Annotated in this window: 43 protein-coding genes and 1 tRNA gene (1 of these 44 running past the window's edge); 26 read left to right on the top strand and 18 right to left on the bottom strand. The window is 55.3% G+C overall.

Annotated features, from left to right (window positions below):
* Positions 1 to 1,642: the 5' portion of a glycosyltransferase family 39 protein gene (locus VK738_03175; protein ID HTD21625.1), read on the bottom strand. Its footprint begins 167 nt before the window's first position; the window shows 1,642 of its 1,809 coding nt (coding positions 1-1,642); it begins with the start codon at positions 1,640 to 1,642; its stop codon lies beyond the left edge, outside the window.
* A gap of 333 nt (positions 1,643 to 1,975) precedes the next feature.
* Here VK738_03175 and VK738_03170 point away from each other — a divergent pair, with 333 nt between their 5' ends.
* From VK738_03170 to sixA, 6 genes are all read left to right on the top strand, one after another.
* Positions 1,976 to 3,256, top strand: coding sequence for a hypothetical protein (locus VK738_03170; protein HTD21624.1), 1,281 nt, complete (start codon positions 1,976 to 1,978; stop codon positions 3,254 to 3,256).
* A gap of 102 nt (positions 3,257 to 3,358) precedes the next feature.
* Positions 3,359 to 4,429 carry a DUF5700 domain-containing putative Zn-dependent protease gene (locus VK738_03165; GenBank protein ID HTD21623.1) on the top strand — a complete coding sequence of 357 codons (1,071 nt, stop codon included), beginning with the start codon at positions 3,359 to 3,361 and terminating at the stop codon, positions 4,427 to 4,429.
* Between the two features lie 231 nt (positions 4,430 to 4,660).
* Entirely contained in the window at positions 4,661 to 5,434 is a 774-nt protein-coding gene (locus tag VK738_03160) for an outer membrane lipoprotein-sorting protein (GenBank protein HTD21622.1), read from the top strand.
* A 134-nt stretch (positions 5,435 to 5,568) separates the two neighbouring features.
* A complete protein-coding gene (locus VK738_03155; protein HTD21621.1) occupies positions 5,569 to 8,775 on the top strand; it encodes a hypothetical protein in 3,207 nt (1,068 codons plus the stop codon).
* A 233-nt stretch (positions 8,776 to 9,008) separates the two neighbouring features.
* Complete coding sequence (gene ppk1, locus VK738_03150; protein HTD21620.1) at positions 9,009 to 11,231, top strand: polyphosphate kinase 1; 2,223 nt, start codon at positions 9,009 to 9,011, stop codon at positions 11,229 to 11,231.
* A complete protein-coding gene (gene sixA, locus VK738_03145) occupies positions 11,228 to 11,734 on the top strand; it encodes a phosphohistidine phosphatase SixA (protein ID HTD21619.1) in 507 nt (168 codons plus the stop codon). The genes ppk1 and sixA overlap by 4 nt, the downstream gene beginning before the upstream one ends.
* Before the next feature lie 196 nt (positions 11,735 to 11,930).
* On the opposite strand, the gene VK738_03140 is transcribed toward sixA, so the two are convergent.
* From VK738_03140 to VK738_03115, 6 genes are all read right to left on the bottom strand, one after another.
* Positions 11,931 to 12,007, bottom strand: a tRNA-Cys gene (locus VK738_03140).
* A 215-nt stretch (positions 12,008 to 12,222) separates the two neighbouring features.
* Positions 12,223 to 15,405 (bottom strand): CusA/CzcA family heavy metal efflux RND transporter, encoded by a 3,183-nt coding sequence (locus VK738_03135; GenBank protein ID HTD21618.1) that lies wholly within the window; start codon positions 15,403 to 15,405, stop codon positions 12,223 to 12,225.
* A gap of 2 nt (positions 15,406 to 15,407) precedes the next feature.
* The gene (locus VK738_03130; protein HTD21617.1) at positions 15,408 to 17,036 is read right to left on the bottom strand and encodes an efflux RND transporter periplasmic adaptor subunit; all 1,629 of its coding nucleotides are present in this window, start codon (positions 17,034 to 17,036) and stop codon (positions 15,408 to 15,410) included.
* Positions 17,033 to 18,352: a TolC family protein gene (locus VK738_03125; protein ID HTD21616.1), complete on the bottom strand. Its 1,320-nt coding sequence runs from the start codon at positions 18,350 to 18,352 to the stop codon at positions 17,033 to 17,035. Before VK738_03125 ends, VK738_03130 begins: the two co-directional genes overlap by 4 nt.
* 77 nt (positions 18,353 to 18,429) lie before the next feature.
* Entirely contained in the window at positions 18,430 to 18,804 is a 375-nt protein-coding gene (locus VK738_03120) for a hypothetical protein (protein HTD21615.1), read from the bottom strand.
* Positions 18,805 to 18,945: 141 nt separating this feature from the next.
* Entirely contained in the window at positions 18,946 to 20,478 is a 1,533-nt protein-coding gene (locus tag VK738_03115; GenBank protein HTD21614.1) for a Ppx/GppA phosphatase family protein, read from the bottom strand.
* 492 nt (positions 20,479 to 20,970) lie between these two features.
* On the opposite strand from VK738_03115, the gene VK738_03110 reads away from it, so the two are divergent.
* Complete coding sequence (locus VK738_03110; GenBank protein ID HTD21613.1) at positions 20,971 to 23,169, top strand: ATP-binding protein; 2,199 nt, start codon at positions 20,971 to 20,973, stop codon at positions 23,167 to 23,169.
* Positions 23,170 to 23,306: 137 nt separating this feature from the next.
* Here VK738_03110 and VK738_03105 read toward each other — a convergent pair whose 3' ends face one another.
* The 4 genes from VK738_03105 to VK738_03090 form a co-directional block, all read right to left on the bottom strand.
* Positions 23,307 to 25,118, bottom strand: coding sequence for a hypothetical protein (locus VK738_03105; GenBank protein ID HTD21612.1), 1,812 nt, complete (start codon positions 25,116 to 25,118; stop codon positions 23,307 to 23,309).
* Positions 25,119 to 25,427: 309 nt separating this feature from the next.
* The gene (gene yiaK, locus VK738_03100; GenBank protein HTD21611.1) at positions 25,428 to 26,429 is read right to left on the bottom strand and encodes a 3-dehydro-L-gulonate 2-dehydrogenase; all 1,002 of its coding nucleotides are present in this window, start codon (positions 26,427 to 26,429) and stop codon (positions 25,428 to 25,430) included.
* Positions 26,430 to 26,704: 275 nt separating this feature from the next.
* Entirely contained in the window at positions 26,705 to 27,691 is a 987-nt protein-coding gene (locus VK738_03095) for an aldo/keto reductase (protein HTD21610.1), read from the bottom strand.
* Positions 27,692 to 27,740: 49 nt separating this feature from the next.
* A complete protein-coding gene (locus VK738_03090) occupies positions 27,741 to 27,920 on the bottom strand; it encodes a hypothetical protein (GenBank protein HTD21609.1) in 180 nt (59 codons plus the stop codon).
* Between the two features lie 406 nt (positions 27,921 to 28,326).
* Here VK738_03090 and VK738_03085 point away from each other — a divergent pair, with 406 nt between their 5' ends.
* From VK738_03085 to VK738_03035, 11 genes are all read left to right on the top strand, one after another.
* Positions 28,327 to 29,430, top strand: coding sequence for a glycoside hydrolase family 88 protein (locus VK738_03085; protein ID HTD21608.1), 1,104 nt, complete (start codon positions 28,327 to 28,329; stop codon positions 29,428 to 29,430).
* A 123-nt stretch (positions 29,431 to 29,553) separates the two neighbouring features.
* Positions 29,554 to 30,828, top strand: coding sequence for a PilT/PilU family type 4a pilus ATPase (locus VK738_03080; GenBank protein HTD21607.1), 1,275 nt, complete (start codon positions 29,554 to 29,556; stop codon positions 30,826 to 30,828).
* Positions 30,829 to 31,478: 650 nt separating this feature from the next.
* Positions 31,479 to 32,276: a hypothetical protein gene (locus VK738_03075; GenBank protein ID HTD21606.1), complete on the top strand. Its 798-nt coding sequence runs from the start codon at positions 31,479 to 31,481 to the stop codon at positions 32,274 to 32,276.
* Positions 32,277 to 32,637: 361 nt separating this feature from the next.
* On the top strand, positions 32,638 to 33,342 hold the full coding sequence (locus VK738_03070; GenBank protein HTD21605.1) for an ABC transporter ATP-binding protein: 705 nt from the start codon (positions 32,638 to 32,640) through the stop codon (positions 33,340 to 33,342).
* Positions 33,339 to 34,811 (top strand): FtsX-like permease family protein, encoded by a 1,473-nt coding sequence (locus tag VK738_03065; protein HTD21604.1) that lies wholly within the window; start codon positions 33,339 to 33,341, stop codon positions 34,809 to 34,811. The genes VK738_03070 and VK738_03065 overlap by 4 nt, the downstream gene beginning before the upstream one ends.
* Positions 34,804 to 35,754, top strand: coding sequence for an alpha/beta hydrolase-fold protein (locus tag VK738_03060; GenBank protein HTD21603.1), 951 nt, complete (start codon positions 34,804 to 34,806; stop codon positions 35,752 to 35,754). The genes VK738_03065 and VK738_03060 overlap by 8 nt, the downstream gene beginning before the upstream one ends.
* A gap of 320 nt (positions 35,755 to 36,074) precedes the next feature.
* A complete protein-coding gene (locus VK738_03055; GenBank protein ID HTD21602.1) occupies positions 36,075 to 36,602 on the top strand; it encodes a polymer-forming cytoskeletal protein in 528 nt (175 codons plus the stop codon).
* Between the two features lie 201 nt (positions 36,603 to 36,803).
* Positions 36,804 to 37,676 (top strand): M28 family peptidase, encoded by an 873-nt coding sequence (locus VK738_03050; protein HTD21601.1) that lies wholly within the window; start codon positions 36,804 to 36,806, stop codon positions 37,674 to 37,676.
* Positions 37,677 to 38,051: 375 nt separating this feature from the next.
* Positions 38,052 to 40,133 (top strand): response regulator, encoded by a 2,082-nt coding sequence (locus VK738_03045; protein HTD21600.1) that lies wholly within the window; start codon positions 38,052 to 38,054, stop codon positions 40,131 to 40,133.
* A gap of 13 nt (positions 40,134 to 40,146) precedes the next feature.
* A complete protein-coding gene (locus VK738_03040; GenBank protein HTD21599.1) occupies positions 40,147 to 40,590 on the top strand; it encodes a response regulator in 444 nt (147 codons plus the stop codon).
* Between the two features lie 285 nt (positions 40,591 to 40,875).
* Positions 40,876 to 43,308, top strand: a complete 2,433-nt coding sequence (locus tag VK738_03035) for a glycoside hydrolase family 95 protein (GenBank protein HTD21598.1) — start codon at positions 40,876 to 40,878, stop codon at positions 43,306 to 43,308.
* Between the two features lie 51 nt (positions 43,309 to 43,359).
* Here the strand turns inward: VK738_03035 and VK738_03030 are convergent, their stop codons facing one another.
* Positions 43,360 to 45,879, bottom strand: a complete 2,520-nt coding sequence (locus VK738_03030) for a glycoside hydrolase family 2 TIM barrel-domain containing protein (protein ID HTD21597.1) — start codon at positions 45,877 to 45,879, stop codon at positions 43,360 to 43,362.
* Positions 45,880 to 46,183: 304 nt separating this feature from the next.
* Here VK738_03030 and VK738_03025 point away from each other — a divergent pair, with 304 nt between their 5' ends.
* The 7 genes from VK738_03025 (at position 46,184) to VK738_02995 (ending at position 51,967) form a co-directional block, all read left to right on the top strand.
* Complete coding sequence (locus tag VK738_03025) at positions 46,184 to 47,137, top strand: hypothetical protein (GenBank protein HTD21596.1); 954 nt, start codon at positions 46,184 to 46,186, stop codon at positions 47,135 to 47,137.
* A 48-nt stretch (positions 47,138 to 47,185) separates the two neighbouring features.
* The gene (locus VK738_03020) at positions 47,186 to 47,764 is read left to right on the top strand and encodes a sigma-70 family RNA polymerase sigma factor (GenBank protein ID HTD21595.1); all 579 of its coding nucleotides are present in this window, start codon (positions 47,186 to 47,188) and stop codon (positions 47,762 to 47,764) included.
* Entirely contained in the window at positions 47,761 to 48,279 is a 519-nt protein-coding gene (locus VK738_03015; GenBank protein ID HTD21594.1) for a hypothetical protein, read from the top strand. The genes VK738_03020 and VK738_03015 overlap by 4 nt, the downstream gene beginning before the upstream one ends.
* A 234-nt stretch (positions 48,280 to 48,513) precedes the next feature.
* Positions 48,514 to 48,729, top strand: a complete 216-nt coding sequence (locus VK738_03010; GenBank protein ID HTD21593.1) for a hypothetical protein — start codon at positions 48,514 to 48,516, stop codon at positions 48,727 to 48,729.
* A gap of 158 nt (positions 48,730 to 48,887) precedes the next feature.
* A complete protein-coding gene (locus tag VK738_03005) occupies positions 48,888 to 50,006 on the top strand; it encodes a tetratricopeptide repeat protein (protein HTD21592.1) in 1,119 nt (372 codons plus the stop codon).
* A 207-nt stretch (positions 50,007 to 50,213) separates the two neighbouring features.
* Positions 50,214 to 50,573 carry a hypothetical protein gene (locus VK738_03000; GenBank protein ID HTD21591.1) on the top strand — a complete coding sequence of 120 codons (360 nt, stop codon included), beginning with the start codon at positions 50,214 to 50,216 and terminating at the stop codon, positions 50,571 to 50,573.
* Positions 50,570 to 51,967, top strand: a complete 1,398-nt coding sequence (locus VK738_02995) for a hypothetical protein (protein HTD21590.1) — start codon at positions 50,570 to 50,572, stop codon at positions 51,965 to 51,967. The genes VK738_03000 and VK738_02995 overlap by 4 nt, the downstream gene beginning before the upstream one ends.
* Positions 51,968 to 52,056: 89 nt before the next feature.
* Here the strand turns inward: VK738_02995 and VK738_02990 are convergent, their stop codons facing one another.
* Positions 52,057 to 52,350 (bottom strand): hypothetical protein, encoded by a 294-nt coding sequence (locus tag VK738_02990; GenBank protein HTD21589.1) that lies wholly within the window; start codon positions 52,348 to 52,350, stop codon positions 52,057 to 52,059.
* 203 nt (positions 52,351 to 52,553) lie between these two features.
* Here VK738_02990 and VK738_02985 point away from each other — a divergent pair, with 203 nt between their 5' ends.
* Entirely contained in the window at positions 52,554 to 52,703 is a 150-nt protein-coding gene (locus VK738_02985) for a YHS domain-containing protein (protein HTD21588.1), read from the top strand.
* Positions 52,704 to 52,802: 99 nt separating this feature from the next.
* On the opposite strand, the gene VK738_02980 is transcribed toward VK738_02985, so the two are convergent.
* From VK738_02980 to VK738_02960, 5 genes are all read right to left on the bottom strand, one after another.
* Positions 52,803 to 53,531, bottom strand: a complete 729-nt coding sequence (locus tag VK738_02980) for a PilZ domain-containing protein (GenBank protein HTD21587.1) — start codon at positions 53,529 to 53,531, stop codon at positions 52,803 to 52,805.
* A 767-nt stretch (positions 53,532 to 54,298) separates the two neighbouring features.
* Positions 54,299 to 54,643 carry a cytochrome C oxidase subunit IV family protein gene (locus VK738_02975; protein ID HTD21586.1) on the bottom strand — a complete coding sequence of 115 codons (345 nt, stop codon included), beginning with the start codon at positions 54,641 to 54,643 and terminating at the stop codon, positions 54,299 to 54,301.
* Between the two features lie 11 nt (positions 54,644 to 54,654).
* Positions 54,655 to 55,374, bottom strand: a complete 720-nt coding sequence (locus VK738_02970) for a cytochrome c oxidase subunit 3 family protein (protein HTD21585.1) — start codon at positions 55,372 to 55,374, stop codon at positions 54,655 to 54,657.
* The gene (gene ctaD, locus VK738_02965) at positions 55,367 to 56,983 is read right to left on the bottom strand and encodes a cytochrome c oxidase subunit I (GenBank protein HTD21584.1); all 1,617 of its coding nucleotides are present in this window, start codon (positions 56,981 to 56,983) and stop codon (positions 55,367 to 55,369) included. The genes VK738_02970 and ctaD overlap by 8 nt, the downstream gene beginning before the upstream one ends.
* Before the next feature lie 2 nt (positions 56,984 to 56,985).
* The coding region (locus VK738_02960) for a c-type cytochrome (protein ID HTD21583.1) at positions 56,986 to 57,671 on the bottom strand (686 nt) is incomplete at its 5' end.

Raw genomic sequence — 57,671 nt, 5'->3', positions numbered from 1 at the left:
GAAAGTTTGCCGAGACTACTGCCCACTGCGGGAGTTCCGCTCCCGGGTTATCGCATTTCCAAGGCTTTGCTTGCGGAATGTAGGTGGCCGGTGACAGTGGGGTCCAGCCATCAACGTAGATGGTCTGGATATGATGTTGGGTCACAAAGTCTGCAACCGCAGGGAGGGTTTGTCCCCAGTCGAGGTTCGAATCGGTGGTGATCTCCTGTTTGGGTGTGCCTAAGCGGAAATCATTGTAGTAGGAGATGTAGTGCGGAAACGCCGCGATCGCAGTGACCAAACAGGAAAATACAAGGAGAGCAACCGCGGCGAAGGCAAACTTTTGTTTTTGTGGAGAGACGACCGCACTCAATTGCGGTATCATCAGTGCCAGCAACACAACCAGGATAGAAAGCGGAACCGAAATATGCCGCACACCGATGTTGAGCCGGGCACGCATGGCGGCGGCGAGGAATACCAGAAAAAATGACATTAACGCACGTATGCGGACTCGGTTGATGTAGCTGGAATGCAGGGCCGTGGTTTTCTCCTGGTTTAAATGTTCCCGCCTTAGCTGCAGTGGGGTAAGAATTGCGAGAAGCAAGAGCAGCAGCACTTCGCCGGGGGCGAGCTTAAAAAAAGCAACTACCGGAAAGTAATACCACACGCCGTGGCCATGGAGCTTTCCCAGCAGATACACCGGCCGGGTCAGGCCGGCATTCAGATATCCGATGCCCCCCAAATAAAGCCAGAGCGGTTGCAGTGGTTTTTCCCAACCGGGATGCCGCGAGACAAAATAGGCCGTCGAGGCAAGAATGCGCTCCGGCGGACGGGCCGCGGAGACATAAGCATTGCGGGCATTCAAGATCTCGCGCGGCGAGCTATGAAAACAGGTGAGCCAGTAAACACCGCCGGTGAGCAGAAGAGTCAATACTCCGGCGGCCGCCAGGTAAGAGAAAGCCTTGCCGTTGCTGCGCGATGACGGCCCTTCCGGCCCTGGTGTGCTGTGACGATCTTTCGCCGCGCTAAACCACATCCATGCTACCAACAACACTATCGATGGTGCGATCAACAAAGCAGAAAACTTGGAAAGCAGTGCCGCAGCGGCAGCTAATGATAATTGAAGGAGAGAGGCGAAGCCGGGCCGCACCCATAACTTCGCGGTCAGCCAGGCGGTCAAAAGGCAAAAAAACGCCAGCCCCATGTCGGTGATGACCAAAGATCCATAACCGATGTAAAAAGGCGAGGTGGCAAATACTGCCAGACTCAACAGCGCCCCCCACATACCGGCGAGGGCGCGGGCCATAAGGTAAACCGCCAACCCGAAGCAGAGGGTTAGAAAGATCATGGGCAGGCGCGCAAGAAAAACAATGTGTGCCGGGTCGCGGTTCCATTCACTGAAGAAGCGCTTGCCGAAGGTCCATTGGCAATCGAGCCCGCCGGCGCCGCACCATGAGTGATCGTTATAATTCGCATGCACATCGGAGAACAGCAACGGAACGGCCGCGATGACTTTCAGCAAGGGCGGATGCTCAAGGTTAAGGCGGGTGTCCTGCTTTTGCAGATAGCTGAGCCCGGAGGGGATATGGACCACCTCATCATAGGTTGGCGACTGCTGCCGGGAGCTGGCAAGAGAGAGCACGGCCATCAACAAAAGCAACAAAGAGACAAGTGCGTATTCCCATTTGTGCTTTGATAGCGCGCCAAGAACCATCCTTGATCGTTCCCTTCTGCCTGTTGGTAGTAAGAATCAGGTTAACAGAAACAGTTCTCGGTTCTCAGTTCTCAGGAATACTTGGCTGGTTCTGCCGAGAAGCTGCTGAACATCCCCAGACGCAAAACGCGGACGTTAACGTCGGGGGCCTTAGATGATGTATAGATTACCCTCTTTCCAAAGTTTGATTTCCAGTGCAATATAGAGCATCCCCCATCTAATGCCAGATCGCGGTTTCCTACGCCCGCTCGCTGGTTAGAGCCAATGAAGGAGCAATTTTTCATGAAAAACGTATTTATCACACTTTTGACTGCGCTCACCGTTGCGGGAACAACGCTATTGCTGGCCCAAACCCAACCCACACCGACGGCCCCAACCACCAACCAGAAGGTGATCAAGGACCCGGTTGAGTACAACTCCTATATTGCAGCCCTCAATACACAGGATCCTGCTGCCAAGGGGGCTGCCTTTGAGGCTTTCATAAGCCAGTATCCCAACAGCGTGGTGAAGATTGATGCGCTGGAGCAAGCCATGGCCGCTTACCAGGCGGCCAATAACCAGGAGAAGGTGGAAGCCATTGCGAAGCAACTTCTGGGGATGAACCCTGATAATGTTCGTGCCCTGGCCATCCTTACTGTGCTTGACCGTTTTCATGCCACCCAGGGAAAACAAGCAGCGCTCCAGGAAGGTTGCGCTTATGCGCAAAAGGGGCTGCTGGCGCTGCCGGTGTGGCCGAAACCGGATGGCCTCTCCGACCCTGATTTTGAGACGTTGCGCAAGCAAATGTCCACGATTTTTGATGGAGCTGCCGGCTTTTGTGCGCTTCAAGCCAAGGACTATGCTACGGCGCGCACGAATTACCTGAAATCGTTTCAGATTGATCCCTCCAACATGCAGGATATCTATCAGCTCGGCATTTCCGATATGTTGATGAACCCGATGGATTTAAACGGCTTCTGGTATTTGGCCAAGGCCATCAATATCGCCACAGCACGGAACAACGCCCAGGCAGCCCAAGGTATTACCACTTATGCGAAATCCTCATACCGCCACTACCATGGCAGCGAAGACGGCTGGGACCAGTTCGTGGCGGCTGCGGCAAATCAGACGGCCCCGCCAACCCCGATTGGGATCACGCCCAAGCCCACCAACTGTGACATCGCCGCCGACGCGGTTGCGAAAAACAAAGTCGAAGAGCTTTCCTTCAGCGACTGGGAATTTATTCTCGCGCAACGCGATTGTGGCCCCCAGGGAAAGGATGCCGCCGACAAAGTCTGGCAGGGCATCCAGGCCAAGCAAAAAGACGGCGAGGCCAGGCTCAGAATTCCCGCGATGGTCATCTCTGCCACCAAGGACAGTCTCGACGTAGCTATTACGGATGAGAACCAGCAGAGCAAAAAGGCCGACATGCACGTGGTGATGCAAAAACCCATGCTTCACACCCCTGCGGTTGGTTCCATGGCCGACGTGATCGGGGTCATCTCCAGCTATACGCTCAACCCATTCATTTTCACCATGGAGAAGGGTACGCTGCCTGCTCCTGACCCTGCACCGCAGAAATAGCAGAATCAGCCGGAGATATTAGGCGGCCACCTAAGACGCTACCACTGCGCGCAACAGCTAACCGAACTTTTGAGCTTACGTCCAACCCAGAGAGAAACTCTTATGTTGCGAGCCGCCGTTGTTGTTGCTGCTGCTCTCCTGTGCACCTGCCTGGCAGACGCACATGCCGCCAGCCGAGACCGTGTTGACTTGACGCTCGATATCTCCGAAGCAGAAGCGGTCCTCGCAATCGTTGACAAGAGCGCTGCACACCAACTGGTTACTGATGACGACTGGAAGCGGTTGTTCACCAGTGAACCTTACACGCGCTTGAAGAAACGCGAAGCGTCGTTCCGCAGGGACTTCACCGATGAGGATTTTAAGAAGTTCGTTCTCTCCGATCACCTGGTGGCGACGCGTTCAGACTTGCACAAGACGCTGGCAGAATGGAAGAAAGCTGACCTGGCAGCCGTGGCCGAGCGTCCACTCGCCTATCTTCCCCCCGAAGCAAAGATTCGCGCCAAGGTCTATCCGGTGATCAAGCCAAAAACGAACAGTTTTGTCTTCGAAGCCGCCACCGATCCCGCCATCTTTCTTTATCTCGATCCGGCAATCCCCCAGCGGCAGTTCGAGAACACGGTCGCTCACGAGCTCCACCACATTGGACTCGCGAGTCTGGCTGCAGCCTACGAAGAGCGCATCAAGACCCTTTCCCCTGAGGCGCACAAAGTAGCCCAGTGGATGGGAGCTTTCGGGGAAGGAATGGCAATGCTGGCCGCAGCCGGATCGCTCGACGTCTCTCCCGTGGCTGACTTTCCGCAAACCGATCAGACGTGCTGGCAACAGGAAACAAAGAACGCCGACAATGAGTTGGACCAGATCAATCAGTTCTTTCTCGACATCATCCACGGTGACTATAAGAACCTGGAAGCCGCAGATCACGAAGCCTATACGTTCTTTGGTTTCCGCGGCCCGTGGTATGTCGTCGGCTATCAGATGGCGACGACGATTGAAAAGCAGTTCGGGCGCGCGGCTTTGGTTGAAACTCTGAAAGACCCACGCGCCTTCGTGCTCAAGTACAACCAGGCGGCGATCCGCGCCAGAAGTGGCGTCAAACTAACGATGTTCAGCCCAGAGATCTTCGCTGCTGTTGGCATGAAGGCAGAAGCAGGTGGCGCGGGCGAACCTCAATGAGCGCGGCCGGTCAAAATAGTGCGCCATACGGACGCAGATTAGCTTCGGTCCCGCTTGCGGGCACCTGAAAAATCTGTGAAAATCCCGCTTACCGATTCTTCCCTGCTTCGTCTATGATAGTTTGACTTAACCTTTATGCCTTCCTAGATATTTAAAGTGGCGCTTCGTATCGGCGCTACCGACCCCGTTAAATAGGATCAAAGCTTTCAACTTCAGTTAAGGAGAACCCGGATGTTGCAAACGTTTTTGAAGACCATAGGCGCAGCGGCTTTGCTATGCTTTGCCGCCTCGCTGGGAGCAAGCGCCCAGACCGTGGATGAAATCATTGCCAAGAACATCCAGGCACACGGCGGGATGGAGAAGCTCAAATCGGTGCAGACCATGCGCACCAGCGGAAAATATGTTTCCGGCAGCTTCCGGGCGGCTTTCGTACAGGAGAACAAGCGGCCGGGTAAGGTGCGCGAAGAGAACATTATTCAGGGCACCGCTGAGGTGCAGGCCTATGACGGCAAGACGGGGTGGGAGGTTTCTCCTTTTGAAGGCCGCAAAGATGCGCAACTGCTCTCGGAAGACGATTTGAAATCACTTATCGATGATGCCGACATAGACGGCCAACTTGTGGACTACAAGGAAAAGGGCCATCAAGCCGAATTGGTTGGCCATGATCCCGTCGAGGGCACCGACTGCTACAAGATCAAACTGACGCTGAAAAATGGCACCGTCCGTTACTACTATCTGGATACTGACTCCTACCTGGAGCTGAAGATTGAAACCCAGCGCATGATTCGCGGCGCGATCCAGGAGACCGAGATCTATTTCGGCGATTACGAGGAGGTCAACGGCATCTACTTCCCGTTTGCCTTTGAAGGCGGAGAAAAAGGCGACCCCAACCGCACCAAATATACCGTAGACAAAATCGAAATCAATCTGCCGCTTGATGATGGCCGTTTTGCTCTGCCGGCAGCTCCGGCCAAAACAGCAGCCAGGAGTGGAGCAGGAAATTGATCGTGTCTGCTCGAACTTTGGAAACATGTGGGCAGGATGCCCACATGAGAGCCGGCGAGACGCCGGCGCTACTCTGCCAGGGTCCCTGGCATGCAAAAAAGATTAGAAATTTTGAGAGTGAGGGTCTATTGGCAATGAACAGATTTAAAGTGTGTCCCGCGATCTTGGTGGCGATCCTGTGCGGATTGCTCTCCGTTTCTCTGAATGCGCAAGATGCGAAAGAAGCCGCGAAATTCGATTCCGATACCATCTCGGGCCTGGGAGCGCGCAATATCGGCTCGGCAGTGATGAGCGGACGCGTGTCGGCCTTGACGGCAGTGAAGGAAGATGGACGGCTCACGGTTTACATCGGCGCAGCCAGCGGTGGCATATGGAAATCGGTCAACGGCGGAACGACGTACAAGCCGGTGTTTGACAAGCAGCCGGTGCAATCCATTGGCGCAATTGCCGTTGACCCGTCGGCCCCCAAGACCCTCTGGGTAGGCACGGGAGAAGCATGGACGCGCAACAGCGTTTCCATCGGGGATGGCATCTACAAATCCACCGACGGCGGCGAAAACTGGACCAACATGGGCCTCAAGAATTCTGAACGCATCAGCAAGATCGTTGTTGATCCCAAAGATGGCAACACGGTTTACGCCTGCGTGCCCGGCAAGCTGTGGAGCGATAGCGACGACCGCGGGCTCTACAAGACCTCGGATGGCGGCAAAAGCTGGACGAAGGTCCTTAAAGGCGTGAACGCCTCGACCGGCTGCTCGATGATCTCCATGGATTCACGTGATTCTAAAACTCTCTACGCCGGCCTGTGGGACTTTCGGCGCAAAGGCTGGACCTTCCGCTCGGGTGGCGAAAATGCCACGGCATTCAGCGGCAGCGGATTTTTTAAGACCACCGACGGCGGAGCAACCTGGGCCGAGCTGGATGAAAAAAGCGCGCCCGGACTTCCCCCCAAACCCTGGGGACGCATTGCAGTCACCGTGGCCCCTTCCAATCCTAAAGTGGTGTATGCCCTGATTGAATCCAATCGCAGCGCGTTGTTCCGCTCCGATGATGGCGGCAAGACCTGGCAGGAGCGCGACCGCAGCCAGATGATGGTGTGGCGTCCGTTTTACTTTGCCAGTCTCACCATAGATCCCAAGGACGAAAACAAGATTTATAAGACCGATCTCAAGCTCATCCAGAGCACCGATGGCGGTGTGAGTTTCAGCGTGATCTCAGCCTCTGCCCATGGTGACTTTCATGCGGTATGGATCGATCCCGACGACCCCAATCACGTCATCACCGGTGACGACGGCGGCGTGTGGTACTCCTATGACAGCGGCAATAAATGGTGGAAGGCCTACAACCTGCCCATCGCGCAGTTCTACCACGTGAGCGTGGACACAAAAGATCCCTATCAAGTGTATGGCGGCTTGCAGGACAACAGCGCCTGGGTTGGCGACTCAGAGTATCCGGGAGGAATCAGCAACAGCCGTTGGGAAAATCTCTACGGCGGCGATGGCTTTTGGACGTTTTCCGACCCCTCTGACCCCGACTATGCCTACGCAGAATACCAGGGCGGAGAAATTGGACGAATCAACCGCAAGACGCTGGATACACGCAACATCAAACCTCAGCCCAACTACGGCGAAGGCAAGCTGCGTTTCAACTGGAACACGCCCATCCATATGAGTCCTAATGAAAAGGGCACGATTTATATCGGGGCGCAGTTTCTCTTCCGCTCCCGCGATCACGGGCAAACCTGGGACCGCATCTCGCCTGACCTCACGACCAACGATCGCGAAAAGCAGAAGCAGGAAGAATCGGGCGGCATCACCGTAGATAACTCCGCCGCCGAGATGCACACCACCATCTATTCCATCAGCGAGTCTCCGCGCAACGGGCAGATTATCTGGGTGGGGACCGACGACGGCAACGTCCAAGTCACGAGCGATGGAGGCAAAAGCTGGAACAACGTGGTAGGCAATGTGCCAGGCTTGCCCAAGGCTTCCTGGGCCACGTGGGTCGAGGCCAGCCGTTTCGATGAAGCTACGGCCTACGCGGTTTTCGACCGGCATACGTTTGGTGATATGGATCCTTATGTCTTCAAAACCACGGACTTCGGCAAGACGTGGACACCCATCATCACCAAAGACAGCGGTGTGCGCGGCTATGCGCACGTAATAAAAGAAGACACAGCCTCTCCTAATTTGCTCTTCGCCGGCACCGAGTTCGGCCTCTGGGTCTCGCTCGACGGCGGCAAGCAGTGGGCGCAATACAAAGGCGGCGACTTTCCCAATGTTGCGGTGCGCGACATTGTGGTCCAGCCGCGCGAATCTGACCTCGTGCTGGCAACGCATGGCCGGGGAATCTGGGTCATTGACGACATTACACCCCTGCGCAAACTTACCCCCGAAGTGTTGGCCCAGGATGCAGGCTTCCTGGAAGGCAAACCCACGCAACAGCGGCTCGATACGGGCGGCGGCTGGCCCGAGGGGAGCGCGACCTTTGTAGGCAAGAACCCGCCGAATGCGGCTGAGATCACCTACTATCAGAAAAAGCGGCACATCTTCGGAAAAATGAAGATTGAAATCTTCGACCAGCAGGGCAAGCTGGTGGATACCGTTCCCGCCAACAGTCGGCGCGGCATCAGCCGGGTGCAATGGGTGATGCGGCTCAAAGCGCCCAAAGTTCCTCCGGCGGCCAGCGTCGCATTTGAAGCCAGTGAGGGGCCCAGGGTATTGCCCGGAACTTATACCGTGAAAATGACACGGGGCAAAGATACCTACACCACTCAGCTTACGGTTTCGCTTGATGCACGCGCCAACTACAACACAGAAGACCGCAAGCTGCAGTTCGACACCACCATGCGAATCTATAACCTGCTGGGTGACATGAGCTATGACGTGGAGCGCATCAACAGCGTGCGCACCGCTCTCACCGACCGCGCCAGCAAACTGAATGTCAGCGACGCCCTGCGCAAGCGGCTGGACCAGGCTGCGGCAAAGGCCGACGAGATTCGCAGGAAGATCGTGGCCACCAAAGAAGGCGGTGCAATCACTGGCGAAGAACGCATCCGCGAAAAAACAACGCAGCTCTATGGCGATGTCGCCTATTACGAGGGCCGGCCAACCGATTATCAGGTGGCGCGCGTTGATTCCCTGAAACACGAGCTCGACGATGTGGTCAAAGAATTCGACGCCTTCACCAATAAGGAGCTGGCAGAGGTGAATAAATCGCTTGGCGGCAAAAAACTCGATGGCATCACGCCGCTCACCCGCGAAGATTGGGAAAAGGCCAGCAGTGATTCTGATGCAGGCGGCGCCAGCAGCAGCATAAGCGAGAGGTGGGAGCGAGATTAGAGCTCATCTTGAATTCCCCTCAAATAACCAAGTTTTTCAAGTTGATCTGGGGAAAGTGTTGCCGTGCTCATAATGCAAGGTAAGTCATTTATTTTCAATAGATAAACCGGCGCGCCTTCTTCCCGGCACGGCTTCAGGCGGTCAGAACCTCTGATTTTCTGCTAGAGTAAAGGGGAGCGGATTTAATACTCCTCTAACATTTAGACCCTATCATCGGGTCGTGACCCAGCCACATGAAGCGCGCGTCTCTCGAAAGTCCTAACTATTACCTCAACGCAGAAGCCTCGTGGCTGCGCTTCAATCGCCGTGTGCTGGAAGAGGCCGAGGACGAGAGCAATCCCCTCCTGGAACGCGTCAAATTTCTAGCCATTACGGCCAGCAACCTGGATGAGTTCTTTGAAGTCCGCGTCGCCGGACTGCTGCAACGTATAGAAGATGGTTACACCGATCCGGGACTGGATGGACTGAGTCCAACGGCAGAGCGCGACCTGATCGCGAAAGAGACCCAGGAATTTGCCCGCCGCCAGCATGAATGCTGGAATGTAAAACTGCTTCCGGCGCTGGCGCGCGAAGGAATTCGCGTGCTGGGATTGCCTGAACTGACACCCAAAGCGCGGGCCTATGTTGAAGAATACTGCGAGCGTGAACTTGATCCGCTGCTGACGCCGGTCACGATTGATCCGGCGCATCCCTTTCCCCGCGTCATCAACAAGGCGCTCTGCCTGGCGTTCCTGCTGAAGAGACGGCGGCGCGCTTCGGCGACCTACACCGGAGTGGTCACGGTGCCGCGGGCCTTGCCACGGCTGATTCACCTGCCCAACGGCGACTCCAACGACTTCGTATTTCTTGCCGACCTGGTGGCGTGGTACGCAACCAAGATGTACCGCGGCTATGACATTATTTCCGCCGCGGCGTTTCGCGTGACCCGCAACAGCAACCTGTATCTGCAGGAAGAAGATTCGCGCAATCTGCTGGAATCAGTGCGGACCGAACTGCACAACCGCCGTAAGGGCGCAGCGGTGCGTATGGAAATTGACGCGGACGCCGATCCCGAGATCATTGACCGCCTGCAAACTAACTTCGACCTCGATCCCTGGCAGATCTTCCGCACCGATGGACCGGTGAACCTCTCGCGCTTGTTCAACATTTACGAGCAATCGAACCGGCCAGACCTGAAGTTCAAGTCATATGTGCCGCGCGAACTTCATCTCAACGCCAAGTCGAGCGACATTTTTCAGGAGCTGCGGCAGCACGACATCTTGCTGCACCATCCTTTTGACAGCTTCCACGGAGTGGTCTCATTCATTGAAACCGCCGCCGAAGACCCGGACGTGCTTTCCATCAAGCAGACCCTTTATCGCACCAGCGAAGATTCACCCATCGTACTTGCGTTGATGGAAGCCGCCGCGAAGAAAGAGGTCACCGTCGTAGTCGAAGTGAAAGCGCGCTTCGACGAAGCTTCCAATATCCGCTGGGCGCGCAGCCTGGAAGACGCAGGCGTGCAGGTTTTTCACGGACTGGTGGGGCTCAAGACACATTGCAAGCTGGCACTGGTGGCGCGACGCGATCCGGATGGCATCACGCGGCGCTACGGGCACTTGGGTACGGGCAATTACAACTCGTCCACGGCGCGCCTCTACACCGATTTGAGTTTGCTCACCGCCGATGAAGATATCACCTCCGCCATGCACGGCGTCTTCAGCTTCCTGACTGCCTACGCTGAGCGCCCCAACTATTCACCCTTGATGGTTGCTCCGCTGGATTTTGCGCAAGGCTCACTCAACCTCATTGCCCGCGAGGCAGAGCACGCCCGCCAGGGGCGGCCGGCGCGCATTATCGCCAAGATGAACGGTCTGATGGATAAAACCATCATTCAGGCGCTCTATCGCGCTTCGCAGGCAGGCGTGGAAATTGACCTGATCGTGCGCGGCCGGTGCGCGCTGAAACCGGGAGTGCGGGGCGTGAGCGACCGAATCCGCGTGCGCAGCATTGTGGGCCGGTTCCTCGAGCATAGCCGCATCTACTGCTTCGCTAACGGAGGCGATGAGGAAATCTACCTGGGCAGCGCCGACTGGATGCCACGCAATCTGTATGGGCGCGTGGAAGTGCTGTTTCCCCTGAAAGATGCCATGCTGCGGCAACGAGTGCTGCACGAGATATTGGAAGTCTACCTGGAAGACCGTGTGAAGAGCAGAATACTGTTGCCCGATGGAGATTATGTTCCCATCCAGGGAAGCCGCAAAAAATCGCGCAAGAGCACTTTGTTGAACGGCGTTCTCGGCAGGACGGGAAAACTCAATGCACAGGAGTTCCTGATCGCGCTGGCGGAGGGCAAGCAAGCCACACAAAAACCAGTGCAACGTGAAAGCAGCCGCGCCCCTGTCAAGCAGGCTGCGGCGAAGAGCGAGCGCGGTGGCGGGGCCTCTTTATCTTCAGGAAAGGCTGCCACTAGATGATTATTTATTTTCTGCGGCATGCCAGCGCGGGCGAACACAAAACCGATCCTAAGAAAGATGAAAAACGGGCCCTGGACAAAGAAGGCATTGAGCAATGCAGCATGATCGGACGGGCGCTGGCTTCCATGAATGTTCACGTGGATCTGACGATCTCCAGCCCTTTGAAGCGGGCCGCGCAAACCGCGGCGCTGGTTTCCAATGAACTTGGATATGAAGGCAAGCTACAACTGAGCCCCAGTTTGAAGCCTGGAGCAGGAGTGGAAGAGTTCTATGAGTTGCTGCAGAAATATGCCGAGTATGAAGCGATTATGGTGGTTGGACATAATCCTAATTTGAGCGAGTTTCTGGGAAGGCTCATTGGACGGCGCTCGCCGTCACAAGTGGACCTTAAAAAAGGGGCAGTCGCCAAAGTGGACGCCGACTCCAAAGGCGGCACCCTGGAGTGGTGTATCACGCCGAAAATTGTGCGGGCCATTTGCGAGAGCAACTCTTCTAAGAAGTAGTTTTTTTCGCCGCGGATTTAGAAATCACCACAGAGAAAATTGAGTAACTGCGTAATTGTGCAATTCAATTGACATAAACGAGCTTTAGACGATTTTCAATTACACAATTACCCGATTACCCAATTTGCAAATGACTCAATGACTCGATGATTCAATTCTCTGTCTCTGTGATATCCCTTTTCCATCTCGAAATCTATGGAGCACGGGATGGGAGTCGAACCCATGTATAACGGCTTTGCAGGCCGCCGCGTTAAGCCACTTCGCCACCCGTGCCCAAAAATACAAAACCCACCAGCCAGATCATCTTCTGACGGTGGGTATGAATCAGGTGCTTGCTATTGATTTACTTGCCAGCCCTGCAATCCCTCGCGCCAGAAGAGTCGTGTGCGTAACACATACAGGCGCAACAAGCGTTTGCGTTCTTCTGTGCGGTAAAACTCATGATTCATAACCTAACATAAGGAAGGCGTAAGCCGCAACGTCCTGTTTCATTGCACTTCTCCTTCGTTCCATTCAACCGCTGGTAATTCCTGCTGCGCACGCAGATCGTGCCGCCTGAGCGCGCGCTCCTTCATCATCACAAAGAAAACCGGGACAAGGATGAGCACGTGGACCGTGGAAGTAATCATGCCTCCGACGATCGGCGCTGCGATGGGCTTCATCACGTCGGAACCGACTCCGCTCTCCCACAGGATCGGAACCAGGCTGGCGAGAACGGCGGTCACAGTCATCAGCTTGGGCCTCAGGCGCCGCACGGCCCCATGAATCGCGGCCTCTTCTATATCTTTGCGGGTGAGCGGGCGGCCTGAAGCCAGCCGTTGATCAAGCGCCTCGTGCAGATACACCACCATGACCACTCCAGTTTCCACAGCGATGCCGAACAGCGCGATATAGCCGACCCAGACGGCGACACTGAAGTTGTACCCTAGGATCCATTGCAGCAGCAGCCCACCACTGGCTGCGTAAACCGTAGGAAAGAGCAGCACCAAGGTCTCGGTCACGGAGTGAAAGATCATGTAAAGCAACAGGAAGATGGCGCAGAACACAACGGGCAGAATGAGTTTCAGGCGTTCGCGCGCGCGCAACTCAAATTGATATTCACCGGACCATTGGTAGGTGTATCCGGCGGGAAGCTTAAGCTTCGCGTTGAGCAGTTTGGCAGCTTCATCAACAAAGCCGCCATAATCTTTGGTATTGAGGTCGAGATAGACGTAGCCGGTAAGCTGGCCGTCTTCATCGCGAATCATAGCCGGCCCGCGAGAGAATGAAATTTTAGCGACCTGCGCGATAGGAATCTGCGCACCCGCGGGAGTTGCGATCAGGACCCGGCGCAGAGAATCCACGTCGTCACGGAAGTCCCGTTCGTAGCGAACATTGATGGGATAACGCTCTCGCCCTTCAACATTCTCCGCGATGTTTTCGCCCCCTATCCCGGAGGTGACCGCAAGCTGCACGTCTTGAATGGTCAAACCGTAACGTGCAGCCTCGGGGCGGTTGACTTCAACGTTGATGTAAAAGCCCTGCGAGACGCGTTCGGCGAAAACCGCGCGCGCCTTGGGATCGGAGGAAAGTATCTGCTCAACCTGCGCGCCCACCTGCTGGATGCCTTCGACCGTGGGGCCCTGGATTTTCATCCCTACTGGAGTTTTGATTCCGGTCAGCTCCATATCCAGACGATTTTCAATCGGCATGGTCCAGGTATTCGAGAGACCGGGAAATTGCAGTTTCTGGTCCATCTCTTGAAGCAGTTTTTCGTAGGTCATGCCCGGCCGCCATTGCCCGCGGGGTTTGAGTACGACGGTGGTGTCATACATGTCGAGAGGAGCATTGTCGGTGGAGCTGTCGGAGCGGCCCACTACGCCGAAAACAGACTGGACCTCGGGGAATGAACGAATGATGCGGTCTTGCTCCTGCAACAATGCAGTGGCCTGGGTCATGCCAATGCCGGGGAGCGAGGTAGGCATGTACAATGACGATCCTTCGTAGAGCGGCGGCATGAACTGGCTGCCGAGTTTCAGCGCCAGAGGGAAAGTTAACACTAGGAACAACAAATTCAACAGCAAAGTGGTTTTGCGATACTTCAGGCAAAATTGCAGTACGGGCAGATAGATTGCCTGGGAGATGCGGGCCAATGGGTTTTGTGATTCGGGTTTCAGTTTGCCACGAATCCACATCACCATGAGGATGGGCACCAGGGTAACCGCCAGCAAGGAAGAGAAACCGACGGCCAGAGTTTTCGTCCAGGCCAGCGGACGAAACATGCGGCCTTCCTGCGCCTCCAGCAGGAAAACCGGGAGAAATGACAGCACAATGATCAAGAGCGAGAAAAATAACGGCGGCCCAACTTGTTTGGCGGCGTGAATCAGAACACGGCGGCGCTCGGCTTCGGGCATCGCCGGGCCATTCGCGGGATGCTCGGAGAGGTGCCGGTGGCCGTTCTCCACCATGACGATGGCCGCATCAATGAGTACACCGATGGCCAGCGCCAGGCCTCCCAGTGACATGATGTTGGAGGTGACGTGGAGGAAATACATGGGAATGAACGCCATGGAAACAGCAAGCGGGAGCGTGATAATAGGAATGAGCGCGGAGCGGAAATGAAAGAGAAATGCAATACACACCAGGCTCACGATCACGGCTTCTTCCAGCAGGTCGCGTTGCAAAGTGCGGATGGAATCCTCAATCAATCCTGAGCGGTCATAGGCGGGGACGACTTCGACACCTGGGGGCAGAGAGCCTTTGATTTGCTGCAGCTTTTGTTTGATGCCGTTGATCACATTCAAGGCATTCATGCCGTCGCGCATCACCACGATGCCGCCCACGGTTTCACCTTCACCGTTCCATTCGGCCACCCCATCGCGTATATCCGGTCCGAAGGAGACGGATCCTAAATCCTTGACCAGCACAGGCGTACCATTCTTGCTGCTGATAGGGACGTTTTCTAAATCGGCAAGCGAATGGAAATAGCCCAAACCACGAACCATGTACTGCGTTCCGCTGAGTTCGAGGACCCGCCCGCCAACTTCGTTGGTGCTGCTCTTCACCTGGTCAATCACCTGCGAGAGCGAAACCCCATAGGCGAGTAATTTGTTGGGATCGAGCCTGACCTGGTACTGCTTCACGAATCCGCCAATGGTAGCGATTTCGGCAACGCCCGGAACAGTTTCAAGCTGATAACGAAGCTGCCACTCCTGCAGGCTGCGAAGGTCGGCCAGACTGCGTTGATGGCTGCGGTCTACAAGCGCGTATTCGAAGACCCAGCCTGCGCCGGTGGCGTCCGGGCCGATCACGGGATTCACGTTTGCCGGCAAGCGTCCGCGAATCTGCTGCAGATATTCCAGGACGCGAGAGCGCGCCCAGTAGAGGTCCGTGCCATCTTCAAAGACCACGAAAACGTAAGAGTCGCCAAACATGGTCTGGGCGCGCACCGCCTTCACGCGTGGCGCTGCCAGTAATGCCGTGACAATCGGGTACGTGACCTGGTCCTCGATGATGTTGGGAGGCTGGCCTTCCCATCGCGTGTGCAGGATGACCTGAGTGTCAGAAATATCAGGCAGAGCATCCAGAGGCACTTGCCGCAGCGACCAGATGCCGGCCATGACCAGCAAGAGGACACAGGTGAATACCAAGAATCTGTTTCTTGCACACCACTCAATGACGCGAGAGATCATGGTTACATTCCTCCTTCGGCATTCAGGGTGAACTGGCTGGTTGCAATGGTTTCGCCGTTTTTATGCGCGATCAGCGTGACCTGCCAGGTGCCTCCGGAACCAAGATCGCCTTTGCCTTCATAAATGCCTCCGCCACTTTCAGAGCAATTGACCGACGTCTTCATTGCGGCCATTCCCATTGCGGGCATTGCAGGCATGTAGAAAATAACTGTGACCTGGGCTCCCGTGACGGGTGAGCCATCCTTATTTGTCAGTTTCACCCGGAAGACATTGCTGCCTTTATGCGGAGGCGATGGGTCCGTAGTCAGTTGAATGTTTGCCTGAGGGGGATTCTGCTCTGCCCCGTTCGAGTTCATCGCGGCAGCGCCACCAGCCCCTGGCGGCGGAGGCACGAATGCTCCGGTTGCGGCCTGCAACTGGCTTTCAGAGTCAATCAGGAAGTTGGGCGAGATGACAATCGTCTCTTTGGCTTTCAATCCTGCGACGACAACGAATTGGTCGCCCACGCGGGCGCCGGTTTGCACCTCACGTGGCTCCAGCTTCCCTTCGCCCTGATCCACAAAGACAACCTGTTTTGTGCCAGATTGGAAGACGGCAGATGCAGGAACAACAAGCTGCTTTCCTATAGAAGTCTTGAGCGTGACGTTCACATACATGCCCGGTTTCAGATTGAGCTCTGGATTGGCCAGCGAAAAGCGGACGCGCACAGTGCGAGTTGCCATATCCACTTGCGGCAGGATTTGGTCAAGATGTCCGCTGAACGTTTTTCCCGGATATGCATCCACAGTGATCTGGGCCTGCTCGCCCGGCCGGATTTTGCCTACATCATTTTGAAAGACCTGGGCATACACCCAAACCGTGGAAAGGTCGGCCACCGTGTACAACTTCGTTTCAGGCTGTACATACATGTTGGGCAACACATTTTTTTCGGTAATGTATCCGGAGGCAGGAGAATTAAATGTAAGGTCAGTAATGACCTTGCCGGTGGTTTCAAGTTTCGAAATCTCGCTTTCCGGCACCTCCCATTGCGCCAGCCGCTCTCGTGCAGCACTCACGAGAGATGCGGCCCCACTGGAAACTTCTCCGATCTGGCTGTTTTCGAGTTTCTGCTGATTTTGCCGGGCCAGTAAATACTCCTGTTCGGTTGTGACCAGGTCGGGACTGTAAATCGTGAAGAGCGGCTGCCCTTTGCGAACATATTGGTAAGTCGCATCGGCATAGACTTTGTGGACCCATCCTGGGAAACGCGTCTGAACATAAGAGAGTCTTCTCTCATCTATCTCAACATTTCCGGTTGCTCGAATTTCGTCGCTTACGTTCTTGTATTCAACCGTCCCGAACTTTATGCCGATGCTTTGCATACGCTGCGGCGTAAGCTGTACCAACGCGAGTGGCGCTTGCTCTGAGGCGGGAGTTGGGCCTTCCGCCGCTGTGTTGCCTGCTTCTGAAGCGCCCACCGGGGGCGTTGATGCAGCCTGCGCCTCCGCAGTGTTGGTCTGGTGCGCTAGATGAGAATGCCACCACAGCCCAGCTAGGCCCGCAATGAGTACCGCGTTAATGATGAGCGCAGCAAGAAATGCATTGCGCCAAAACATATTCCGATGGTTGCGGGTTTCCAAATTTCCGTTCATGGCAGTGTCACTCCTGTAAGGGTTTCGAGGCGGGCGAGGGCAGCTTCGTGTGTGGCCAATTCGCGCTGATAATCGAGATTGAGATTCAACAGATCACGAAAGGAAGAAAGTAAGGTCTCAAAGTCCTGCCGGTTGGATTGGTACGCAGCCAAAGCCGAATGGAAGGTTGCATCCGATTGTGGTATCAGGCCTTCCTTGTAGATCTTGAGTTGCTCCGCGGAGGTTTGGGCCAGCACATATTGGCTTTGCACTTCGGCCATTTGCCGTTGGGTTTCGGCGGCAAGTTCTGCATTCGCCTGCTCCCGCTGCTCGCTGGCCTGGGCAAGTTCCGCCTTACGCCGGCCGCGATTGGGCAGGTTGATGCCGAAGGTTGCCATATAGTACGCGGGGAAGCTGCTCCCGGTGCGCTCAAACGTGTACTGCACGTTGAAGTCGGGGCGAAATTCTTTTTTCGCCAGACTGATTTGCGCGTCAGCTTTGTCGAGCATTGCAGCCCGCGCCCGCACATCGGGGTTGTGTTCCTTGACGGCCCAGAGAAGATCGGACGCAGTGTAGGCCAGCGGCCGGGGCGTCAGAGGCGTGGCAACAATATCGTGAGACTCCTGCGCCCGGCCAAGAAGCTGCTTGAGTTGCGCCTGGAGCTGGCCTTCATCGCGATGATGCATGGTAATTTCCTGCAGGATTTTCGTGCGCTCAAGCTGGGCCTTCAGCACCTCTTGTTGATTGCCCTGGCCGACGCGGTAACGGGATTCGGCGGTTTTCTCAATGTCACTGAGCACCTGGCCGTTCCACTCCAGAATGCCGAGCATCTGCTCAAGATAAGCGAGCTGAAAATAAGACGCCTTCAGCTTGTCAATGATCTGCCGCCGCACTGACTCGGCTTGTTCCCGCTGGGAATCCGCTTCGTGTTCAGCAACCTGGCCGCGCAACGTACGCTTGCCCGGATAAGGAATATCCTGCGATGCCCCCAAGCCGATGTAAGCAAAATCACTGTGGCTGAATCCGGCGAATGGACGCGGACTGCCTACGCTGAACGACTGCACCGACACTTGCGTATCGGGCAAGGCGCGAGCTGATCCAACAGCGTTTGCCGCTGCCTTCCAGCCGTGGCCGGCAGCGAGAATTTCGGGATTATTCTTTTCCGCCTCTGCTATTAAGTCGAGCAGAGTGGTCGCCCCTGCTGCTAAAGCTGCGCCAGGAACTTCCGCGCTGGCAGCTCCAGAAGAAGGCTGTTGCGCCAGCAAGCCGGCGGCAGCCATCAGGCAAACGGCAAAATAAATACCTGCTTTATTTTTGTGATTCAAAAGCACTTTCATCTTTCCTCCCATGGGAAAACACGGAGACACACAGGCACACCAAGGCGCGCGCCTGCAAAGGAAAGCGAAAAGCAGGATCAGATTCTCAGGATAGAAATAGTTTCTGGCGGAGATTCAGGGGGTGCATGCGTATTGGAGAGCCACTGGATGCGGGAAACATGAGTCAACAAGAAGAATGTATGCGCAATCGGCAGATCTGCAGAGATTACCTGATGCTGGGTGGAAACCGAGACGCGAGAGCTGGCCAAATAGGGATTGCTCTCCCAAACCGTGGTACGGCAGCACGAATGAGAAGAAGGCATTCCCATCGCTTCGCATCGTTCAGCCATTTTTCGGCAACATTCGCGTTCTTCCGTTGTTGCTATGCCATTGGGCAACAGGCAAGCCATTAACGGCGCTGCAAATACGGAAAGCAGCGAAAACAAAACAACGACTTTGCCGACCTGTTTCACTTTATACAGTGTATTCGATTTGCGCTTTTGCGCAAGTGACGCAGATCACAGCTCATGGTGTTGTACGAACTTCGCTTACGCGGACGTTTTGCATATCCAAGAGAGGCGGCAAGGACAAACGATTGTGCTCCTGCACAGTTTTTACGAAAGCTCAGCTTCGAGTTCGCGTCCGAAGAGTTCGCGGAAGTAGTTGCGTTCTTTATCCAGGGCCCACAACTCCAGCTCAGCGCCCAGGGTGCCTTTAGTGCGAAGCACCAGACGAACTTTGCCGCCTTTGATCCGGGCCGAAATGCCGCTCACGACGGCCCTGCGGCTTTGATTCAACGCGCGCGCCAAGCGCAGCAGAAAAATCGCCTTGTGCGCCAGAATGCGGTCGGCGGGGCGAAGCAACTTCATGGCTTTGTGGGCGGCCGCGGGGCGGGAATTTCCCAAATAGCGGGCAATGGCGGCGATGAGAGCGCGCTCGTAGGCGGTGTAGCCGAAGATTTCGCTGTTGGCGATGATGTAGTGCGCGTGCCGGTGCCAGCCGTAACGGTTAACGTAAATCCCAACCTCATGCAGCATGGCCGCAGCCGAGAGCCACTCGGTATACTCCTGAGGCAGATTGTGCACGGGACGCAGGTGGCGGAAAAGATCGAGCGCCAGCTTGCGCACATGCTGCGAGTAAGCCATATCCACGCGATAGTTTTTGCCGGTGGCCAGCAGAGCGTCCCAGCGGTCAGATTCGATTTGCTTGCGCGAGCGCGTGCGCACGTCGTAGTCTGCCGCCATCTGGGCGAGCAGGCCGTCGCGCAGTCCCAGCGGCGAATAGCGGAAGCCGCGCAGATGGCATTTTTCCAGCAGCTCGGCAAAGACCACCGCGCCGGCCACCACGATTTCCGCGCGGCGCGGACCGATGCCCACCAACGCGGTGCGCTGCGCCATTTTCATCTTGGCCAGCTTGGCGGCGATTTTGACGGCCTTGGCGCGGGGGACATCCTGCGCCGATTCGCGCACACTTCTCTTGTGCACTCCGCTGCACACGGCCGCCAAAGCAGCCGCCGTGCCCGAGGTGGCGATCATGACGCGGGGCTTGTAGGCGAGGATGCGCCGGGTAGTGCGGCCCATCTCTTTTTCAATAAAGCTGCGCAGGCGTCGCAGCTCTTTGGGGGCGGGAGGATCGTGCTTGAGAAATTCTTCCGTCAGACGCACCGCGCCCAGGGGCAGGCTGATGGTGTAAAGGATGTGTCCGGCGGCAGAGACAGTGAGTTCGCAGCTTCCGCCGCCCAAATCCACCATCAGAACGGGCGAGGCGCCCAGCCGCATATTGGAAAGCAAACCCAGATGGATGAGCCGCCCTTCTTCCAGTCCGCTGATGATTTCGACCTTCCATCCGGTGGCGGAGCGGACCCAATCCATAAACGCCCGCCCGTTGCGGGCATCGCGCAAGGCACTCGTAGCCACTACGCGTACTACCTGTGCCCCGGTTTTTTGCGCCGCCTTATGGAAGCGCTGCAAAACTTCAACCGTGCGCGCCAGGGCCGCGGGCGTGAGGATGCCGCTCTTGAAAACTGATTTGCCTAAACGGGTGACCTCGCGGTCTTCGTGGATCGTCACCAGGCGGTGACGCACCAGGCGCGCAATCTTGATGCGGACGGAATTGGAGCCAATATCAACCGCGGCAAAGGTAGGCATGGAAGAACAGTTCCCAGTTGTCGGTTCTCAGTTCTCAGTTCCTCGCGCCAGGAGATACGTAATGGAAAAGCCAGTTTGTTGGGCGAAAGAAACTCACTTAGTTTTTACCACGGAGCTGTGGAGACACGGAGGAAAATCAAGAAATAGTTCTCAAAAGCAGGCCAGAGCTGTCAATCCTGAGCTTCGGTTGCTCTAAAGGATAGTTCTTTGAGTACTTTAGTTTACTGTTTGGGTATCTTTGGCCTTGCCTTTCGTGCGTGGCGGGCCCAAAATATGTTGGGATTGGTCAACAAGAACGAAGGTCCGGCGCTGAAGAAGCCTGCAGGTTCTGGCTGCAAGCAGATTGGCAGGCCATGCGGCGGCCCAGGATGCAGCCTCCTTCCGATTTCCTGCCTCAGGATCCTGGTCTCGTTCTTTCTGTACGCAGGATTGGCTTCAGTGTTATCCCAGAAGAAACCTTTAAAACCAAGAACCAGTAGTTAGAAGACAGCGATGAAACTGGCATCAACCCCGTCAGGTGGCATCTCGCGAAATTGGCGACTGTGGTGGAGTGTGGCCGGGCTTGTAATCATTGTGGGCGCGGCGGCCTGGTGGATCAATGAAAGGCGCCTCGATCCCGCGCGAGCGTCGAAGCCGTTTCGGGTTGGCTACCAGCAGGCGCCTCCTTATCAGTATCTCGCAGCAGATGGATCGCCAGCCGGACCTGCAATCGAAATCTTCACTGAAGCCGCCCGCCGGAGGCACATCCCCATTGAATGGGTCCATGCCCCTGAAGGTCCAGAGCCGAACCTGATCAGCGGAAAAGTTGATCTGTGGCCGCTGATCGGCGACCTGCCGGAGCGCAGAAAGTTTCTGTATATCTCCGATCCGTGGATCAACTTAAGTTTTTGGATGATCTCCCTGGAATCGAGCGGGATTTCCACGCCGAAAGACACAGCCGGACGCAGTGTGTGGCACGTCAACGTATCCATTTTTGGCCGGCTGGCGCGAGCCAACTTCCCTGGCGCCCGCCTGACACCCCAGCCCTCTAACCTGAGCGTGCTGGAAGCAGTGTGCAGCGGCAAAGCAGACGCAGGCGTGATTTCAGGAAGTAAGGCAGATGTTGCCGATCTTCGTGGAGTGCAGGCGTGCCAGAATGCACAGCTTAAGTTTTACTTTCTGCCCAAGGGAAATATATTTTTCGGCATCGGGGCAACGCACAAAAGGCCCGGCGCCGATAGAGCGGCTGATGCCATCCGCGCGGAGATCGGCGAGATGGCCTACGATGGAACCCTATCAGGAATTTACTACCGCTCGTTTATGGATCCCAGCAACGAATCCCTGATCGTCTTCTACCTGACCGAAGCACGGCAACGAAACTTTTACATGGGCGTTGGAATCTGCCTGCTGGCAGTGGTGCTCGCATTGCTGGGCTGGCAAACCCTTCGCGTACGGACAGCAAGAAGAATTGCCGACGCCGCCAATGTAGCTTTGGAAGAACAGGTGGCAGTACGCACGGCTGAACTGACCGAAGCCAATAAGCACCTGCGTCAGGAGATGGCCGAGCGCAAGCGTGCCGAGGAGACGCTTCGTCGAGCGCAAAAGATGGAAGCCGTCGGGCGGCTGGCCGGAGGAATTGCTCACGACTTCAACAACCTGCTGACCATCATTACCGGATGTAATCATCTGTTGCGGGAAGAAATCGGCAACGACCCTGCTCTGCTGGAGAAAGTAGACGCGATCAGCAAGGCCGGCGACCGGGCCAGCTCACTGATCCGGCAACTGCTCGCCTTCGGCCGCCGGCAGGTGACTCTGCCGAAGGTGCTCAGCCTGAATGATGTCCTCTCGGATATGAGTGAGATGTTGCATCGGCTGCTGCGAGAAGACATTGCATTAACCATTTCGACTGACTCGGAGCTAGGCCTGGTGCAAGCCGATCCCGCACAGATCGAGCAAGTACTCATGAACCTGGTAATCAATTCGCGGGACGCCATGCCCAACGGAGGAAAGCTGTTTCTCGAAACAGCTAACGTGACCCTGGAAGAGGAGTTCGGAAAGCACAAACCCGGACCCTATGTTCGGCTGACGGTAAGCGATACGGGTACGGGCATGGATGCGGAGACGCAAGCGCATGTTTTCGAGCCGTTCTTTACGACCAAAGGACAAGGCAAAGGAACTGGACTGGGACTGGCGACAGTCTATGGAATCGCGGAACAGGCGGGCGGGCACATCATTCTGGAGAGCGCAGTTGGGCAAGGTACGACCTTTCATCTCTTCCTGCCAAGGGTTGCAGGCGCCGCTTCCACGGAGATGCGCGCCACCAACCCGAGCCCGGCCCGAGGCTGGGAGACAATTCTGGTTGTAGAAGACCAGGAGGGAGTGCGCACCCTGGTGTGCGAGGTTTTGCGAAAGAGCGGTTACACAGTCCTGCTGGCTCGAGATGGCCGCGAAGCCCTGGAGCTTTCAGAGAAAAGCCGCGGGCGGATTGACCTGATCGTCACCGATGTAGTGATGCCTCAAATGGGTGGCCATGAGTTGGCCAGGCTTCTGGCCTCTTCACGTCCGGAGACCAAGGTTCTGTATATGTCCGGGTATGTAGACAAGGAACTACGTCCAAAAGAGATGTCAGGTCTGGCTTTCATCCATAAACCTTTTACCCCGGACGCGCTGGCGCAAAAAGTTCGCGAAGTTCTAGACGCGGCTTTAATCTAAGGGCTCCGCTGCTGCGCCCTCGTGCTCTGCTCGCGCTATTCGGCGCTCGCTCCGCGCTCACCCGTTAATCTAAGGGCTCCGCGACCCCTTCGATTTCACTCAGGGTGCGGCGCACTCGCGTTCTTTCTGCGGCGAAGTTACTGGTGTTGCTGGGCCGGCTGCGACGGCGTTGGAGGTTGGGCCGGCGGCGGCTGAACCGGACTCTGGCGCAGCTCTATCGTATCTTTGGTGCCGGCATCGATGGATTCCGTATTTAAGGGTGTAATTTCCTGCCGACGCACGATGTGAGGAATCAGCACAAATAGGATCTCGTTAACATTATGATCTCTGGTCTCTGTGGCAAACAGATGCCGGAACAGCGGAATTCTTCCCAATCCGGGAAGGCCGCTCCAGCTCTTGATCTCTGAATCCTCGAAGATCCCTCCCATGATATTGATTTCGCCCTCTTGAAGACGAATTTCATTTTCGATGGTGCGCTGCCCGATGGTGGGCTGATCAATATCACCGATTGTTCTTTTGCCCGTAATCGAAGATATCTCCATTGAAACTTTGAGGTTAATTTCGCGGTTGGCATGGACGGTAGGCGTGATTTCAATTCGCACGCCCACATCCTGATAGCTGAATTGGGTCTGCACCACCGGGTTGAAGGAGCTGCCAGACCCCGACAATGGATTGGTAAACGATCCACTGGCGATGGGAACACGGTCGCCGATTTTTAGTGTAGCCTTGGCTCCGTTTACGGACCGTACCTGGGGGCTTTGTATGATCCTGCTGTCACTATCGCCGAACAGGAAATTAAGTGTTGCCGGAGACATGGCGACCGAGTAGCTTTGCGAACCCAGATGCTTGAAAGAATTGAAGGTCAGACCTCCACTGCTGGAGGGGTTGCTGCTGCCACTGTTGTTGCTTGTGCTAGCGGGGTCCTGTGCACCGGTAAGCCCTATTTTTGCAAGCGGGGGAGGGGTAATTCCAAGGGTACGGCTACGGTCGCGGTTCACCTGCATGATGGCAACATCCACCACCACTTCGGGCTCAGCTTTATCGAAATCATCAATCAATTTTTCCGCCAGGGCGATCTGGTCAGGAGTTCCGCGCACGGCAATGGCGTTCTTTGAGACCATGAGCTGCACGCGCTCAATCTGCAAGAGCGAGCGCAGTGCCGCCGCAATGTCATTCAACTCTGCAGGCTGCGAGACATTGGAAAGATAAAAGGTCTTGATGACGTTCTGCTCCAGTTCCCTGCGTTTGGTGGGATTATCCTGCGCAACAAAAATTGTGTTGCGGGTCACCGGACGCCAGAACGTCTTGGACTCGAAAGCCACGATCTGGAGCGCATCCCGCAGTGAAACCCCGTTCAGTTCAACGTGGATGCGGTGCGCCGCGAAGTCCGGATCGAACAGCACGTTGATCCCTGCATATTTGCCGATGACCTCATAGAGTATGCGGCTGTCTTCGGTCATCTTGAGTGTGATGGGCTGGTCTGAGATCGCCTGCAATTCCACCGGCCCCTGGGCGCGCTGCAACCGGCTGGAAAGCGGCCCCTGCGATTGGACCTCGTCTTGCAAGGGCGGCTGCTGCTTGAGCTCCTCCATCATGCGGCGGGTCAGACGGATTTCCTGCTGGGCGATATCCATCGAGGGATCAATGGCGGCAGCCGCCTCAAATTGCGCCAGCGCATCCTCTAACCTGCCGCCATCGCGGAAAAGCTGGCCGCGATGCACTTTCGCGGCGGCCGCATAAAACCGGCTGCGCTCGAAGGCCACGCGGAAGCGAAGGTCCTTGGGATCTTTATCGTAAGCCTGCTTGTAAAGCTCGTACGCGGCTTCGTACATCTGGGCGGCCTCCGCGTCTTTCCCTTTTTTGTACAGCGAAGCGGGAGACTCGGCCCACAGCACGAGCGCCGTAAGCAGACAAATAACCAATGCCAGCCGACCACTGAATTGGTTCATATAGCAACTTGGATTCAAGGCAGGGAAAAAGGTTCTTAATGCAGTTCGCGATATTCTTCGTCAGAGTCCGGTTTTTAGTTAGAAACTGGAAACTGGTAACTAGTGTAGTGCGTCATTTAGATTGCAACATAAGTGTTTAAGTATCGCAGCTTTTGTCATCCCGACCGGAGCCGCGCTTCGCGGCGGAGTGGAGGGATCTAGGTTTTTCAGGCCAGCTTTCAACTTGCTCTGGGCTCGATTCAGCAAAATCAACCACACGAAAATAAGTTTCGTTTTTAATGACGCACTACACCAGCGTCTGTCAACTGCTTACATCGCCTGCACCTTGCTCCAGATCGCCGGCTCGACCGGGATGCCTTTGGCCAGGTTCTCGCTTCGGGTTTTCAGTACTTGTTCACCCGGATATCGCACCTGCTCGCCACCCGAGTGCGGCGGCAGTTTGAAGTACGCAATGACTTCGTCGGCAATCCTGGCGGCAACTTCAGGGGAACCGACAGACGACGGATCCAATGCGATGAAGACCTGCGAGAGATAGCTTTCGCGGTCGGGATCGGATGTAATCTGATGCGTGGCCTTGCCCCCTGACAGCAGCGCCCCCACCAGGTCAAGCATCAATGCCAGACCCGAGCCTTTCCAGTAACCAATAGGCAAGGGCCGCTTTGATGCTTCAATGGCTGCGGGATCTCGGGTTAGCTGCCCTTTCGTATCGAAGCCACCGTCCACCGGAAGCAGTTCACCGCGCGTGCGATAAGAAGCCAGCGCCCCGTACGAGAACTGTGACACGGCCATATCGAGCACTACGTGGCCGGCGGGCCGGGGCACCGCGATGATCAGGGGGTTATTGCCCACACGCGGATCGCTCGCGCCCCAGGGCGGAAGGTTGGGCAGGGTGTTGGTCCAGCAAATTCCAATGACGCCGGCGTCGGCTGCCTGCCAGCCGAAGTTTCCGCCACGCATCCAGTGCGTGGTATTGGCCAGAGCTACGCAACCCGTACCGTGCTTCTTGGAAAGCGCGATCGCTCTTTCCATGCACTGGTAAGCATTGAGAGGACCAGGGCCAAGTTTTCCATCCCAGCGTTCGAGCGAGCCGCTGGCTGCCACGAGCTCAGGCTCGGCATGAATGTTGATGGTCCCATTTTGAATTTGCAGGACAAAGCGCGGAAAACGATTCAGGCCGTGGGAGTAAACGCCGTCGCGGCTCGCGTCGGCGAAAAGCCGGGCGCAGAGCCGGGCACGCTCAGATTCAAATCCCAGCTTCAGCAGGACACGCAGAAGAGTATCGAAAAGTTCCTGGTAAGGGACTCTATGCATTGTGATCTATTTCTAGAACCGGATGCCTAAATCTCCGAAGTAGGGAGTTTTAAACCTCAATCCTATAGCAACTGTGCAATGTTCTAGTGTAGGGCGTCATTTAGATTGCAACATAAGTGTTTAAGTATTGCAGCTTTTGTCATCCCGACCGGAGCCGCGCTTCGCGGCGGAGTGGAGGGATCTAGGTTTTTCAGGCCAGCTTTCAACTTGCTCTGGGCTCGATTCAGCAAAATCAACGACACGAAAATAAGTTTCGTTTTTAACGACGCACTACCCTAAACCGCGCTTCGCTGGGGTTCAAGTTTGCTTTGCCAGGATTGCAGGAACGATTCGATTCTGGCAATCTCTTCAGAGCCCAGGCGAAACTCGGCCGCGCGGATCACGCCTTTGACCTGCTCAGGGGAACGCATCCCTACGATTGCTCCCGTCACCTCCGGCCGGCGCAGGGTCCAGGCAATGGCGACCTCGCCGGGCTTGCGCCGGTTGCGGACACCGATATTGCGCAACAACTTGGCCAACTCCAGATTGCGGGTCAACTCCGGCTCCTGGAAGTGCGAGTTGCGCTTGCGAAAGTCATCTTCAGGCATGTTGGCAATACGCTTGCGGGTCATGGCGCCGCTCAAAAGTCCGGACTGCATGGGCGAATAAACAATCACGCCGATCTGGTTCCGGGCGCAATAGGGTAGGATGTCACGCTCAACATCAGGCCGAATGATGGAATAAGGAGGCTGCAAGGAGGTGATAGGAGCGATCTTGCGCGCGCGTTCCATCTGTTCGACGTCGAAGTTGGAGACGCCGATCCAGCGCACTTTGCCCTCTTGCTTCAGTTTGGCCATCGTCTCCCAGCCCTCTTCAATTTCCTGTGGAGGATCGGGCCAATGAATCTGATACAAATCAATCACATCAACCTGTAAACGCTTGAGGCTGGCTTCAACTTCGCGCCGCACCGAACTGGCTTTCAAGCTATGACCAATTTCACCTTTTTCGTTCCAGATGAGCGCGCATTTCGTAAAAACATAAGGACGCCTCGAACGGCCCTTCAATGCCTGGGCCACTACTTCTTCGGAGTGCCCCAGGCCATAGACGGCGGCGGTGTCTATCCAATTTATTCCGGCATCAAGGGCGGCGTGGATGGCGGCAATGGAGTTGTTGTCATCTTGTGGGCCCCAGCCGAATTGCCATCCCCCGCCGCCCATCGCCCAGGCGCCAATACCCAGGGGCGTAATCTGCATGTCGCTGTTACCTAATTGCTTCAGCTTCATCACGGTATCAGGCCCTCCCTCTCAAAAACATATTCTTCTTTGATGTCGTTCATTGGCCAAAGATGCCGCTCGCACCCTGGAGGACCAATGTGGTCGCGCCCTTGAATGGAACATTGAGTTTGCGCGCGGGCGCGTCGTAAGTGTAGTCGAAGCCTTCATGCAGCACAGCACCATTTTTGGTCACACCCTTCAGATTGCGGCAATACACCTCGAGCGCGTCAGCGCCCAAGTCAGCAAAGTTTCAGTCGCCGCCCATAGGGCAGAACCGGGGAACACAAAGAAAGCTCCTATCAGCAGGATCAACCCCAAGTATTTAAAACGATTGGTCATGCGATACTCCTTTTCGTTCATATTGATTTTTTTGGGTATTTGCCAACATTAACTACTGCTCACGCAAGCACGGACTTGTCAAATTGGACATTCTAAACGTTTCGTTTAGCAATCTTGAAGTTAGTGAGAACGTGCATCTGCTGGTCCAATTTTCACCCCAATCATCGCATTGCACCTGCTATATTGCTTGCTTGCCTTTATGAGGTATACGGAAATTGCGGCGGCGAAGCCACGCTCTCAACGGAGTACGCTGCAGCAGGAATTAAATCCGAAGATCAAATGAATCCGCAAAGGGAGAACCTGGGATGAACCGTCAGTGCAGAAGACTCATGCAAGCGGCCGCCGTCGCGGCAATGATTTTGGCGGCTAGCTTGCAGAGCTCGGCGCAGAAGGAATTCAAGAATTGGCCGGCTGGAACTTCGCCGCAAGAGGTCGGCAAACGCGTGGCCGAACGCTTTGTCGCCAGTCCGCACGGGAACTTCGGCAGGAGTGCGCCGCCGGCCCATATCATTTATCCGGAGGTTTGCGCGTGGTACGGATCACTGACCTTTGCACAATTGAGTGGCGACAAAGACCTCACCGCCCGGCTCATCAAGCGTTTCGACCCATTATTCGCTGAGGAATCCAACCTGGTCCCGGTTCCCGACCATGTTGACTCCACGGTTTTCGGCACGGTTCCGCTGGAGCTTTACATTGAAACCAGGCAGCAGAAGTATCTCGATTTAGGCAAGGGCCTCGCCGACAAACAATGGGTTGACCCAACGCCAGATGGATTGACCAGGCAGACCCGCTATTGGATTGATGACATGTTCATGATTACCGCGGTGCAGGTGCAGGCTTATCGCGCAACCGGAGACGCCAAATATATTGACCGCGCGGCGCTGGAGATGTCCTCCTACCTGGACAAGCTGCAGCAACCCAACGGATTGTTTTATCATGCGCCCGACGTTCCTTTCTTCTGGGGACGTGGCAACGGATGGGTGGCTGTGGGCATGGCCGAGTTGTTGCGGTCGCTTCCCAAAAACCATCCTAAGCGTGCGCGAATCCTGCAGGGCTACCAAAAGATGATGAAGTCATTGCTCGAATACCAGAGTAAGGACGGTATGTGGCGTCAATTGATTGATCACCCCGAGGCCTGGCCTGAGACATCATCCACGGGTATGTTCACCTTCGCCATGATCACAGGCGTCAAGAATGGCTGGCTGGATAAGAAGATTTACGCGCCCGCAGCACGCAAAGGCTGGCTCGGGCTGGTGGGTTACATCAACAAAGATGGCGACGTCACCAATGTATGTGAAGGCACCAACAAAAAGAATGATCTGCAGTACTACCTCGACCGCGCACGCAACACCGGCGATTTGCATGGCCAGGCGCCGATTTTGTGGTGCGCTTCAGCCCTGCTGCGGTAAGGCTCTTATTTATTCCATTTCGGGAAAAACTACCCGATTTTTCCCGAAATGGAATAATGGCCTGTTTTATTACTACAGTAATCTGTCAGCTTTCAGAGTAGCAGGGATACAATCTGAGGCTGAATGGATTCACCCGTAACCAGTTCAACCCCTGAACCAAGCGAACCTACAAGCCCGGCTGCTCCGGCGATTACTACCAATGCAGTGCTCAAGACCATGCTGCAGGTTTCCAGCCAGGTCAGCGACCTGATCTTCTCGCCGGGGCGGCCACCGCAAGTGGAGCTGCGCGGGCAACTGGTCCCGGTAAAGATTGCGGAGTTGCCAATGCTGAGCCCGGAAGACACTCAGCGCATTGCTGGTGACTTAATCAACGGCAACAAGCAGGCCATCACCGCATTGCGCGACCAGGGCTCCTGCGACACCTCGTACAGCCTTGCGGGAGAGGGGCGATTCCGGGTCAACATATTCAAGCAGCGCGGCAGCTATGCCATTGTGATGCGGGTGATCCCAAGAAATGTCCCGACCTTTGCCGACCTGAAGCTGCCCGAGCAACTTGGAGAAATCGCCAGCTTGAAGAACGGCATTGTTCTGGTTACAGGGCCCACGGGTTCGGGGAAATCTTCGACTATGGCCGCCATCGTGGACCGGATCAACGAGACCCACGGATACCACATCATCACGATTGAAGACCCGGTGGAGTTTATCCACCGGCACAAGCGCTCTACGATTCATCAGCGGGAGCTGCACAGCGATACCCCCAGCTTCTCGCTGGCGCTGCGAGCGGCACTGCGCCAGGCGCCCAAGGTAATCCTGGTAGGCGAGATGCGCGACAAAGAGACCATCGAGATTGCCATGGAAGCGGCGGAGACCGGGCACCTTGTGCTTTCCACGCTGCACACGACGGATGCCTCAAAAACTGTGGAGCGCATTGTTGGGGTCTTCCCTTTGCCGGAGCAGCACATCATTCGCAACCGCTTATCGAAGAGTTTTCGCTGGATCATCTCCCAGCGCCTTATCCCACGCAAAGATGGCTCAGGCCGTGTGGCGGCGTTCGAGATGTTGAAATCTACCCTGCGCACACGCGAGTACATGGAAAAAGGCGAGGGCGAAGGCAAGAGCCTGATTGACGCCATGGTGGATGGCAACCTGGACGGCATGCAATGCTTCGACCAGATGATCGAAGAGATGATTCGCAAAGGAATCGTGGAGTTCGACACTGGCCTCGCTTATGCGACGAATCCGGGGAATTTACGTTTACAGCTTAGTGACCACGAACAAGAGCCTGAAACCCTTGCCCCCAAAGAAACGCTTGCGCCGAAAGCTGCTCCGCCGCCGAAAGTCGCCCCCAAAGTAGAAACACACCATCCCACCGAGCCCGAGTTGATTATCGAACGGTAGGATTATCGAACGGTAGGATTATCGAACGGTAGGATTATCGAACGGTAGAAAAGCAGTTCTCAGTTCTCGGTTCTCAGAAAAACTCGCAGCGGATGAACGCAGATTTGCGCGGATCTATTTCTAGTCTGTCATCCTGAGCCTGCAGGGCGAAGGACCCCGATTCTAGTCTGTCATCCTGAGCCCGGAGGGCGAAGGACCCCGAGGATGCATACCGTCCCATGCCGCTTCAGGGAATTCTCTCGATTCACTCCTGCCCTTTCATCTCTCGCCTCCCACAGGCGGCCAAGCCTGTGTGAGATTGAACCATAGAGTCATTGGTTCTTGAAACTTGAAACTCGAAACCTGAAACTATTTCTAACTCTGTCATCCTGAGCGGAGCCGCGCTTCGCGGCGAAGTCGAAGGACCCCGAGGATGTATATCGTCCCATGCCGCTACAGGGAATTCTCTCATTCACTCCTGCCTTTCATCTCTCGCTTGGGAGAAAACACCGGAAATAGATGAGAGAAAATCGTAAATCGCAATTCGTAAATCGAAAATCCCAGAATGTCAATACTTTGGTCCCAGAATGATACCACTACGGCACCATGTTGTTCATTCCACCCCAATCCAGGCCATCATAGTCTCAGGCATCCAAAGGAGATGCCCGAGAATGAATATCAAAGAATTGTTCAGCAACAAACCCCGCTGCCAGCACATCAGCCAAGACGGCAGCGGCTGTAGAGCCGATCCCCAGACCGGCAAACCCTATTGCTTTTTCCACGACCCCGGCCAGAAAGAAAAACAAGCCCAGGCCCGTAAGCAAGGTGGAGAGACCCGCAGCCGTCCGCCTGAGACCATCCTGCCGCCCGGTTTCGAACGTCGGCCCCTGAAAGATCTCTCCCATATCCACGAGTTTCTGGAAGACATCGCCAACTACATCTGCCGTGGTGAAATGGACCTGCGCACCGGACGCACCCTCACCTACGTCGCCAACAGTGTCCTCGCTGTCCTGAAAGAAAAAGCGCGCGAGCAGCGCCAGGAAGAAGGCCGCGCCGCCAAAAAAACCGGTCCTGACCAAGTAAAGTTCTTCTTTACCCCGATTCCTCGCCCGGAACGGCGCGCTGATGACCATAACAAAGACCAGGACCAGAACCAGAACAACGCCAAGCCGCAGCCAACCATTCTGGGCCAGAGCACCGTGGCCGCCTCCGCCGTGCCCGGCAAGCGAAACCAACCAGAAGAGAAACACCCAGCCCGGCCTGATCAAGCCCGGCAGACCAGCCCCGGCACTGACTCTGCCGCGAGCCCAAACGCCGCACCACCAAATCAACCAGCACCCCTGTCTCAGCGACGAATCCTGCACGGGAGTTCACCCTTTCCCCCGGTCGTCGTTCCCAACAAGCCCGCGCCACCCCCGCAGCCGTCCCGCTATCCCCAGTACGGCCCGGATGACATCCGTAAGATTTGAGGAAAACAGAAAGGAATGACGCCCCATTAGATCTTTGAAAATTCATAAGAGCAGTATCCCGTCGCTAGGGCGATTTGCCTATATACGCCTCTGCGTCCCTCCGCGTCCTCTGCGGTGAACTCTTGTTTTTGGCTAAAAGCTAAGAGCTAAGAGCCAAAGGCTAAGGGCTTCTTTTCCGCAACCCAAGCCAGCAAGGGGGGTACCCCCAAAAAGCCGATCCGTGCAAATCCGCGTTATCCGCGGTGAGCTTTTCTGACAACCAAGAACTGGGAACTGCTTTTCTACCGTTACTTTTCTTTGCGTTTCTTAACATAAGAAGCCTCCGCAGGAACGTCTATCTGTGTAGTAACATCGAAAGTAAATGATGCCAACGAACGGCGGGGCCGCCCTGCGTACTGAACGGGTGACGCGGCAATACCAGATGGGGTCTGCGCTTATCCGCGCGGTGGACGAGGTGTCGTTGCAGGTGGGCGCGGCCGAGTTCGTGGCGCTGCTGGGAAGCTCAGGCTCGGGGAAATCCACGCTTTTAAACCTCATGGCCGGGCTGGACCGCCCTACTTCAGGCGCTATCTTTGCGCATGATCGCAACCTTTCTGAATTGAATCCAATAGAATTGGCGCGCTATCGCAGCCGCACTGTGGGCATGGTTTTCCAGGCCTTTAACCTGCTTCCCCGAATGACGCTCGAAGAAAACGTTGAGCTGCCGCTGCGCCTTGCCGAGGTGGAGCGCGGCGAGCGCGCTGGACGAGTGCGCGAGGCGCTGGAGCGCGTACGCCTGGAAAAGCGGCTTAGCCACAGGCCGAGCGAACTCTCGGGCGGTGAGCAGCAGCGGGCAGCGCTGGCGCGGGCGCTGGTGAACCGGCCGGCGATCCTGCTGGCAGACGAGCCCACCGGAAACCTGGATAGTGCAACCGGAATTGAGATCATGAACCTGTTACGGGAGATCAACCAGTCAGGGGTGACGATTGTGATGGTCACGCACGAGAGGCCGTTGGCGGAGAAGTTTTCGCATCGCATTGTGGAGTTGGCGGACGGAAAACTGATTAGTAGCGGGGTCAAGGCATGAAGGCGGGCGACCTGACGGAATTGGCGGTGCGTAATCTGCGCGAATCCCTGCTGCGGAATTCGCTGACAACGCTGGGCGTGGCCGTAGGTGTGGCTTCGCTGGTGGCCATGCTTTCCCTGGGCGTGGGACTGCAACAGCTTGCCAACCGGCGGCTGGCCCACTCGGGATTGTTTGACACGGTATTCGTAATGTCGCGGGCAAACATGAACTTCCGTGGGTTTAGCAGGCGAGAGAGAACGGATGCGGCGGCGTCCAACAGCGCGCAGCCCAATGCAACACCTTCCTCTAGTACATCGAATGCTTCATCATCCAATACTTCGCCAGATGTGACGCCGAGTGCGGTGAATGGACCACGCGAGTTCCGGCGCCTCGATGAAGGTGCCCGCCAGGAGATTGAGCACCTGCCCAGTGTGATAGAGGTTTATCCACAAGTGCGCTTCCCTACGGAGGTGCGCTACAACGGCAGTCCGTATGCAACCATGGTGGCGGGGGTACCGGACTCTTCACGCGGAAACGGTTCTTTTGATGGCATGCAAGGCTCGTTTTTTTCCAGCCCTTCGGCAGATGAGGCCATCTTGCAGATTGAGTTCGCGAAAGAACTCTCTGACCAGCCTTCTTCGCTCATCGGTAAAGAGCTGGTAGTGCGTTATGCCGAACGCCAGGCGCTGGCCGCACAACCGGGCGGCGATCCTGCAGGCAGCGGTGAAGGCAGCGACCCCTCCGGCAACCCGGGCATTTCAGTTGTGCCGAAAGAAAAAACATTGCGCATCGTCGGCATCATAGATACTGAAGCGGCTGCAGGGCCTGGCGGCATGGGCAGTGGGCGCGTGCTGATTCCACAAAAGCTGGGAGAGGCGCTAAGGGCAACGCAGGGCAACGACCTGCAGAATATTTTGCGCGGTTCAGGGAGCAAGCCGGCTTACAGCAACCTGACGGTGCGGACCGAGGGCCCGGGACAGGTGGAGGCAGTCGAGGCCGCGATCAAGAAGATGGGGTTTGGCGCCTTTTCCTTGCAGGACGCCACCCGCGACTTGCGCCTGTTCTTTGCTGTGTTCGACCTGCTGCTGGGGATCTTTGGCAGCCTGGCGCTGGCAGTGGCTATGCTCGGCATCATTAATACGCTGGTGATGGCCATTCTGGAGCGGCGGCGCGAGATCGGGATTCTTAAAGCGCTGGGCGCGGCTGACCGCGACGTGAAACAACTCTTCTTCGTCGAAGCCGGAGTAATGGGATTGTTCGGCGGGACGCTGGGCGTGGGCCTGGGCTGGTTGATCGGGCGGATCATCACCGTGACCGCCAACATTTATCTACGGCGGCAGGACCTGCCCCCCACCAACGTCTTCGCCGTGCCCTGGTGGCTGGTGCTGGGAGCGATTGCCTTCGCCGTCATTGTCAGCCTGGGTGCGGGACTTTATCCGGCGGCGCGGGCTGCGAAGCTTAATCCGGTGGAAGCGCTAAGGTATGAGTAGCAGTCGCCGGTGGCCAGTCCACGGCGCGCCGGGACAGGTCGCCAGTTGCCGGTTCGTTCATAAGTTGGCTGCGCTCCGCTGCTGCGCCCTCGTTGCCTGTCTTTTCATAACCCTCTCTGCACATGCCAGTGGACGCGCGGAGTGCCACGCGATACAGAGCCAGATCATGCACCAGCAGGTGGCATACTGCGTCTTTCTGCCGCCCAGCTATGACAAAGATAAGACACGCCGCTATCCGGTGCTCTACTTCCTGCACGGCCTGGGCTCCGACGAACAGATGTTGCTGGATTCAGGGGCGTGGAATTTGACGGAAGACCTGTGGGAGCAGGGCAAGATGGGCGACTACCTCATCGTGACGCCCGCCGGAGACACCAGCTTCTTTATCAACTCGCACGATGGCCGCCGCCGCTATGAAGATTTTTTTGTGCAGGAGTTTCTGCCCTACATTGAAAATCATTACCGGGTTCGGGCGGGACGCGCAACGCGCGGCATCAGTGGGATTTCCATGGGCGGTTATGGGGCGTTGCATCTGGCCTTTCGGCATCCCGAGCTGTTTGGCTCGGTCAGCGCGCATAGCGCTGCCTTGATTGAGAAGCTGCCGGCGGTCAGCTCCGCCGGCGTGCAACAAAATGGCGTGCTGCGGATTCTGGGCAGGGTATTCGGCTCGCCTCCCGATCGAGTTTTCTGGGATCACAATAGCCCGCTCACGCTGGCCCACACCAGCCGCCTCACAGGGCTGCACATCTACTTCGACTGCGGCTCAGAAGACGACTACGGCTTTGAGGCCGGCTCAGAGGCACTGCATAAGATATTGGTTACGCGTGGCGTTCCCCACGAGTTCCACATCTATCCGGGTGGCCACGACTGGAGCTACTTTGCCGAGCACCTGCCGGCGTCGCTGCAGTTCCATTCCAAGGTTTTTTCAGCCGCAGACAAACGGTAATGGGAATCAGAAAACCTTTAACCGCAGAGGCCTCTGAGGAACGCAGAGGCAGCTTTCGGGTCAGTCCCATTTATGCAGTTTTCCTCGTTGTTGCACCACGAATGAAGCACCTGCGCTCGTCATCCGTTTTAACCAAACATTAATAAATATAAAAAGCGCACGATAGTAGCTGTACCTCCGTGACCTACTGTGCAGGTGAATGTAGTACTAATATCGCCTGCGTCGCAGCAGTGGGACATCAACCAAATTATTAACTTCCTTTGTAAGGACGCTCCCCCAAGCGTGCCTCTCAGGAGCAGCCAGAGAGAGAGGAATAGAAAATGTGGAAACAGACGAATTCGCCCGACACGGCTAGCGTGCCACCGCCCCCCTCCAAACCAACAATGTCGAATGGCCCCACCACAATGAGTGAACCTGTACCGACCCGCACAACGCTCGCAAGCACAACTTCGACTGACCAGGCCGCCATCATCGGCAAATCTCTCGTCATTAAGGGCGAGATCACCGGCTCCGAATCGCTTCACATTGAAGGCAAGGTCGAAGGCTCGATCAACCTTCCGGGAACCCGCGTGACCGTGGGCCGCAACGGGCAGGTCTCGGCCGATATCACGGCGCGTGAAATCATTGTGCAAGGCAAGATTCTTGGAAACGTGAATGCCAGCGATCGGCTGGATGTCCGCAGTGAGGGAGCGCTTACCGGAGACGTAATAGCACAACGCATCAGTGTGGAAGACGGCGCCTTCTTCAAGGGTAAGATTGATGTCCGCAGAGCGGGCCAATCCGGGGAAAAGATCAACTCCGGCTCGGAAAGCAAAGAAGTAGCCGAGCAGCCGATGAAAATTGCTTAAAAAGCAGTTGCAAGTTTTGAGTTTCCAGTTTCAAGCAAATCTGATCCCCCAGGCCGCTGGCGTCTGGGGGAACCCTCTGCACCTACCGCGAACGAACACGGGATAAATGTTGAGAAAAAGTAGTTTTGTTTTCCAGTAGTAGCCACCCCGTTTTAGAATCCTTATATTCGTATACTGCTAAAGCAAAAAGGAGTTTTCATTTTGAGAGGTTTGCGGGCAGACGTGTTCGGCCTGATCGGCGTGCTTATGGTTGGAGTAATCCCAGTTTCTGCACAGCTGCAGTTGCACTTCCAAACGGTGAGTCGTGAAGTGGTAGAAGAACGGTTGAAGAGCTACAAGGGCAACGACAGCCGACGAGAGGCTACGCTGAAGCGATTTTTCCAGGAAGCGGGCTGCACTGGAGACAAACTCACGGAGCAACCAGTGCAAGGGCTTCAGCAGCCGAACATTATCTGCGAATTGCCGGGAAGCACTGACTCGATCATTGTGGTGGCAGCGCACTTCGATCATGTGGACCGAGGCGATGGCGTAGTAGACAACTGGAGTGGCGCCTCCATGCTGCCCAGCCTTTACCAGGCGCTCAAAGATGAGCCGCGAAGGTACACCTTTCTTTTCATCTCATTCGCAGGAGAAGAAATGGGGCTGGTAGGCTCGAAGTTTTACGTGAGCAGCCTCACGCCGGAGCAAGTAAGCAAGATCAAACTCATGGTCTGCATGGACACGCTGGCATTGGGCCCCACCGAGGTGTGGGTGAGCCATTCGGACCCTGAGCTTATCCGCAAGCTAGTGAGAATCGCACATGCATTGAAGTCACCACTGACGCGAATGGACGTGGAAAAGATAGGAGAATCGGATGAAGAGTCGTTCAGACAACGCGAGGTCCCGACGATCACGCTCCACTCGCTGACGCAAGCCACACTTTCAGTCTTGCACAGCCCTAAGGACAACTACAGCGAGGTCCACTTCAACGACTATTTCCAGAGTTACCGCCTGGTGAGCGCTTACTTGGCGTTTCTGGACCAAGATGTACTCGCAACAGCTCCAAGTAAGGACAGCACACCCCAGAAACACTGAGATCTCTCTAGAGAACACACGATGATGCGACCTTTTTTAATTTCTTGTGCCATTCTGAAATTTTCCCAATTTGAAAAACCCCAAGAGAGCGCCTACATTGACGAGCCACATATTATCTCGTTCAGCTTGTAACTCATTGATTTACATGGGTCGAACACATAGATGCACACCGGCGAGAAGCTGGAAGAAGCTATTTATCTCTGTACAAGCGTCCGCAACTGAAACGCTCTCCCCTTCAATACTCGAGTACACGCCTGAAAATAGTATTGCGTTAGAAAAGACTAATGCTACGCTAGGCAACAGGCTCATCCCCCCTTCAAGCATCACAAGCACTTGTAAAAAACATTTGCGACCTCCAGGAGGAGTACCCTAACCATGGCCACGGCAAATCCCGGCGTTGGATCTGCATTTTCTTTGAAAGCGAAATATTCACGCCTTATCAACATCAGTTTTGCATTTTTAGCCGTAAGCATGATTTTGCTCTCGGTTGCGCTGGGTTGGTGGAAGAACCTGTTTTCCGCCAACTTTTTGCCGCACGTTTACTGTTATCTGCGAAATCCCAGGCTAGTGGGGCTTCACCTGGTTTCCGATGTGCTGATCTGGGTTTCCTATGTTGCGATCTCGGTCACCTTGATCTATCTGGAAAGAAGGCTGCGCCGCGAGATGGGCATCCTTCCCTTTCGCTGGGTCTATCTGGCCTTTGGTACTTTTATCGTTGCCTGCGGATTCACTCATTTCATGGAAGTGGTTGTTCTTTGGACGCCAGTTTATTGGCTGTCCGGCGCGGTGAAGGTGGTCACGGCAGCAGCCTCGGTAGGAACTGCGCTGGCCCTTCCCCACCTTATTCCGCAGGTGGTCTTGCTGGTGCAAAATGCGAAATTGTCAGAGCAAAGGAAAGAAGACCTCATCCAAACCAACCAACAGTTGAAGTTGCGGCAGAGAGAAGCAGAACACGCAAATCAACTGAAGAGCCAGTTTCTGGCCAACATGAGCCACGAATTGCGCACTCCGCTGACGGCCATTATTGGATTTTCGGATCTGCTTGCCGAAGACAGCAGCGGTATCCTCACCCCAAAACACAAACGCTTTTCGGAAAACATACGCCAGAGCGGACGGCATCTGCTGGAACTTATCAACGGTGTTCTCGACATGTCGAAGATCGATGCCGGACGCATGGAGCTACGTCAGGAAAACTGTGTGCTGCAGACAGCACTTTCTGAGGTCCTGGTGAATCTCTCGGCATTGGCAATGGTAAAAAATATTCAGATCGAGCACGACGTGCCTGAAAACTTGCAGGTCTATGCCGACCGGGTCCGCCTGCGGCAAATCTTGTACAACCTGCTGAGCAATGCGATCAAGTTCACTCCCGAGGGCGGCTGGGTAGGAGTGGAAGTTGTACAGGGCGAAGAGTTTGCGACCATCTTAGTCACGGACACAGGCGTGGGCATCAGTCCAGAAGACCAGCGGGTGATCTTTGAGGAATTCCGCCAGGTTGGGACAACAACCCAGGGAACAAGAGAAGGCACAGGACTGGGACTTTCCATCACCAAAAGGCTGGTCGAACTGCACGGCGGAAAAATCCGGGTGGAGAGCGGGCTTCAGCCAGGAAGCCGGTTCAGCTTTACCATACCGGCAGAAAAGCCCGCGCTTGCGCCGGGCCCGGCCGCGGCTTCCAACAAACATCAATTCACCTGTGGCATTCTTCCCCGCCGTGAGAAACCCCTGGTCCTGGTAGTGGATGATGATCATGCCGCCTGCGACTTCATGGTCCGCGCCCTGGAGGAAGAAGATTACATAACCGTGGTGGCACACTCTGGGGCAGAGGCCGTGGAGAAAGCGCGAATCTTGATGCCCGATGCGATTACTCTCGACATCCTGATGCCTGGAGGCAATGGCCTGGAAGCGCTGGTAGAACTGAAGAAAAAACCGGAAACCAGGCACATCCCGATTGTGCTGGTCTCGGTGCTGGAGCATCAGAAATTGGGATTTGCCCTCGGAGCGGCAGACTATTTGCTTAAGCCTCTTGAAAAATCCCGGCTGGTGGAATCGTTGCGCGCAATCACGCCGCCCAGCACGGAAGAAAGAACCGGCTGGGTCCTGGTCGTGGATGATGATTTGCCAACACTCGATTTCGTGAAAGAAACCCTCATCACAGAAGGTTATAAGACAAAAACCGCGCAAACCAGCGAAGAGGCAATGCAACTGCTTTCCACAATCAATGTTGGCGCCCTTATTATTAACCTGCTGACAAAACAGATGGAAGGGTTTGATATACTGCAGCGCATAAGAAGTGACCCGAAGTGGGGCGGCATTCCCATATTCATCCTCACAGGCCAGAAACTTTCAAAGAACGATCTCGGCGTGTTAACGCGGGAAATAAGCACTTTGCTTCCCCGGCAGGGCTCCTGGAAAAACGATCTGCTGTCACAACTGCAGCATAGCGTGCTGCTGAATTAGAAAACGGAGCGTGATGGAGACCATTCTACTTGTGGAAGACCACAACCTGATCCGTGAACTTGTGCAGGAGATGCTGGAACTCGCAGGATACAAGGTCATCGCGGCCCGCGACCACAATGATGCGTTTCAGAAGATTGAAGAAACCACTCCGAACTTGATACTGCTGGATATCCAATTGCCTGGGCTCGACGGATACGCAGTGCTGCGCCATCTGCGCGCGGACGGGCGCTTCAACAAAATTCCCGTGCTCGCATTGACCGCCTACGCCATGGAGAGTGACCGCCAAAAAGGTCTTGAGGCCGGCTTCGACGGTTACTTGACGAAGCCCATTGAACGCGTTTCGCTTCTGGAAAGTATCCAGACTCTATTGGTGAAACAACGTTCGTCTTCGATGAACAAATCGCTGCAAAACCCGCAGACGGCCACGCGGGCGACCTCCATAAACCCGCCATCGTAAGCACCAGATGCAAGCTTCAAACTGCAAGCCCCAAACCCGGGCACTCGTCCGCGGGAAATCCGTTTCAACAGTTAAACCACATGAGACATCTGGAGCGGGCCGGAATATAACTATTAGAGCGATTCCACAATTACTGTATCCATTTCCGTGAATTACTGTATCCATCACCGTGGAAGAGCACGGCTTCAGCAGTGCGTTAAGGGATCACAAAGAACACGGGGCTTAGCTTCGGCGTCACGCGCATACACCAATTTGGGAATTGCTTCACCTGATACGGAGAGATGAATGTTGCGAAAATTCGCTTCAGTTTTTCTTTTGTGCATTGCACTACCTTTTTCTGCAGCACCCAACGACAAAACCAGTGCTCCAGAAACCCGCAACATTTCGCCTTCCAACCCTTCAATGATTTTGTGGTACCGCCAACCGGCCACAAAGTGGGTGGAAGCGTTGCCTATCGGCAACGGACGCCTGGGCGGCATGGTCTTTGGGAAGGTTGACACGGAACATATCCAACTCAACGAAGACACAGTCTGGGCGGGAGAGAAACGCGACCGCAATAATCCCGAGGCATTAAGGAATTTGCCCGAAGTGCGGCGCCTGCTCTTTGCCGGCAAGCCACTCGAGGCCCAGGCCCTGGCGGAAAATACCATGATGGGAATTCCCAAGCGGCAACCGCCGTATCAGCCGCTGGGAGATCTCTGGATTAAGTTTGCTGCCACTGCCAGCGATGTCAGCGATTATCGGCGTGAGCTTGATCTCGACAGCGGCATAGCCCGCGTCAGCTACAGCACAGGCGGCGCTCATTGCACGCGTGAGATTTTTTCGTCTGCCGTAGATCAAGTGCTGGTCGTTCACCAGACGTGCGATAAGCCGGGCATGGTTTCGTTTTCCGCCACCTTGAACCGCGAGCAAGACAGCAAGACCGAAGCCGTTGCACCGGATCGCGTGGTCATGTCAGGTGAAGCCATTGCCCGCGACACCGAACGCCATGCCACGGAGAAAAAAGTAGGCGCAAAATTCTATTCGGTGCTGCGTGCTGTGCCGCAAGGCGGCAAGGTAAAGACTGAGGGCGACCAAGTTGAGGTAGACGGAGCCGATAGTGCGACACTTCTATTAATCGCGGCCACCGATCTGCGCGGCAAAGATCCTAAGGAAGCTTGCGAGCAATATCTGAAAGCCGCTGATAAGCCTTTTGATCAGCTCCGTTCGGCGCATGTCGCAGACCACGAGAAGTTCTTCCGGCGGGTCGAACTGGTGCTCGATAGTAAGGACGAAAAAGATAAAACCGATATCCCCACCGATGAGCGGCTCAAGCGCGTGCAGAGCGGCGAGACCGACGTTCAGCTCGAAGAGCAATACTTCCAATTTGGCCGCTACCTGCTCATGGCGAGCAGCCGGCCCGGAAGCATGGCGGCGAACCTGCAAGGCATCTGGAATGACAGCATGACGCCGCCCTGGGACAGCAAGTACACCATCAATATCAATATTGAGATGAACTACTGGCCCTCAGAGACCGGCAACCTTGCCGAGATGCACGAACCTTTATTCGACCTGATCGAGAACATGCAGCCCATGGGCCGGCAGACGGCAAAAGAGATGTACGGAGCGCGTGGCTTCGTGGCCCATCACAACACAGATGGCTGGGGACACACCGCGCCGGTGGATAGCGTTGGTCCGGGGATGTGGCCGATGGGAGCAGCCTGGCTGAGCCTGCATCTTTGGGAGCACTACGATTTTGGACGCGACCGTGAATTTTTGGCGCACCGGGCTTATCCCATCATGAAGGAGGCAGCGGAATTTCTGCTCGATTATCTGGTGGATGATGGCAAGGGCCACCTGGTTACCGGACCTTCCACTTCCCCGGAAAACACCTACCGCACCAGCGACGGCCAGCGCGCCCGCATGTGCATGGGACCGACGATGGACATGGAAATTACCTACGCGCTGTTCAGCCGCGTGATCGAGGCCAGCCAGTTGCTCCGGGTTGACGCCGATTTCAAGCAGAAACTCATGGATGCGCGGACGCGTTTGCTTCCTCTAAAAATTGGCAAGTATGGCCAACTGCAGGAATGGGCAGAGGATTATGACGAGGTTGAGCCCGGTCATCGGCATATCTCACATTTGTTTGCGTTGTATCCGGGGAACGAGATTACGTTGCGTGGAACTCCGGAGCTGGCGAAGGCAGCCCGGGTTTCACTCGAGCGCCGATTGCAAGACGGTGGCGGTCAGACCGGCTGGAGCCGCTCCTGGGTTTTGAACTGCTGGGCACGCTTCGAAGAAGCTGAGCTTGCGCATGACAGTCTGCTGGTGCTGCTGCGTCACTCGACGCTGCCCAACATGTTTGATAATCATCCCCCATTCCAGATTGACGGGAACTTTGGCGGGCCGGCGGGAATGATGGAAATGCTTTTACAAAGCCACGCCGGCGAGATCAGCTTCTTGCCCGCCCTGCCGCATGAGTGGGCCAATGGACACTTCATCGGCCTGCGCGCCCGTGGCGGGATAACCCTGGATGTTGCTTGGGAGAAAGGAAAAGCGACGCTGGCGGTGTTGCATGCAACAGCAGATGGCCAGCATAAGCTGCGCCCTCCCCGTGGCCAGAAGATTGCGTCCATTCGCAGCAACGGAAAATCAGTTCACTATGCAACCGCGAAGGATGGCGATATCTTGCTGGATGTTCAGGCGGGAAGAGACTACGTTGTTGTGTTTGGGAGCTGAAAGCAGATCATCCGTAGAGACGAGACGTAGCAAGCTACGTCTCTACCTAAGCTACTCGACGGTCAGAAAGGCCGTTGGAATGCCTTTCGAAGACACACTGACTTCCGATTTGCCGCCGTTCCGCAACAAACTGATGACGGCCCGGCCGTTATAAAGCTCAAGTCCGCGCGAACCGGTAGATGTGCCGAGATTATCGAGCAACGTGCCGTCGCCATCGAGTCCGAAACGCACCAGGCTACGGCTGTCGAGGCACTGCACGCCCTTGCTATCGCGTAGGCGGGCTTCTACCGTGAGCGTGTCGCCCTGACGTCCAACTTCCTTGAGCTCGAGCTGCGCAGGCGCCTCCCACTTCTCGGTCTGATATTCGAAGTTGATTTCATCGCTGACCGTGCTCCCGCCCTTGTGGGCGATAACCCGCAGATGGTTCTTGCCCGGCTGGAATTTCGCATGCCAGCGCAGCCCGGCGGCGGGGAAATCCTGGCTGCTGCGCTTCTTCGCACCGCAGGAGACATCATTGAGAAACAGTTCGGCGGTTTCGCAATTGGAGTAAACCTTGACTAACTTTTGCTCGCCGGCGTCGCCCCAGCGCACCGGCCAGGAGTGGCCGTAGATGTGCACCATCGGCTTTTCTGTCCAATAAGATTGAAAGACGTAATAGCTTTCTTTCGGCGTAAGGTCGCGTTCCACCATTCCCTTTTGGTTCACGCGTGGGACCGGATTTTCCACCCGCTCGGGTGTGGAAAAATCTTTGAAGATCCATTGCGCCGCGCCGGTGAGCCAGGGCATGGTTTCCTGCTCCTTGAGGTGCCAATCGAACAGATTGCAGATGTAGGTCTCTGACCAGTCGCCATTTTTCGAGGCAACGTCTACCCCGCCGCTGAGCAGCGCGTCGAGTTGGGCGGGATCTGTGGGCAGCGCTCCGCTGTCAATCTTGGCGAGCGCGCGGTCGAGATCTTCGGAGTGGCGGCGTGCGTCGTTATCGCCACCCCACTCCATGTGCAGATAGTGGTTGACCTGCTTCATCTCGGTCTCTGAGAAATTCTTGTAGTCGGTGTAGCGCCCACGATACCAACCTGCCCAGATCGAAGGCGAATAAATATCGGGAATGTCTTTGGCAAATGGGCAGCGGCGAATTCCGGTTTTGCGCGAAGGATCGAGGCTGTGGGCAAGATCGTTCAGTCCCGTCATGAAATCGCGGATTTTTTCCTGGTTCACCTCAGGGTATTCGGTCGGCCAGTCGTCCTCGTTGCCCAGGCCCCAGATAATCACCGCCGGGTGGTTATAGTGCTGGTCAATCATGTTACGCAGCATGTTATGCGCCTGCTGCCGGAAGGCTTCGCCTCCGATTCCGCCGCGGCACCAGGGGAGCTCTTCCCAGACCATCAGTCCAAGTTCATCACAGAGGTTGAGCACGATACGCGACTGCTGGTAGTGGCCGAGGCGGAGGAAATTCGCTCCAATATCTTTGATCATCTGTATTTCTTTGCGGGTGATCTCCTCAGGTATAGCGGAGCCCAGGCCTGCGTGGTCTTCGTGGCGCGTTGTGCCGCGCAGCAGCAGGCGCTCACCGTTGAGCTTGAAAGGACCGTGATCAACAAACTCGTAGAAGCGAAGTCCAAAGCGCTCGGTGACGTTCATTTCGCCATGTGTGCTGCTCAGTGTGACTTCACAATGATATAAAGCAGGATTTTTTGGCGACCACAATTCCGGCGTCTTTATATCAAAGGCCAATAGCTCACGCTCGTCGCTCCAGGGTGCGAGCTTTTGGGCGGCACTATGTACAACTTTACCCTTGGGATCAAGAACGCGAAGAGAAAGCTGTACCTGATCGGTAAGTGATGCAGGGTTGTAAAGCCGGGCCTTGATAGAAACCTTTGCTGGGCCGTTGGGCTGGACTGTGGGGCTGATGTGGATTCGCTCCAGCGAAATCGCGGGCACATAGACCAGATTCACGTAGCGATAAAGCCCTCCGTAAAGACTAAAGTCACTGAAGATGGAGGGAATCATGTCTAAATCGCGCGAGTTATCACAGCGCACGGCGAGAGGAACTTCATTTGTATCTTTATTACTATCATTTGAACCTTTATTACCATTATTAGGCGAGTTCAAGACTTTGGCTGCAGCTTCGGTGATATCAAGAACGAACTCGTCATATCCGCCAATATGCCGGCCAACGCTCTCAAGATTGACGAAGACTTCGCTCTTCTGCCCGGCACCTTCAAAGTGCAACAGGATGCGTCCGTCAGGAAACGGGTCGGGAGCCAGCTTCAACCTGGTGCGATACCAACCAGGGCCCTGGTAGTAAGACTGATCGGGATCAACCGCATCGCGAGCGTTGAAGCAGTGCGGCATGGTGATCGCCTGCCAGGCAGTCGTTTCGATGGCCTTGCCGCCGCGCCATACTTCCCAAATGCCGCCCAGGCTTCCCTGGTAGTACTCCCACCCGGTCAAGAGACGTTGCGAAACCGCACCAGTTGCAGGAACAGTTTGGGCAAAGGATACGTGGTTCGTGGCTGCGGCCGCGGCCGTAGCAAGTGCGGTGGTTTTTATGAATTCCCGGCGAGTGATCATATTTGAGTAGTCGGATAATTTTGGAATTGAGAGATCGGTATTCGTCTTGAATGACTCACAAGATTACTCTACTCAATCATAATTGCGTCCGAAACAAGTCTCCTGACCTTTATGCAAATCATGGAAGTTTTAGTCATTGAAACGCAATGAAGACATAGGGCAAGCCAGCGTTCCGCAAAGGATGTCCGCAGGGCAACGAACATTCCTGGCATTCATTTTCCTGTTAACCGAATTGCGTCCTCATCCGTTGTATAGGCAGCAAACAAGCAAAATACTGAAATGCAAAAAAGAGCGAGGATCAGAGATGAATACTAAAAAAAACCGCCGGCTTTCCGGTAGAGTTGTCCGGTGGACGGCATTATGGATTGCGTTGTTCTGTGCAACTTCGATCATGGCACAATCGCCGGCATCCCGTGTTACGGAAAAGGTCCAGACCCCCGTGGCCAGCCCTGCACCGATCAGCGATGAAGAACTGGCGGCGACCAGAGAAGAGCTGTTCAAGCTGTTGCGGATAAGCCCGAAACTGACCGGTGTGGTTGCACATGATCCGTCACTGCTCAGCGATCAGGAATACGTGGGCCGCACTAATCCGGCACTGGTCCAGTTCCTGCAGGGTCATCCGGAGATCGTCCGCAATCCGGAGTTTTATTTATTCAGCAATTTTGGAATTAGGGGGAAACAAGGTCCGAGATTGAGCCTCGACCGAGGGATGGTATCGTTCGATGTGAACGACCCCAACCGGGAGTATACCCGCGAGGTCATGCGAGACGCGGTGCCCTTTCTGGTCTTTGTTTGCATTCTGGGCGCGCTGCTGTGGATATCACGTGTGCTGCTGGAAAACCGGCGCTGGTCGCGGCACTTCAAAGTGCAGACCGATATCTGCAACAAGCTGCTCGATAAGTTCAGCAGCAACGAAGAATTGCTGGCCTATGTGCAAGGCGGAGCTGGGAAGCGCTTTCTTGAATCGGTATCGTTGCCTTCAAACTTCCAACCGTATGCCGGCAGTTCGCTGGGGAGGATCCTCTTCCCCTTGCAGTTTGGCGTGGTGCTGACTCTGGGGGGCCTGGGTTTGATTTGGGTGCGGGGCAGCGTTCCCGACGCCTCTTCTCCACTTCTGGTATTCGGAACATTGGGGCTTATGCTGGGGCTTGGGTTTGTGATCTCGGCAGGGCTCTCATTTCTACTGGCCCGGCATCTGGGATTGTTGCCTGGGAAGGCACAATCCCAAGGCGGCGCGAGCGTGGACACCAGAGACTAATTGAAACAGCCCTGACTCTTTGACGCCATAATATATTGAACAAGACCTGTGACCTGGGACGATGCCATTCCGCAAGCGAGCGCCCGCGATACGGCAGAAACGGACGCGCCGCTCATGGATGAGGAGATATTCGCCGGCTTCTATCATCGGACGGCGCGGGCGGTATGGGCTTATCTGGCACGCGTCTCCGGCAATGCCGCTCTGGCTGACGATCTGCTGCAGGAAAGTTACTTACGGTTTTTGTGCGCCACCGGACGCAGGCAAGACGACGAAGAGTCATGCCGGCGATACTTGTTCCGGATCGCAAGCAATCTATTGCGCGACCACTGGCGCCGGCCTCAGACGACAACGCTGGAAGACGTTCCCGAAACGGCATTGATTGCGCCAGATAACCGCGCCTCTGAGCGCATTGATTCGCAGGCATTGCTCGGACCCGCATTCGCACGCCTGAATACGCGAGAACGGCAGTTGCTCTGGCTGGCCTACGCGGAAGGCTGCACGCATCGTGAGATCGCCCAGATCACGGGGTTGGGGGCGGCAAGCATCCGGCTCCTGCTATTCCGGGCGAGAAGGAAGCTGGCCCGCTTGTTGCGGCAAGCAACACCCGAGCCGGGGAGAAACACATGAAGTCATATTTTTGCACCCAACGAAAAGAAGTTGCAGCAGCACTACGGGAGGGACGATGGCCCGAAGCATGCGATCCAGCATTGCTCGCGCACGTGGCCGCTTGCGCCGATTGCAATGACCTTGTGCTGGTGAGTCAAACCCTGCAGCAAGCCCGGCGCGAGACCCTGCAAAAGCCGCAACTCGCCTCTGCGGGCACGCTCTGGTGGAGATCGGAACTACGCCTGCGCAGCGGGGCGGTTGAGCGCATGACCAGACCCATTGCGGTCACAGAAAAAATTGCATTGATCAGCATACTGCTGGCCGCACTCGGCCTGGCAGCGTGGCAATGGAACCCGATTGCCGACTGGCTGTTTTCGCTCGACGACACCTCGAACTCAAGCGCGTTCCACCTGGATAGCCTCTGGACTTTCACCTCGAGCACGGCCGGCTGGATACCAATTCTGCTCATGGCCAGTTTAGGAACATTTGTTTTGGTGTGGGGATTGGCCCTGTTTCTGACGGCAGAGAAAGACTGATTTAAAACGAGAGGTTTTTCAAAGCTACAACCATTTTTGTCTACATTTAATTCTCTGTTAACCAAACCGAGGGAGCGCAGGTTGTATAAATGAGAAGTCGAAATAAATTGAAATGTTAAAAAACGATTAAGTATATACCCCAAATTTAACTGATTGCAACCATTTAGTTTTTCTTTTGGACAAAATTAGCTCCTCCGAGTGTTAATAGAAGAGTAGTAGATGGAGACCGAGTACATGGAAGATTTTGGCAATAAAAAGAAAGAGATTCCGTTGCGGGCGAAGGTTGTGGCGGTTGATGCTGCCAGCGCCAACAACGAGATCCACCCGTCATGGCAGGCGCTGATTCGATTTTGCCGCGATTTAAAGCATGGAGAAATCGAGCGCATCAACATCCAAGACGGCTTACCCGTTTCTGCAGAGGTGATTCGCAAGAAAATTCGCTGGTGTTAAGGCGATTCTGAAAATCGCTTTCCGTGTCCCCCCGGAAGCCACAGAGGTGATTCGAAACAAGATTTGCTGGTGTTGATCTAAAACCCGGCTGACCGCAACCATCGGAGGCCGTCCCGTGATCGTTACTGGCCGGCTTTGTAATTTTTTGGAGGTGGACTATGCGGTCCCTAATTATAAGTAGAGCTATCATACAAACTTCGCTGCGGGAGATTGCAGCGGCAACCATCCTTTTACTGCTTGCTCCAGCGCTGGCGACAGCGCAGGATTCTTCTCTTTCCGCCGACATGCACGTTGAACATATGTTTAACCGCGCGGAAGCTGGATATGTTCAGGACCAACTCAAGATGGCACGGGCCTACCAACTGGGCAAGGGAGTGCAACATGATCCGGTCGAAGCTGCCCAGTGGTTCCTTAAGGCAGCGAATTTTGGCAGTCTTGAGGCGCAAACCCAGATAGGTTATCTGTACGTTAGGGGCGAAGGCGTCCCTCGCGATGAGCAACAGGCCTTCAAGTGGTTTCAGCGCGCAGCGGCAGAGGGTTATGCGCCAGCTCAGTACGATCTCGCCTACCTGCTGCTGAACGGATTGGGCGCCCGCCAGGACCTGCAAGGAAGCATAACCTGGTTTACACAAGCAGCCAACCAGGGGTTTGCGCCCGCGCAAGTCAATCTTGCAATCCTGTATTTCCACGGTATGGGCGTAGAGCGCAATCCGCCAGAGGCGATGCGCTGGTGCCAGGAGGCGGCAAAGCAGCACTATGCGGCGGGAGAGTTTCTGCTGGGCACAATGTATGAAACCGGAGTTGGAACAGCCCGGGATATTTCCCAAGCGGCTCGCTGGTACCGGAAAGCAGTAGACCAGGGAAACTCGCAGGCCGAAAATAATTTGGCGGTACTGTACGAGGAAGGCGCAGGGGTTCCTCAAGACATCAACGAGGCAATCAGACTATACAAGCTATCCGCAGAAAAGGGCGATGGAAACAGCTACATGAACCTTGCACACTTGTACGCAGGCAAAAGGGGTCTTGCCCCTGACTACAGCCAGGCCTACTTCTGGGCACTCTTGGCCCAGCGCAGCGGATGGCTCATGTCAAGCCGGCCCACGCAAGAATTTCTTGAGAAGTTGCGCAGCCATCTTTCTCCGGAGCAGGTGCCCAGTGTTGAAGCGCAGGTAGGGGAGTGGGACAGCAAGCATCCGCCCAATCCTACGATAAGCAAGTTGGGTGAAACCTGGAGCTTTCTGCCAAAAACTGCCGCTAATGTGTCGAACCGGCAGTGAAGTATTTTATCTAAGGGGAGAGCAGCCAAAACAAGGCTGCTCTCCCCTTGCTTTTGATTCATACTCGCAAAACAACTCGCCGATCTCGTACTGAATAAACCTCGGGGGCTGCGCTCGAAGTGTGTTATACAAGACGGTCTTGATTATACGAGGTCAACACTTCAGGTGAACTTCAGGTCATCTATTCGCATAGCCGGGGCACTATGCTTGCTGGCAGTCAGTTTGCTCTCCAGCGGGCAACTGTTGAAACTCACTTACCAATCACACTCGCCCGATGTGGACAATCTTTACCTGGGCCGCTTCGATGGCATTAAGAGCATGCTCCCCCAACGCGGGGTCGTCTGTTATATGCCGAACCCCGACAACTCGTTCGATGCCAAGAAACATTACTTCTTGGCACAGTATGCGCTCGCTCCCCTGGTGGTTCGCCCCACGGCTGATTGCGATCCTTTGATCGGAGACTTCCCTGCCGGCTCCACCGCGGCTTCCATCAGCAGCCAGCAGTTCGTAGTCCTGAAAGATTTTGGGAATGGCCTGATGCTGCTCAGGAGAAATGCCGGCCGGTGATCAAGATTGTTATGTCAATCCTGGTCGCGCTGGGCTTGGGCTTCAGCTTTACCTGCCTGTTGTGGCCCAGACAGCGGCGACTGCTGCCGGACCTTCTGCTAATAATCTCGCTTTCCGTGGGCATGGGCTTTGGAATTACATCGTTACTTTTCTTCCTCTGGTTAATAGTATTTGGGACCGCCGGAGGCGCATTGATTGGCTGCGAGATCGGACTTCTGCTTGTTTTGTCAGCGTTCGCGGTGAGCGCCAGATGGCGAAAACAACAAGTTGATTCTCTGCCGGTTAGAACTAGGCGCACGCCTTACCCGAAGTCGAAGATCGAATGGGTTGCAGCTATAACGTTCTTCTTTACGCTGTTCGTCGCCGGAAAAGGGTTTCTCTGGTTTGCACGCGGAGCCATACAAGGCGGATGGGACGCCTGGGGCATCTGGAACCTGCGGGCAAAGTTCCTGTTCCTGGGTGGGCCACACTGGCGCGATGCGTTTTCCGCCGAGGGAGCCATCTCGCACACGGACTATCCGCTGCTTATCCCGGCCAGCGTTGCACGCGGGTGGAGCTATGCAGGAGCGGATATCCCGCTGGTACCAATTCTGATTGGGTTTCTGTTCACCGCAGCTACTGTGGGGCTGCTTTTTTTATCTCTGTCTGTTCTGGGCAGCAGAAGTCAAGGATTCCTGGCGGTTACCGTTCTGCTGGCCTCGTCTTTTTTTCTTGTTCTGGGAGGAGCGCAGTACGCTGATGTTCCTCTGGGATTCTTCTTCCTCGCCACCCTCGTATTGCTGTGTCTGCATGAAAGAGCGGCAGCGCAGAGCAACAGCATGCTGGTGCTGGCCGGAACTACCGCCGGGTTCGCAGCATGGACAAAGAATGAAGGCAGCCTGTTTCTGGCTTGCCTGCTCCTGGCCCATCTGATCACTACGCTTCGCAAACAAGGGATACGCACGTACTTGCGGCAACTGGTGCTGCTGGCAGCAGGACTGGGGCCGGTACTGGTGATGCTGGCCTATTTCAAACTAAACCTTGCGGGGCACAATGATTTGTCTTCCCCATTTCTAACGGCTCTGAAGATGCTTGGGCGCATCTCCCGCTGGCGCACGGTTGCGAAAGCATTCGCAGACCAGGTGCTGCATTTTGGCGGATGGGCCCTGACCATAACGCCATTCCTGGCTTTGTATGTCTTGCTGGCCGGAGTGAAGAAACCGGCGAGCATTGAAGAAAAGATTTGCTTGCGCACGCTGTATTTGACGGTTATTGGATACTTTTTGGTTTACGTCACAGCGCCAGTGCCGCTCAACTGGCTCCTGGAAACTTCTCTTAACCGGGTGCTGGTTCAAGTGTGGCCCAGCACTCTTTTTTTGATCTTCCTCATGACAAATCGTCTGGATGAGACGTAGCAAGCTACGTCTCTACCATGCAGCAATTAAGAAAGGGGCGCGCATTTGCCTTCTCCCCATGCCCCGCCCCTCTCGTTCAACAAACACCGTTACTGCTTGTCCGACTGCAGGGCCTGCTGGCACTCCTGAATCGCCTGGTTGGTTAGATCGAGCGCCTTCTCGCGGTGACCGCTGAAATCTTTGGAGCCCTTTTGCAGAGACGCCTTGGCCATGTTCAGATGTTTCAGGGCCGCGCGAATCTCAGGATGATGTTCCCTGTGGCCGGGTCTCCCGGTCGATGATGCCGCCCCTGGCGACCCAGACGTTCCCTGGGCCAACAAAGGAGATGTGGTTGCAGCCATCAAGGCCGCTGCTGTAACAAGTGAAAGCAACGTTCTCTTCATAACTAACTTTCCTCCAAGTACTCATCGAAATTTTGTAACTGCTTTAATGTTATTCAACCCATCGCCGTGAACAAAGTTGCATAGGCATGGATTGCGTCAGAGATTTTTATCCAGAAAATGCAGTTTGGCAAGGCAAATAACGTACTCAAACTGCAGCCATCCTTTCGACGCGAGGGACAATCGAATTTCAATATGGAGGAACCATGGCCATAGACCCTGTATGCCAAATAGAAGTAGATGAAAGAATTACCGAATTCAAGTCAAGCCAGAATGGGGAACACTATTACTTCTGCTCCCTGGAGTGCAAAGAGGTGTTTGACGATAACCCGGAAGAGTACACGGTGGCAGCGTAGTAAAGCACACTACAAGTCCCAGTACGGGAAAGACATGAACTCATGGGCACGGCTGAACAGGCTGCGCCCTTTCAAAACTATTTATGAAATAAGTTCTACTTATTTACGAGGTTTGGCGGGGTTGTCAACCAGATCAACCAGGAAGGCGCGGTCTTCATCACTCATTTTGAGGAATTGTATGCCCATGCCCCAATTCGGCTTGGAAACGCGCACAACCGCGGTGGCGTGAACTTCTCTTCCCTCAAGGCGCAAGGTGATCTCGAGGCGGGAATCCTGCGGCAACGGGTATACGGTTTCAATGTAGCAGCCGGAGCGGCTAAGGTCAGTGCAGATGCCCCATCCGGTATTTTGTCCCTCAAGTTTTTGCCCGAGTGGGGTAACTTTGGCGCCAGCCTTCACGGCAAGACGTTTGGCGGCGCGGCGATCATAAGGCTTGGGCCCAACCGTGAGGGGAACCGATGCACGCGCTGGTCCGAGCTTCGCATTGCTGTTGCCAAGGGTGCGGGGGAACGGAGCCGGGACATCGAGTGGCGTGGTCATCTCCCAGACGGTCGTTACCGGATCAACACTGCGAAGGCCAATTTGTCCCTCGTTTTTTGAGCCTTTCTTCCCGATCCAGACGACGAGGAAGCGTCCTTTTTTGCCTTTCACTTCCAGGCCAATGGTCTCGCCAGGAACTTCAAATTGATACACGCCAACCAACCGCGCACCGGAAGGGCTGACATCCAGCGTCTCGGCTGACGAGGAGAACGGCTTGCCGCTGGAATCCATTCCAAAAATTCGTACCGATACGTTCTTTTGAATACGCGGCGATTTACGTGTCCCCATTGGAGCCCTTTCCAGATATGCCGATTTTAACCCGAAAATGACCTAAATGAGTCAGTCCTTAGTCACCATTCCTCAGTCATCAGTTGTCAGTCTTTAGTACTCAGTCTTTTATTCTGGCTTGTCATGCTGAGCGGGTGCGCCGCAGCAAGCCATTCTCTGAAGAACCTTCAGCCGGCCATTTTCCTTCAAAGTATTACTCCCCCACCCCCCATTACTTGGAGTAGTCCAAGCATTGATAAGCCACTACAATTCAATGACATACAGAGAGCGCCGGCAGTGGTTCAAGTAGTTAAAACGAGGGGTTTGGGAATAAGGAGGCGCGGCTCTTCCCGAGGCAAGCTCGAAAAGCGTGTGGGCAAGATGCCCACACGACAGCCGGCGGGACGCCAGCGCTACAGGCGATGAATTTTCAAAGAGCTGGGAGCAACGCGGCATCCTGAATGCCGTCAGACCATTATGACCCACAATTTTCACGGGATGAACTGTTTGATATCAGAGTGGTGCCGCTGTTGTAGGCGCAGGGGCTAAAGCCCGCGTTGTTCTGGAATCCTTAACGCGCGGCTGAAGCCGTGCTCTTCCACGGTAGTCCCAAGCATCGTTATGGCACCGATAAAATTCCGTGCCCCCTGACGGACGCGGAAGCAGAGAATTTCGGCACAATAGGGATTCCTCCACTGCGTGTTCGGAATGACAAGAAAGCCGACTTTTCCGCATCCTCTGAAAGCCCTGCTCTCGAACTTGCTGTCCAAATCAATTCCGAAACAGCTTTAGTGCATGGGCGGCGCGGTCTGCAGGCTGCGGCTGAGGTAATCCGTCATGGTGAGGCTGAGCAGGATGAGAAGCCAGAAAACGCCCGCACCGACCACAATTTTGGTCAGACGAGAGCTGTACTTGACGTGCATGAAGAAGAGGATCACAAGCGTGGCCTTGAAGATGGCGATGGCCAGCGCGACCAGAGGATTGAAGTTAACAACATGGCCCCCAATATTCGCGCTTAAGTCTATAAAAGCTACGACCGCGGTCACACCTGTGAAGACAAGCAGAGTCGCAAAAATGGCCAGATACAACCAGACGGAAACAATGTGTTCGGAATGTTCAGTATTTTGGGACATGGTGTGCTCGGTTAATGATGTACCCTGCTGATCAAATAAAGCAACGGAAACAGGAAAATCCAGACAATATCTACAAAGTGCCAGTAGAGCCCAATGTTCTCAACTGGCGTGTAATAACTTGCGCTGAACTTGCCGCGCCAAGCCATGTAGATGAGAGCTGACAACAGGCCAGCGCCAACGATCATGTGAATGGCGTGCATCCCGGTCATGGCAAAGTAGAGTGAGAAGAATAACTGGGCATTCGCCTGATCCACATTATGCAGCTTGCCATCTGGCAATGTCACTGGCTCGAAATTGAAACTATGACCGGGGATGTGATGTTCAACATACTTGTCGTGATACTCGATTGCCTTGATGCCCAAAAAAATCCCGCCGAACAAGAGCGTCAAAAGAAGGAAGAAGATCAGCAGTTTGCGCATACCGAGCTGGGCTGAGTGTACTGCCATGGCCATGGTGAAGCTACTGAAGATCAGCACGGCAGTATTGACGCCGCCATAAATAATATTGAGAGAACTGCTGCCCCACACAAAGGCATCATAGTACGAGTGACGATAGACCAGATAAGCGGCGAACATGCCACCGAAGAACATGATCTCGGTGATGAGGAATATCCACATGCCGAGGGAAGAGGCTTCTTTCTGCTGCTCCATGTCGTCAAAGTGGTGCTGCAGCATGGGGTGGTGAGCTTCGTGCCTGGGCGACTCGTGAATTACAACGCTCCGATCAGACAAATGCCGCCTCCTGTTCCTTGGAGTAATGGTAGACTTCCTCGGTCACAACCGGCGCCTCTTCGAAATTGTGAAGGGGCGGCGGAGAAGTGGTCTGCCACTCCAGAGTGGTGGCGCCCCAGGGATTGGGGCCCGCTACCTCGCCGAAGCGAAGCGAATACAAGAGATAAATCATGGGCAGCAGGTATCCGACGGCAAGAATCGAGGCCCCCGCAGTCGAGAGCACATGCAGCACCTGCCACTCGGACGGATAGGAGGCATAACGCCGCGGCATCCCCAGATAACCCAGGATAAATTGCGGGAAAAATGTCAGATTGAAACCCAAAAACACAATCATGGCTGAGAGCTTGGCCCAGCCTTCGGGATACATGCGCCCGGTAATTTTGGGCCACCAGTAGTGAATACCGCCCAAGTAGGCCATCACCATGCCACCCACCATGATGTAGTGAAAGTGCGCAATGATGAAGTAGGTATCGTGAAGGTGAATATCGAGACCCAGCGTTGCCAGAAACAGCCCAGTGAGGCCGCCTATGGTAAACAACCCGATGAAACCAAAGGCGTAGAGCATGGGGGTACGATACGAAATGGAACCCTTATAGAGCGTAGCGGCCCAATTAAAAGTCTTGATGGCCGAAGGGATGGCCACGGCAAAGCTCAAGAAGGAAGCGACCATAGCAGCGTACACCGAGATGCCGGCAACAAACATGTGGTGCGACCAGACGATAAAGCCGAAAACAGCGATGGCCAGGCTGGAAAAAGCAACGAACCTGTATCCGAAGATCGGCTTGCGTGAAAAGGTGGAAATGATTTCGCTGATGATGCCCATGCCCGGCAAGATCATGATGTAAACCGCGGGATGCGAATAGAACCAGAACATGTGCTGGAAGAGCACCGGGTCGCCGCCGTAGGCCGGATCAAAGATCCCGATATGAAAGGCGCGTTCCAACCCGACCAGCACCATCGTGATGGCAATGACGGGCGTCCCCAGCACCTGAATCATGCTGGTGGCATAGGCGGCCCACACAAACAAAGGCAGACGGAACCAAGTTAACCCCGGGGCCCGCATGCGATGGATGGTCACGATAAAGTTCAAACCGGTGAGGATGGATGAGAACCCCGCAATAAAAATTCCCATCGCGGCAGTAATTACGTGGGTATTGGAAAATGTGGTACTGAAGGGCGTGTAGAAGGTCCAGCCGGTATCCACGCCTCCGCTGACCAGGGCCCAGAGCGTGACGCAACCACCGACTACAAGAAGGTACCAGCTCAACAGGTTGAGCTTGGGAAAAGCCACGTCTTTGGCGCCCAGCATGAGGGGCAGCACAAAGTTGCCCAGCACGGCGGGGACGGATGGCACGAGAAAGAAGAACACCATCATGATGCCGTGCATGGTAAACATCTTGTTATAGTTGTCGGCAGAAACCAGCGCGCCTTCGGGGGTAAGCAGATGAATGCGAATCATGGTGGCAAAAAAACCACCTACAAAGAAAAAGAATGTAATGGTAAGGAGATAGAGTATCCCGATGCGCTTGTGATCTTTGGTCAAAAGCCATGACTTAATTCCGAACTCGGAGTTCAGATAGTGTTCGCGCGGCATTTCATTAGTAGCCATAATTATTGCAACTTCACCGGAGGATTGGCCCCCGGAACTTCAGTGGAGTTCGGCGAAGTTTTCACCGGACCTCCGGGTTGTTGATTCTGCAAAGACTTAATGTAATACACCAGGGCGATCATATCGTCTTCATTGATCTGCCCCTGGAAGGTCGGCATGATGGAATCAAAACCGGCGACGATTTTTGCGTTGGGACTCACGATGGACTCGCGGATGTAACCCTCATCGGCGATCACCATGCTGCCGTCTTTCATCTTCACCGGATTCCCATAAAGGCCAGCCAAGTTCGGGCCGCGCGCCAGGGAATCGTTACGGTGGCAGGTGTTGCAGCCCAGTTGCTGGAAAATTTTTTCACCCTGCTGCCCCAGCGATCCTTCGGCCCGGGTCGACAGCCATTGCTGGTATTCTTCAGGCTTCATCACAATCACCTCGCCCACCATGCCGGAGTGCAAGGTACCGCAGTATTGATCGCAGAAGAGCCGGTAGGTGCCGGTCTTGGTGGCACGGAACCACACGCTGCTGTAGCGACCGGGGATCACATCACCTTTCAGGCGAAATGCGGGCACAGCGAAGTCGTGGATCACATCCTGCGAAGTCAGCACCACGCGTACGTCGCGGTCCACGGGCACGTGCAACTGGTTGATTTCACGCGCGCCTTCAACGTGCTGGAACTTCCACATCCATTGCT

It is taken from the genome of Terriglobales bacterium, assembly GCA_035487355.1.
GTDB lineage: Bacteria > Acidobacteriota > Terriglobia > Terriglobales > Acidobacteriaceae > QIAW01.
The sequence above is the reverse complement of the archived record's forward strand: the minus strand, read 5'-3'. Positions and strand labels throughout refer to the sequence as shown.

Coding starts and splice junctions, on each gene's coding strand:
- VK738_03170 (HTD21624.1), top strand. CDS start 1,976: ATGAAAAACGTATTTATCACACTTTTGACTGCGCTCACCGTTGCGGGA.
- VK738_03165 (HTD21623.1), top strand. CDS start 3,359: ATGTTGCGAGCCGCCGTTGTTGTTGCTGCTGCTCTCCTGTGCACCTGC.
- VK738_03160 (HTD21622.1), top strand. CDS start 4,661: ATGTTGCAAACGTTTTTGAAGACCATAGGCGCAGCGGCTTTGCTATGC.
- VK738_03155 (HTD21621.1), top strand. CDS start 5,569: ATGAACAGATTTAAAGTGTGTCCCGCGATCTTGGTGGCGATCCTGTGC.
- ppk1 (HTD21620.1), top strand. CDS start 9,009: ATGAAGCGCGCGTCTCTCGAAAGTCCTAACTATTACCTCAACGCAGAA.
- sixA (HTD21619.1), top strand. CDS start 11,228: ATGATTATTTATTTTCTGCGGCATGCCAGCGCGGGCGAACACAAAACC.
- VK738_03135 (HTD21618.1), bottom strand. CDS start 15,405: ATGATCTCTCGCGTCATTGAGTGGTGTGCAAGAAACAGATTCTTGGTA.
- VK738_03130 (HTD21617.1), bottom strand. CDS start 17,036: ATGAACGGAAATTTGGAAACCCGCAACCATCGGAATATGTTTTGGCGC.
- VK738_03125 (HTD21616.1), bottom strand. CDS start 18,352: ATGAAAGTGCTTTTGAATCACAAAAATAAAGCAGGTATTTATTTTGCC.
- VK738_03115 (HTD21614.1), bottom strand. CDS start 20,478: ATGCCTACCTTTGCCGCGGTTGATATTGGCTCCAATTCCGTCCGCATC.
- VK738_03110 (HTD21613.1), top strand. CDS start 20,971: ATGAAACTGGCATCAACCCCGTCAGGTGGCATCTCGCGAAATTGGCGA.
- VK738_03105 (HTD21612.1), bottom strand. CDS start 25,118: ATGAACCAATTCAGTGGTCGGCTGGCATTGGTTATTTGTCTGCTTACG.
- yiaK (HTD21611.1), bottom strand. CDS start 26,429: ATGCATAGAGTCCCTTACCAGGAACTTTTCGATACTCTTCTGCGTGTC.
- VK738_03095 (HTD21610.1), bottom strand. CDS start 27,691: ATGAAGCTGAAGCAATTAGGTAACAGCGACATGCAGATTACGCCCCTG.
- VK738_03085 (HTD21608.1), top strand. CDS start 28,327: ATGAACCGTCAGTGCAGAAGACTCATGCAAGCGGCCGCCGTCGCGGCA.
- VK738_03080 (HTD21607.1), top strand. CDS start 29,554: ATGGATTCACCCGTAACCAGTTCAACCCCTGAACCAAGCGAACCTACA.
- VK738_03075 (HTD21606.1), top strand. CDS start 31,479: ATGAATATCAAAGAATTGTTCAGCAACAAACCCCGCTGCCAGCACATC.
- VK738_03070 (HTD21605.1), top strand. CDS start 32,638: ATGATGCCAACGAACGGCGGGGCCGCCCTGCGTACTGAACGGGTGACG.
- VK738_03065 (HTD21604.1), top strand. CDS start 33,339: ATGAAGGCGGGCGACCTGACGGAATTGGCGGTGCGTAATCTGCGCGAA.
- VK738_03060 (HTD21603.1), top strand. CDS start 34,804: ATGAGTAGCAGTCGCCGGTGGCCAGTCCACGGCGCGCCGGGACAGGTC.
- VK738_03055 (HTD21602.1), top strand. CDS start 36,075: ATGTGGAAACAGACGAATTCGCCCGACACGGCTAGCGTGCCACCGCCC.
- VK738_03045 (HTD21600.1), top strand. CDS start 38,052: ATGGCCACGGCAAATCCCGGCGTTGGATCTGCATTTTCTTTGAAAGCG.
- VK738_03040 (HTD21599.1), top strand. CDS start 40,147: ATGGAGACCATTCTACTTGTGGAAGACCACAACCTGATCCGTGAACTT.
- VK738_03035 (HTD21598.1), top strand. CDS start 40,876: ATGTTGCGAAAATTCGCTTCAGTTTTTCTTTTGTGCATTGCACTACCT.
- VK738_03030 (HTD21597.1), bottom strand. CDS start 45,879: ATGATCACTCGCCGGGAATTCATAAAAACCACCGCACTTGCTACGGCC.
- VK738_03025 (HTD21596.1), top strand. CDS start 46,184: ATGAATACTAAAAAAAACCGCCGGCTTTCCGGTAGAGTTGTCCGGTGG.
- VK738_03015 (HTD21594.1), top strand. CDS start 47,761: ATGAAGTCATATTTTTGCACCCAACGAAAAGAAGTTGCAGCAGCACTA.
- VK738_03010 (HTD21593.1), top strand. CDS start 48,514: ATGGAAGATTTTGGCAATAAAAAGAAAGAGATTCCGTTGCGGGCGAAG.
- VK738_03005 (HTD21592.1), top strand. CDS start 48,888: ATGCGGTCCCTAATTATAAGTAGAGCTATCATACAAACTTCGCTGCGG.
- VK738_02990 (HTD21589.1), bottom strand. CDS start 52,350: ATGAAGAGAACGTTGCTTTCACTTGTTACAGCAGCGGCCTTGATGGCT.
- VK738_02985 (HTD21588.1), top strand. CDS start 52,554: ATGGCCATAGACCCTGTATGCCAAATAGAAGTAGATGAAAGAATTACC.
- VK738_02980 (HTD21587.1), bottom strand. CDS start 53,531: ATGGGGACACGTAAATCGCCGCGTATTCAAAAGAACGTATCGGTACGA.
- VK738_02975 (HTD21586.1), bottom strand. CDS start 54,643: ATGTCCCAAAATACTGAACATTCCGAACACATTGTTTCCGTCTGGTTG.
- ctaD (HTD21584.1), bottom strand. CDS start 56,983: ATGGCTACTAATGAAATGCCGCGCGAACACTATCTGAACTCCGAGTTC.